The 50,693-nt window shown below is 67.2% G+C and carries 80 protein-coding genes and 1 pseudogene (2 of these 81 only partly in view); 6 read left to right on the forward strand and 75 right to left on the reverse strand.

Annotated features, from left to right (window positions below; genetic code table 11):
* On the reverse strand, positions 1-235 hold the beginning of the coding sequence (locus tag ACTOQ2_RS14260) for a DNA adenine methylase (protein WP_440100043.1). 551 nt of this gene lie to the left of the window's left edge; only the first 235 of its 786 coding nucleotides appear in the window; its start codon is at positions 233-235; the stop codon falls past the left edge of the window.
* Positions 236-447: 212 nt separating this feature from the next.
* On the reverse strand, positions 448-594 hold the full coding sequence (locus ACTOQ2_RS14265) for a hypothetical protein (protein ID WP_440063817.1): 147 nt from the start codon (positions 592-594) through the stop codon (positions 448-450).
* Between ACTOQ2_RS14265 and ACTOQ2_RS14270 the strand changes: the two genes are divergently transcribed.
* Positions 577-975, forward strand: coding sequence for a hypothetical protein (locus ACTOQ2_RS14270; RefSeq protein WP_440100044.1), 399 nt, complete (start codon positions 577-579; stop codon positions 973-975). The genes ACTOQ2_RS14265 and ACTOQ2_RS14270 overlap by 18 nt on opposite strands.
* A 134-nt stretch (positions 976-1,109) precedes the next feature.
* Here the strand turns inward: ACTOQ2_RS14270 and ACTOQ2_RS14275 are convergent, their stop codons facing one another.
* On the reverse strand, positions 1,110-2,108 hold the full coding sequence (locus ACTOQ2_RS14275) for a tyrosine-type recombinase/integrase (RefSeq protein ID WP_440100045.1): 999 nt from the start codon (positions 2,106-2,108) through the stop codon (positions 1,110-1,112).
* 226 nt (positions 2,109-2,334) lie between these two features.
* Here ACTOQ2_RS14275 and ACTOQ2_RS14280 point away from each other — a divergent pair, with 226 nt between their 5' ends.
* Positions 2,335-2,859 carry a hypothetical protein gene (locus ACTOQ2_RS14280; RefSeq protein WP_440100046.1) on the forward strand — a complete coding sequence of 175 codons (525 nt, stop codon included), beginning with the start codon at positions 2,335-2,337 and terminating at the stop codon, positions 2,857-2,859.
* Here the strand turns inward: ACTOQ2_RS14280 and ACTOQ2_RS14285 are convergent.
* The 36 genes and pseudogenes from ACTOQ2_RS14285 to ACTOQ2_RS14460 all read right to left on the reverse strand — a co-directional run bounded on the left by ACTOQ2_RS14285 (position 2,856) and on the right by ACTOQ2_RS14460 (position 21,179).
* Positions 2,856-3,074: a hypothetical protein gene (locus ACTOQ2_RS14285; RefSeq protein ID WP_440100047.1), complete on the reverse strand. Its 219-nt coding sequence runs from the start codon at positions 3,072-3,074 to the stop codon at positions 2,856-2,858. The genes ACTOQ2_RS14280 and ACTOQ2_RS14285 overlap by 4 nt on opposite strands.
* Positions 3,075-3,224: 150 nt before the next feature.
* Positions 3,225-3,512, reverse strand: a complete 288-nt coding sequence (locus ACTOQ2_RS14290; protein WP_440100048.1) for a hypothetical protein — start codon at positions 3,510-3,512, stop codon at positions 3,225-3,227.
* Positions 3,509-4,108 (reverse strand): hypothetical protein, encoded by a 600-nt coding sequence (locus ACTOQ2_RS14295; protein WP_440100049.1) that lies wholly within the window; start codon positions 4,106-4,108, stop codon positions 3,509-3,511. Before ACTOQ2_RS14295 ends, ACTOQ2_RS14290 begins: the two co-directional genes overlap by 4 nt.
* 267 nt (positions 4,109-4,375) lie before the next feature.
* Positions 4,376-5,092 (reverse strand): hypothetical protein, encoded by a 717-nt coding sequence (locus ACTOQ2_RS14300; protein ID WP_440100050.1) that lies wholly within the window; start codon positions 5,090-5,092, stop codon positions 4,376-4,378.
* Positions 5,093-5,171: 79 nt separating this feature from the next.
* Positions 5,172-6,005 (reverse strand): hypothetical protein, encoded by an 834-nt coding sequence (locus ACTOQ2_RS14305; protein ID WP_440100051.1) that lies wholly within the window; start codon positions 6,003-6,005, stop codon positions 5,172-5,174.
* A gap of 55 nt (positions 6,006-6,060) precedes the next feature.
* Positions 6,061-6,261 (reverse strand): hypothetical protein, encoded by a 201-nt coding sequence (locus ACTOQ2_RS14310; RefSeq protein WP_440100052.1) that lies wholly within the window; start codon positions 6,259-6,261, stop codon positions 6,061-6,063.
* Between the two features lie 1,128 nt (positions 6,262-7,389).
* A complete protein-coding gene (locus ACTOQ2_RS14315; protein ID WP_440100053.1) occupies positions 7,390-7,629 on the reverse strand; it encodes a hypothetical protein in 240 nt (79 codons plus the stop codon).
* Positions 7,626-8,465, reverse strand: a complete 840-nt coding sequence (locus ACTOQ2_RS14320) for a hypothetical protein (RefSeq protein ID WP_440100054.1) — start codon at positions 8,463-8,465, stop codon at positions 7,626-7,628. The genes ACTOQ2_RS14315 and ACTOQ2_RS14320 overlap by 4 nt, the downstream gene beginning before the upstream one ends.
* Positions 8,466-8,570: 105 nt before the next feature.
* Positions 8,571-8,747 (reverse strand): annotated as a pseudogene (locus ACTOQ2_RS14325) (DnaJ domain-containing protein); the annotation flags it as partial.
* A gap of 360 nt (positions 8,748-9,107) precedes the next feature.
* A complete protein-coding gene (locus tag ACTOQ2_RS14330) occupies positions 9,108-10,202 on the reverse strand; it encodes a hypothetical protein (RefSeq protein ID WP_440100055.1) in 1,095 nt (364 codons plus the stop codon).
* Entirely contained in the window at positions 10,199-10,441 is a 243-nt protein-coding gene (locus ACTOQ2_RS14335; RefSeq protein ID WP_440100056.1) for a hypothetical protein, read from the reverse strand. Before ACTOQ2_RS14335 ends, ACTOQ2_RS14330 begins: the two co-directional genes overlap by 4 nt.
* Positions 10,438-10,983: a hypothetical protein gene (locus tag ACTOQ2_RS14340; protein ID WP_440100057.1), complete on the reverse strand. Its 546-nt coding sequence runs from the start codon at positions 10,981-10,983 to the stop codon at positions 10,438-10,440. The genes ACTOQ2_RS14335 and ACTOQ2_RS14340 overlap by 4 nt, the downstream gene beginning before the upstream one ends.
* The gene (locus ACTOQ2_RS14345; RefSeq protein ID WP_440100058.1) at positions 10,983-11,372 is read right to left on the reverse strand and encodes a hypothetical protein; all 390 of its coding nucleotides are present in this window, start codon (positions 11,370-11,372) and stop codon (positions 10,983-10,985) included. The genes ACTOQ2_RS14340 and ACTOQ2_RS14345 overlap by 1 nt, the downstream gene beginning before the upstream one ends.
* The gene (locus tag ACTOQ2_RS14350) at positions 11,365-11,790 is read right to left on the reverse strand and encodes a hypothetical protein (protein WP_440100059.1); all 426 of its coding nucleotides are present in this window, start codon (positions 11,788-11,790) and stop codon (positions 11,365-11,367) included. Before ACTOQ2_RS14350 ends, ACTOQ2_RS14345 begins: the two co-directional genes overlap by 8 nt.
* Positions 11,790-12,017 carry a hypothetical protein gene (locus ACTOQ2_RS14355; RefSeq protein ID WP_440100060.1) on the reverse strand — a complete coding sequence of 76 codons (228 nt, stop codon included), beginning with the start codon at positions 12,015-12,017 and terminating at the stop codon, positions 11,790-11,792. Before ACTOQ2_RS14355 ends, ACTOQ2_RS14350 begins: the two co-directional genes overlap by 1 nt.
* Entirely contained in the window at positions 12,017-12,469 is a 453-nt protein-coding gene (locus ACTOQ2_RS14360) for a hypothetical protein (RefSeq protein WP_440100061.1), read from the reverse strand. The genes ACTOQ2_RS14355 and ACTOQ2_RS14360 overlap by 1 nt, the downstream gene beginning before the upstream one ends.
* Positions 12,462-12,818 carry a hypothetical protein gene (locus ACTOQ2_RS14365; protein ID WP_440100062.1) on the reverse strand — a complete coding sequence of 119 codons (357 nt, stop codon included), beginning with the start codon at positions 12,816-12,818 and terminating at the stop codon, positions 12,462-12,464. Before ACTOQ2_RS14365 ends, ACTOQ2_RS14360 begins: the two co-directional genes overlap by 8 nt.
* Positions 12,811-13,107 (reverse strand): hypothetical protein, encoded by a 297-nt coding sequence (locus ACTOQ2_RS14370; protein WP_440100063.1) that lies wholly within the window; start codon positions 13,105-13,107, stop codon positions 12,811-12,813. Before ACTOQ2_RS14370 ends, ACTOQ2_RS14365 begins: the two co-directional genes overlap by 8 nt.
* A complete protein-coding gene (locus tag ACTOQ2_RS14375; RefSeq protein ID WP_440100064.1) occupies positions 13,104-13,385 on the reverse strand; it encodes a WhiB family transcriptional regulator in 282 nt (93 codons plus the stop codon). The genes ACTOQ2_RS14370 and ACTOQ2_RS14375 overlap by 4 nt, the downstream gene beginning before the upstream one ends.
* 155 nt (positions 13,386-13,540) lie before the next feature.
* Positions 13,541-13,879, reverse strand: coding sequence for an ECF-type sigma factor (locus ACTOQ2_RS14380; protein WP_440100065.1), 339 nt, complete (start codon positions 13,877-13,879; stop codon positions 13,541-13,543).
* Positions 13,876-14,070 (reverse strand): hypothetical protein, encoded by a 195-nt coding sequence (locus ACTOQ2_RS14385; RefSeq protein WP_440100066.1) that lies wholly within the window; start codon positions 14,068-14,070, stop codon positions 13,876-13,878. Before ACTOQ2_RS14385 ends, ACTOQ2_RS14380 begins: the two co-directional genes overlap by 4 nt.
* Positions 14,067-14,612: a crossover junction endodeoxyribonuclease RuvC gene (locus ACTOQ2_RS14390; RefSeq protein ID WP_440100067.1), complete on the reverse strand. Its 546-nt coding sequence runs from the start codon at positions 14,610-14,612 to the stop codon at positions 14,067-14,069. Before ACTOQ2_RS14390 ends, ACTOQ2_RS14385 begins: the two co-directional genes overlap by 4 nt.
* The gene (locus ACTOQ2_RS14395) at positions 14,609-14,851 is read right to left on the reverse strand and encodes a hypothetical protein (protein ID WP_440100068.1); all 243 of its coding nucleotides are present in this window, start codon (positions 14,849-14,851) and stop codon (positions 14,609-14,611) included. The genes ACTOQ2_RS14390 and ACTOQ2_RS14395 overlap by 4 nt, the downstream gene beginning before the upstream one ends.
* A complete protein-coding gene (locus ACTOQ2_RS14400; protein WP_440100069.1) occupies positions 14,848-15,147 on the reverse strand; it encodes a hypothetical protein in 300 nt (99 codons plus the stop codon). Before ACTOQ2_RS14400 ends, ACTOQ2_RS14395 begins: the two co-directional genes overlap by 4 nt.
* Before the next feature lie 77 nt (positions 15,148-15,224).
* Positions 15,225-16,115 carry an SPFH domain-containing protein gene (locus tag ACTOQ2_RS14405; RefSeq protein ID WP_440100070.1) on the reverse strand — a complete coding sequence of 297 codons (891 nt, stop codon included), beginning with the start codon at positions 16,113-16,115 and terminating at the stop codon, positions 15,225-15,227.
* Positions 16,112-16,354, reverse strand: a complete 243-nt coding sequence (locus tag ACTOQ2_RS14410) for a hypothetical protein (protein WP_440100071.1) — start codon at positions 16,352-16,354, stop codon at positions 16,112-16,114. The genes ACTOQ2_RS14405 and ACTOQ2_RS14410 overlap by 4 nt, the downstream gene beginning before the upstream one ends.
* A complete protein-coding gene (locus tag ACTOQ2_RS14415) occupies positions 16,351-16,824 on the reverse strand; it encodes a hypothetical protein (RefSeq protein WP_440100072.1) in 474 nt (157 codons plus the stop codon). Before ACTOQ2_RS14415 ends, ACTOQ2_RS14410 begins: the two co-directional genes overlap by 4 nt.
* On the reverse strand, positions 16,824-17,063 hold the full coding sequence (locus ACTOQ2_RS14420; protein WP_440100073.1) for a hypothetical protein: 240 nt from the start codon (positions 17,061-17,063) through the stop codon (positions 16,824-16,826). Before ACTOQ2_RS14420 ends, ACTOQ2_RS14415 begins: the two co-directional genes overlap by 1 nt.
* A gap of 39 nt (positions 17,064-17,102) precedes the next feature.
* Positions 17,103-17,357, reverse strand: coding sequence for a hypothetical protein (locus tag ACTOQ2_RS14425; protein ID WP_440063858.1), 255 nt, complete (start codon positions 17,355-17,357; stop codon positions 17,103-17,105).
* Positions 17,358-17,424: 67 nt separating this feature from the next.
* Positions 17,425-17,799, reverse strand: coding sequence for a hypothetical protein (locus ACTOQ2_RS14430; RefSeq protein ID WP_440100074.1), 375 nt, complete (start codon positions 17,797-17,799; stop codon positions 17,425-17,427).
* 11 nt (positions 17,800-17,810) lie between these two features.
* Positions 17,811-19,133, reverse strand: coding sequence for a hypothetical protein (locus ACTOQ2_RS14435; RefSeq protein ID WP_440100075.1), 1,323 nt, complete (start codon positions 19,131-19,133; stop codon positions 17,811-17,813).
* Positions 19,130-20,059 (reverse strand): YqaJ viral recombinase family protein, encoded by a 930-nt coding sequence (locus ACTOQ2_RS14440; RefSeq protein WP_440100076.1) that lies wholly within the window; start codon positions 20,057-20,059, stop codon positions 19,130-19,132. The genes ACTOQ2_RS14435 and ACTOQ2_RS14440 overlap by 4 nt, the downstream gene beginning before the upstream one ends.
* The gene (locus ACTOQ2_RS14445) at positions 20,056-20,403 is read right to left on the reverse strand and encodes a DUF7574 domain-containing protein (protein ID WP_440100077.1); all 348 of its coding nucleotides are present in this window, start codon (positions 20,401-20,403) and stop codon (positions 20,056-20,058) included. Before ACTOQ2_RS14445 ends, ACTOQ2_RS14440 begins: the two co-directional genes overlap by 4 nt.
* Positions 20,400-20,612: a hypothetical protein gene (locus tag ACTOQ2_RS14450; protein ID WP_440100078.1), complete on the reverse strand. Its 213-nt coding sequence runs from the start codon at positions 20,610-20,612 to the stop codon at positions 20,400-20,402. Before ACTOQ2_RS14450 ends, ACTOQ2_RS14445 begins: the two co-directional genes overlap by 4 nt.
* The gene (locus ACTOQ2_RS14455) at positions 20,609-20,821 is read right to left on the reverse strand and encodes a hypothetical protein (RefSeq protein WP_440100079.1); all 213 of its coding nucleotides are present in this window, start codon (positions 20,819-20,821) and stop codon (positions 20,609-20,611) included. The genes ACTOQ2_RS14450 and ACTOQ2_RS14455 overlap by 4 nt, the downstream gene beginning before the upstream one ends.
* Positions 20,814-21,179 carry a hypothetical protein gene (locus ACTOQ2_RS14460; RefSeq protein ID WP_440100080.1) on the reverse strand — a complete coding sequence of 122 codons (366 nt, stop codon included), beginning with the start codon at positions 21,177-21,179 and terminating at the stop codon, positions 20,814-20,816. The genes ACTOQ2_RS14455 and ACTOQ2_RS14460 overlap by 8 nt, the downstream gene beginning before the upstream one ends.
* A 283-nt stretch (positions 21,180-21,462) precedes the next feature.
* On the opposite strand from ACTOQ2_RS14460, the gene ACTOQ2_RS14465 reads away from it, so the two are divergent.
* Complete coding sequence (locus ACTOQ2_RS14465; protein ID WP_440100081.1) at positions 21,463-21,987, forward strand: hypothetical protein; 525 nt, start codon at positions 21,463-21,465, stop codon at positions 21,985-21,987.
* Positions 21,988-21,990: 3 nt separating this feature from the next.
* Here the strand turns inward: ACTOQ2_RS14465 and ACTOQ2_RS14470 are convergent, their stop codons facing one another.
* The 12 genes from ACTOQ2_RS14470 to ACTOQ2_RS14525 form a co-directional block, all read right to left on the reverse strand.
* A complete protein-coding gene (locus ACTOQ2_RS14470; protein WP_440100082.1) occupies positions 21,991-22,959 on the reverse strand; it encodes a hypothetical protein in 969 nt (322 codons plus the stop codon).
* A 32-nt stretch (positions 22,960-22,991) separates the two neighbouring features.
* Positions 22,992-23,291, reverse strand: a complete 300-nt coding sequence (locus ACTOQ2_RS14475) for a hypothetical protein (protein WP_440100083.1) — start codon at positions 23,289-23,291, stop codon at positions 22,992-22,994.
* 46 nt (positions 23,292-23,337) lie between these two features.
* A complete protein-coding gene (locus ACTOQ2_RS14480; RefSeq protein ID WP_440100084.1) occupies positions 23,338-23,715 on the reverse strand; it encodes a hypothetical protein in 378 nt (125 codons plus the stop codon).
* A 637-nt stretch (positions 23,716-24,352) separates the two neighbouring features.
* Positions 24,353-24,829: a GntR family transcriptional regulator gene (locus tag ACTOQ2_RS14485; protein ID WP_440100085.1), complete on the reverse strand. Its 477-nt coding sequence runs from the start codon at positions 24,827-24,829 to the stop codon at positions 24,353-24,355.
* A 125-nt stretch (positions 24,830-24,954) separates the two neighbouring features.
* Positions 24,955-25,386, reverse strand: coding sequence for a hypothetical protein (locus ACTOQ2_RS14490; RefSeq protein ID WP_440100086.1), 432 nt, complete (start codon positions 25,384-25,386; stop codon positions 24,955-24,957).
* Complete coding sequence (locus ACTOQ2_RS14495; RefSeq protein WP_440100087.1) at positions 25,383-25,943, reverse strand: hypothetical protein; 561 nt, start codon at positions 25,941-25,943, stop codon at positions 25,383-25,385. Before ACTOQ2_RS14495 ends, ACTOQ2_RS14490 begins: the two co-directional genes overlap by 4 nt.
* A gap of 82 nt (positions 25,944-26,025) precedes the next feature.
* Positions 26,026-26,631 carry a vWA domain-containing protein gene (locus tag ACTOQ2_RS14500; protein WP_440100088.1) on the reverse strand — a complete coding sequence of 202 codons (606 nt, stop codon included), beginning with the start codon at positions 26,629-26,631 and terminating at the stop codon, positions 26,026-26,028.
* Between the two features lie 118 nt (positions 26,632-26,749).
* Complete coding sequence (locus tag ACTOQ2_RS14505) at positions 26,750-27,100, reverse strand: hypothetical protein (protein ID WP_440100089.1); 351 nt, start codon at positions 27,098-27,100, stop codon at positions 26,750-26,752.
* The gene (locus ACTOQ2_RS14510; RefSeq protein WP_440100090.1) at positions 27,093-27,383 is read right to left on the reverse strand and encodes a hypothetical protein; all 291 of its coding nucleotides are present in this window, start codon (positions 27,381-27,383) and stop codon (positions 27,093-27,095) included. The genes ACTOQ2_RS14505 and ACTOQ2_RS14510 overlap by 8 nt, the downstream gene beginning before the upstream one ends.
* An 11-nt stretch (positions 27,384-27,394) precedes the next feature.
* Positions 27,395-27,778, reverse strand: coding sequence for a hypothetical protein (locus ACTOQ2_RS14515; RefSeq protein ID WP_440100091.1), 384 nt, complete (start codon positions 27,776-27,778; stop codon positions 27,395-27,397).
* Positions 27,775-28,041: a hypothetical protein gene (locus ACTOQ2_RS14520; protein WP_440100092.1), complete on the reverse strand. Its 267-nt coding sequence runs from the start codon at positions 28,039-28,041 to the stop codon at positions 27,775-27,777. Before ACTOQ2_RS14520 ends, ACTOQ2_RS14515 begins: the two co-directional genes overlap by 4 nt.
* A gap of 8 nt (positions 28,042-28,049) precedes the next feature.
* Positions 28,050-28,562: a hypothetical protein gene (locus ACTOQ2_RS14525; RefSeq protein WP_440100093.1), complete on the reverse strand. Its 513-nt coding sequence runs from the start codon at positions 28,560-28,562 to the stop codon at positions 28,050-28,052.
* Between the two features lie 240 nt (positions 28,563-28,802).
* Between ACTOQ2_RS14525 and ACTOQ2_RS14530 the strand changes: the two genes are divergently transcribed.
* Entirely contained in the window at positions 28,803-29,300 is a 498-nt protein-coding gene (locus ACTOQ2_RS14530) for a hypothetical protein (protein WP_440100095.1), read from the forward strand.
* A gap of 43 nt (positions 29,301-29,343) precedes the next feature.
* On the opposite strand, the gene ACTOQ2_RS14535 is transcribed toward ACTOQ2_RS14530, so the two are convergent.
* The 18 genes from ACTOQ2_RS14535 to ACTOQ2_RS14620 all read right to left on the reverse strand — a co-directional run bounded on the left by ACTOQ2_RS14535 (position 29,344) and on the right by ACTOQ2_RS14620 (position 40,106).
* On the reverse strand, positions 29,344-29,679 hold the full coding sequence (locus ACTOQ2_RS14535; protein WP_440100096.1) for a hypothetical protein: 336 nt from the start codon (positions 29,677-29,679) through the stop codon (positions 29,344-29,346).
* 176 nt (positions 29,680-29,855) lie between these two features.
* The gene (locus tag ACTOQ2_RS14540) at positions 29,856-30,230 is read right to left on the reverse strand and encodes a YkgJ family cysteine cluster protein (RefSeq protein ID WP_440100097.1); all 375 of its coding nucleotides are present in this window, start codon (positions 30,228-30,230) and stop codon (positions 29,856-29,858) included.
* A gap of 18 nt (positions 30,231-30,248) precedes the next feature.
* Positions 30,249-30,578: an HU family DNA-binding protein gene (locus tag ACTOQ2_RS14545; RefSeq protein ID WP_440100098.1), complete on the reverse strand. Its 330-nt coding sequence runs from the start codon at positions 30,576-30,578 to the stop codon at positions 30,249-30,251.
* Positions 30,579-30,710: 132 nt separating this feature from the next.
* Positions 30,711-31,139: a hypothetical protein gene (locus ACTOQ2_RS14550; protein ID WP_440100099.1), complete on the reverse strand. Its 429-nt coding sequence runs from the start codon at positions 31,137-31,139 to the stop codon at positions 30,711-30,713.
* Between the two features lie 57 nt (positions 31,140-31,196).
* Positions 31,197-31,493 (reverse strand): hypothetical protein, encoded by a 297-nt coding sequence (locus ACTOQ2_RS14555; protein ID WP_440100100.1) that lies wholly within the window; start codon positions 31,491-31,493, stop codon positions 31,197-31,199.
* An 11-nt stretch (positions 31,494-31,504) separates the two neighbouring features.
* Entirely contained in the window at positions 31,505-32,242 is a 738-nt protein-coding gene (locus ACTOQ2_RS14560; protein WP_440100101.1) for a hypothetical protein, read from the reverse strand.
* Between the two features lie 9 nt (positions 32,243-32,251).
* Positions 32,252-33,865, reverse strand: coding sequence for a hypothetical protein (locus tag ACTOQ2_RS14565; protein ID WP_440100102.1), 1,614 nt, complete (start codon positions 33,863-33,865; stop codon positions 32,252-32,254).
* A gap of 110 nt (positions 33,866-33,975) precedes the next feature.
* Entirely contained in the window at positions 33,976-35,595 is a 1,620-nt protein-coding gene (locus tag ACTOQ2_RS14570) for a DUF3560 domain-containing protein (protein ID WP_440100103.1), read from the reverse strand.
* A gap of 75 nt (positions 35,596-35,670) precedes the next feature.
* The gene (locus ACTOQ2_RS14575; protein WP_440100104.1) at positions 35,671-36,222 is read right to left on the reverse strand and encodes a hypothetical protein; all 552 of its coding nucleotides are present in this window, start codon (positions 36,220-36,222) and stop codon (positions 35,671-35,673) included.
* 41 nt (positions 36,223-36,263) lie between these two features.
* The gene (locus ACTOQ2_RS14580; protein WP_440100105.1) at positions 36,264-36,548 is read right to left on the reverse strand and encodes a hypothetical protein; all 285 of its coding nucleotides are present in this window, start codon (positions 36,546-36,548) and stop codon (positions 36,264-36,266) included.
* Complete coding sequence (locus ACTOQ2_RS14585) at positions 36,545-36,961, reverse strand: hypothetical protein (protein ID WP_440100106.1); 417 nt, start codon at positions 36,959-36,961, stop codon at positions 36,545-36,547. The genes ACTOQ2_RS14580 and ACTOQ2_RS14585 overlap by 4 nt, the downstream gene beginning before the upstream one ends.
* A 1-nt stretch (position 36,962) precedes the next feature.
* Entirely contained in the window at positions 36,963-37,232 is a 270-nt protein-coding gene (locus tag ACTOQ2_RS14590) for a hypothetical protein (RefSeq protein ID WP_440100107.1), read from the reverse strand.
* Between the two features lie 188 nt (positions 37,233-37,420).
* Entirely contained in the window at positions 37,421-37,738 is a 318-nt protein-coding gene (locus ACTOQ2_RS14595; RefSeq protein ID WP_440100108.1) for a DUF6011 domain-containing protein, read from the reverse strand.
* Between the two features lie 21 nt (positions 37,739-37,759).
* The gene (locus tag ACTOQ2_RS14600) at positions 37,760-38,080 is read right to left on the reverse strand and encodes a hypothetical protein (protein WP_440100109.1); all 321 of its coding nucleotides are present in this window, start codon (positions 38,078-38,080) and stop codon (positions 37,760-37,762) included.
* Positions 38,081-38,222: 142 nt separating this feature from the next.
* Positions 38,223-38,504 (reverse strand): hypothetical protein, encoded by a 282-nt coding sequence (locus ACTOQ2_RS14605; protein WP_440100110.1) that lies wholly within the window; start codon positions 38,502-38,504, stop codon positions 38,223-38,225.
* A 5-nt stretch (positions 38,505-38,509) separates the two neighbouring features.
* A complete protein-coding gene (locus tag ACTOQ2_RS14610) occupies positions 38,510-39,127 on the reverse strand; it encodes a hypothetical protein (RefSeq protein ID WP_440100111.1) in 618 nt (205 codons plus the stop codon).
* Between the two features lie 73 nt (positions 39,128-39,200).
* On the reverse strand, positions 39,201-39,689 hold the full coding sequence (locus tag ACTOQ2_RS14615; RefSeq protein WP_440100112.1) for a hypothetical protein: 489 nt from the start codon (positions 39,687-39,689) through the stop codon (positions 39,201-39,203).
* A gap of 81 nt (positions 39,690-39,770) precedes the next feature.
* The gene (locus ACTOQ2_RS14620) at positions 39,771-40,106 is read right to left on the reverse strand and encodes a hypothetical protein (RefSeq protein ID WP_440100113.1); all 336 of its coding nucleotides are present in this window, start codon (positions 40,104-40,106) and stop codon (positions 39,771-39,773) included.
* A gap of 331 nt (positions 40,107-40,437) precedes the next feature.
* Between ACTOQ2_RS14620 and ACTOQ2_RS14625 the strand changes: the two genes are divergently transcribed.
* Entirely contained in the window at positions 40,438-41,997 is a 1,560-nt protein-coding gene (locus ACTOQ2_RS14625; protein ID WP_440100114.1) for a pentapeptide repeat-containing protein, read from the forward strand.
* A 188-nt stretch (positions 41,998-42,185) separates the two neighbouring features.
* On the opposite strand, the gene ACTOQ2_RS14630 is transcribed toward ACTOQ2_RS14625, so the two are convergent.
* Positions 42,186-43,526 (reverse strand): hypothetical protein, encoded by a 1,341-nt coding sequence (locus tag ACTOQ2_RS14630; RefSeq protein WP_440100115.1) that lies wholly within the window; start codon positions 43,524-43,526, stop codon positions 42,186-42,188.
* 439 nt (positions 43,527-43,965) lie between these two features.
* Between ACTOQ2_RS14630 and ACTOQ2_RS14635 the strand changes: the two genes are divergently transcribed.
* On the forward strand, positions 43,966-45,237 hold the full coding sequence (locus ACTOQ2_RS14635; protein ID WP_440100116.1) for a tyrosine-type recombinase/integrase: 1,272 nt from the start codon (positions 43,966-43,968) through the stop codon (positions 45,235-45,237).
* Between the two features lie 84 nt (positions 45,238-45,321).
* Here the strand turns inward: ACTOQ2_RS14635 and ACTOQ2_RS14640 are convergent, their stop codons facing one another.
* The 5 genes in view from ACTOQ2_RS14640 to ACTOQ2_RS14660 are tightly spaced (at most 35 nt apart) and all read right to left on the reverse strand, a layout consistent with a single transcriptional unit that may run on beyond the window.
* The gene (locus ACTOQ2_RS14640; protein ID WP_440100117.1) at positions 45,322-46,479 is read right to left on the reverse strand and encodes an acyl-CoA dehydrogenase family protein; all 1,158 of its coding nucleotides are present in this window, start codon (positions 46,477-46,479) and stop codon (positions 45,322-45,324) included.
* 2 nt (positions 46,480-46,481) lie between these two features.
* Entirely contained in the window at positions 46,482-47,435 is a 954-nt protein-coding gene (locus ACTOQ2_RS14645) for a hydroxymethylglutaryl-CoA lyase (RefSeq protein ID WP_440100118.1), read from the reverse strand.
* Positions 47,432-47,608 carry a hypothetical protein gene (locus tag ACTOQ2_RS14650; RefSeq protein ID WP_440100119.1) on the reverse strand — a complete coding sequence of 59 codons (177 nt, stop codon included), beginning with the start codon at positions 47,606-47,608 and terminating at the stop codon, positions 47,432-47,434. Before ACTOQ2_RS14650 ends, ACTOQ2_RS14645 begins: the two co-directional genes overlap by 4 nt.
* Positions 47,605-49,599, reverse strand: coding sequence for an acetyl/propionyl/methylcrotonyl-CoA carboxylase subunit alpha (locus ACTOQ2_RS14655; RefSeq protein WP_440100120.1), 1,995 nt, complete (start codon positions 49,597-49,599; stop codon positions 47,605-47,607). Before ACTOQ2_RS14655 ends, ACTOQ2_RS14650 begins: the two co-directional genes overlap by 4 nt.
* Positions 49,600-49,634: 35 nt before the next feature.
* Positions 49,635-50,693, reverse strand: partial view of a carboxyl transferase domain-containing protein gene (locus ACTOQ2_RS14660; RefSeq protein ID WP_440100121.1) — the 3' portion only. It continues 510 nt past the right edge of the window; only the last 1,059 of its 1,569 coding nucleotides appear in the window; its start codon lies off the right edge, out of view; it ends in the stop codon at positions 49,635-49,637.

A 50,693-nucleotide genomic window follows, 5' to 3' on the forward strand; every position in this document is an offset into this window, starting at 1 on the left:
ACTGGATGGCCCGCTGCAGCTCGCGCGGCCGGTCGCGGAGCATCCGCATGAAGGTGACGAGGTCGCCGTTGAGGTCGTTCAGGGTCTCGATCTTCGACGGGGTCTTCGCGAAGAAGACGGCGCCGCTCCCGGCGAAGGGCTCGCAGTAGACCTCGTGGGCGGGGAGCAGGGAGACGATGAAGGGGGCGAGGCGGCCCTTGGCGCCGTAGTAGGAGAACGGCGGGCGTAGCACCACGGCGAGGGGCCTCCGTATTCAGTTTTGGCGGAACGTCGGTAACCAGGAGCGACGCTCTGAGATCGTTTCTGAGCTGATCATCTTCTGACCGATCACTCCATACGCGCTTGCGTGTGGTCGTCCGTAAGAAACGACTACAGGGACGCGCATGCACACGCGTCCCTGTCCGGAAAACGACCCTTCGCGAAGAACGTCCGAATTTCGTGCCCGACCTACCAGACTCGGGACAGCTTGAACTGCTGGACGTCCTCGGCGTGCTCCACGGAAATCCGGCACCCGGCGCAGCCCGCGCCGCGCCTCCACGCCCCCACGGTGAGCACCCCGCAGAGGTGGAGCCAGGCGTGCGTAGCAGCAGCCATCAGACCTCCCTGCCCGACGCACCGCATCTCTTCCATAACCCCGCCCAATTCCCCCGCGCGCATCTAAAGCGTCCAGGTGACAATGAAGCCATGGGAAGCGGGTATCACGACGAACTAGGCAATGTGATCAGTGGCCCTGTCATAGGCGGCGCCGAGAAAACGTATTTTTTCCACACCGCCCGCGAGCTCATCCCCAACCCGGAGATCAGCGACGCGCAGATCGAAAAGCTCGCACAGGCCCTCGCTGACAAAGCCGAAGCCACAGCCCGCATCGAACGTCTCCACCAGCGCCGCCGTGACTGGAAGCTCCTGATCATCGGCTTGATCGCTGGTGCCGTCGTGTCGATCCCGATCGGCATCTGGATCAACATCATCACCTGATAGGGACCCGCACCAGCTCGAACTGCTCGGCGTCCTCGACCATCGCGTGGCATGAACAGCCAGCGCCGTAGGCCTACACTCCGGGGTTGATGTCTCCCCAGATGTGGGCCCAGGCGTCCGTCACATGACCTCCGCTACTCAATCGCCGCCGCGACGAGCTGCGACGGATCCCGCTCCAACATGTCCCGCGAGTGCAGGTAAATCTCGGTCGTCTCGATGCTTTCGTGGCCGAGCGCTTCCTGGATCTCGCGCGGCGTCGCGCCCAGCTCCTCGGCCAGCGACGCCCAGGTGTGCCGCAGCGTGTGCGGTGTCACCTTGGCGTCAATCTTGGCCTGCTTGGCGATCCGCTGGACCAGCTCGTAGGCCTTCTCCCGGCGGAACGCCTTGCCCGAGGCGGTCGCGAACAGCGGGCCGCGCAGGTCCCGCAGCTCCACGCCGGCCCGCGCCGCCCGGTCAGTCAGGTACTGGTCAACGGCGTAAGCGGTCTCGACCGGCAGCTTCCGGATCAGCGGCTTGGCGCCCTTGAGCGTGACGCTCAACGTCCGGTAGCCGCGCGCGTAGCCCAGATCCGTGATCTCGGCGTCGACCGCCTCCGTGATCCGAATCCCCAGCTCGACCAGGACCCGGATCAGCGCCGCGGTGCGCAACCGGGATCCGCCGTGGTCGGCGTCAGCGGTCTCGACCATCGCGCGCGCTTCCGGCCTGGTGAGCGCCTGCGTTTCCGAGTGCTTGCGGGGGATGTTCGGCCGGTCGGCCTCGGCGAACGGATTCGTCACTGGGACGCCGCTCTTGTTCACGTAGTCGTTCTTGATCAGGTACTTGTACCAGGCCGACGCCGTCGCCATGGCCCGCGCGACCGTCTTCGGCTTCGGCGGATCTTCCTTGTCCTCGGTGGCCTGCTCGACCAGCCACCGCCCGAACAGCTCGGCGTGCCGGACCTGCATCTCCAGCGGATCCAGGCCGGTCCGCTCGCAGTAGCGGAACCACTTCTGGATGTCGCGGCGGTAGGCCGCCCGGGTGTTCGGCGACTTGCGGCTCTCCAGCCACATCGCGGTGATCTCGATGACGAGGGGTGGGAGGTCGAGGGGGCGCGCGACGGTGCCGCCCGTGGGGGCGACGAGTTCGGCGGTCACTGGCTTGCCTCGTTGGCGCGAGGGTCGCTCATGTTGATCTTCTTTCGCGAGGGCAAATGATCACTCGCGAGCGTAACAGACAAAGGGGAACATAACCTGAATTATGTTCCTGTCTTAGCGATCATGAAAGCGGATCAAACCGAACGCGATTCCAGCGCGCGAGCGACAAGATAGCGATCCGATCACAGGCCGACGCGCATCTAACTCGACACGATCAAATAGGCGGGTGAGCCCTAAACTTCGCCGAGTCGTTGACGTACTCAGCATTGCGGTGCCCATCGCGTCGGCGATGGCTGGAAACCTCGCCGTCAACAACCCGCCGGGTCAACGATCCTTTTGGTACTTAGCCGCTGCCCTCCTTGTGATTATCAGCATCGCCCTTCTAGGCCTTCAGCGCGGACGTCGCCCGACGAAACTACGCCTCTCGCAAGCAGAGGAATATCCTGGCGAAGTGCTTCGTCGCCGCGTCGAGCGCGTCAATGAGGCGTTCGTCGAAGCCGCTACCCTCATGGCCGACCTGCAGCGTGACCTTGCCGCCCAACAGGCCGCCCGCGAAGAACTCATCGCCAAGGCCGATGAGCAGCAGCGACTCCTCGCCGTCGACCAGGAGCAGGCCGAGAACATCCGACAAATCCTCCTCGGAGAGACCAAAGCCACCATCCGCGCCGAGCGACGCCGCGAGATGCTGTTCCTCGGCGCTGGCATGCTCATGTCCATCCCGATCGGCGTGCTCGTCAACTACATCAGCTAAGCCGCCGCGGTCGCGAGCTCCGCGCGCAGCTCGTCGCGCCCCTCCGGCGTGGCCGGCACCGGATCGCCCCGCCAGATACAGCCCTCGATCGTCGCGAGATCCGCGAAGTCGTACACCACCGCGGCGCCCGCCCGGGCGTCGAACCGGCGAACGTCATACCGACGAGCCCACTGACGAATCGTCACCGCAGACCGGCCCAACCGCGCCGCCGCCATAGTCGCCGTCACAGGGGACACAACCACCCCCGGACAACAGAAAAGCCCCCAAGCAATCAGCTTGAGGGCACACGTCTCTCCGTCGAACCGAAGTGTTACACAGCCCGTGACCAGCCGCAAGCCGGAAACGGAACCGCTACCGGCAGACACTCACAAATCACCGAACAGCGCCCGAAGCCGCGCCTCCCGCTCCGACCCCCGGCTGTCGCACGACGCCGAGTGCCTGTCGATCTCGTAGCGCCCCTCCGCAGCCACCGCGCACGGCGTGCAGCAGAACCGCACCGACTCCGGCACGACCCGATCGCAATCCGGCTTCCCGCACTCCACGAACCACCGGCCGTCGAGCTCCACCCCGCCCGACCGCAGCAGAAGCCGCGCCCGCGACTCCTCCGGCCACATCGGCCCACCGACCACCCACAGCTCCCCGTCTCCGATCACGCGCCCGCCTCCTCAGCGACCAGGCCCCGCTCCTCAACCTGCGACACATGCCGGCCACACGCCGAACACACGAAGAACCCCGTCCGGGCGTCCCAGTTCAGCACCCGCTCACCACACCGGCACCGCGCAGGCGACCACCCCGGCTCATCGCCCAGCCGACGCAGCCAATTCAGCGACACATCGACCAGGCCCACGAACTCCTCGCGCGCCAGCACCCCCGGCAGGTGATCCACCAGATACGACACCGACCGCGACCGCACATCAGCGCCCCGGCCCAACGACACCCGAGCAGGCCACCGCACCGCGCGGCGATACCCATCCTCGAACCGCAGGAGATCGCCCACCAGGTCATCCAGCATCTCCGCCACCGGCGACACCGCAGGCTTCGGCCTCGACCCCGAAACGCGCGACCACTTCGTTGGCGGCCGGTGACCATCGACCTCCCTCGACGCCTTCGACGCCAGCGCATCCACCTCCAGCAGAGCCGACCGCGTCGACCCCCGGCAGAGCCCGCACACCAGCGGATCACCAGGCAGCCACACCACCGAAGGCGCCACCGGCTCCGGCGGGCACTCCCCCACCTCGCCGTCCTTCACCCACGCGTCCACCTCATCCGCATGACGCTCCCGCGCAACCAGATGCTTCCCCCACACCTCGCGTGACCTGGCGTTACACGGACCCACACACGCAACCGACACACACACCTCCCGAGGGAACCGAAGGCCACAACACTACAAGATCATTTACTTTCGTCCAGGACCAAGACGCAGGCACCCCCTCCCCCCTGTCGGCAAGGGGGGTCGGGTCTCGCGCGAAAGCGTGGGAATCGGTGCTGATTCCCACGCTCGCGCGTTCGGTCCGCGCTATGCGCGCGGCGTGTTCTTCCGCGTCGTCGTGCGGGCCAAGATGGCGCGCGCGTTCGCGGTCACCTTCTTCACTTCCTCGCTCTTGTCCTGTCGCGCTGCGGACCGAAGCGCAATCAACAGGCTGAACGCGCCTGCAAGGTACTGGCGCGTCTCGGCGCTCGGCATCATCGCCGCGCGCTGCTGTAGCCGGAAGTAGTCCAGCGATGACCAGGCAATGAAGATCTTCCCGTCGTCGGCCTTGTCCACGGTGACCTGCAACACCAGGCCGCGCGACTCCAGGACCTGAAGGACGGCGGCGACGGCGGTGCGGGCGGCGTTCATCCTGTCGCGCTCGGCTGCTGCGGCTTCCGTCAGGTGAACCGAGTTGAGCGGCGCGGCGTACAACACCTGGCCGTCATCGCGCGTCAGGTCGTACGCACCCCACACGCAGTGACGCGCCGGACCGGTGACGGTGTACTCACCGTGAAACTCCTCGTGCATGCCCTGGTAAATGACGAGCGTTCCCTTCGGCGCGTAGGTGGCGAGAGCGTGTCGCGCCTCCGCACACAGCTTGTCGGCGTTGGCGCGGTAGTGCCCAATGACCTTGCACGGCTCGGGCTTGGGCTTCTCGGGGTCGGGAGTGCAGCTGTCGCAGTCCTCCGTGTGCGTCTGAACGGCGCGGATCGCGTAGTAGGCCGCGTCCCTGGCAAGGGTGGCGTTGTCCCTGCTGATCATGGCTTGACCCTTCATGGCGTGACTGTGGTGGTGGGGAGAGGGCGGGTGCCCGTGACCGTGGCCACGGGCACCCACGGGGCTACTCGGCGGGGGCGGGCGGCGTCTCGCTGAGGCGGAACTCCAGCTTTCCGGCCTCAAGGGCGGCGTTCACGAGTTCGATCGTGAGCACCCCGGACGCGAGAGCATCCGCGACCACGGCCCTTACCGGGGTGTCGATCGCCAGGGCGGGAAGCTTCATGCGCTCCATGCTGCTCGCGACCGCAACGGCGCTCTTGGTCGTGGCCTTGGCCTCCTCCTCTCGCTGCTTCTTGGCCGCACTGTCGCGCGCCGTGGCGCGCTTGATGGCGGCGGCGCGCTTGTTCTCCTCCGACAGGAGAGAGATCAGCTCCGTCTCGGACGGCTCCCACACGGCGAGAGTGTCGGTGTCCGACAGTCCGAGGTAGTCGAGTCCGGTTGCGGTGTTCGCGACCGCGAGCATCCGGGGCGGCATGGCGTACTTGCCGCCGCGCTTCGTGTTCCCGTCCTTGTCGGGCTCGCTCGTGGTCGGGGTGAACGGGATCAGCCCGTCCAAGATGGCGCCCTGCCACTCCGGGAGGGTCGGGCGGGAGTTCTCCACGGCGCTACGGAGTGCCAGCGCCAGGGGTCCACTGTTCCCGACCGTGTGACCCTTCGCCGCTTCTCCGAGGGTGGTCAAGAGCGCTTCCATGCGCTCCGCGAAAACGGCGCTCTCGTCGATCTCGACTTCCACTGTGTCCGGGGTCTCGGTCGTCGCGTCGGGGGTCTCGGTCGGCGCGTCGGTGGTGGGGGTGGCCTCGACGGTCGGCGCGTCGACGGTCGGCGCGTCGGTGGTCGGCGCGTCGGTCGCGTCGGTCGCCTTGGGGGTGGTGCTGGCCTTGCGGGTCGTGCTCGCCATGGTGGCGTGTCCTTTCGAGAGGTGCCCCGCCGCACGGTGCGGCGGGGCGTGGGGTCTAGCGGTCGGTGTGGGGCTTGATCACTTCGGTTGCGTCGGTCTGGTCGTCGGTGGTCGGGTCGGTGTTCTCACTGGTCGGAGCGTGGGAATCGGCTTTGATTCCCACGGGCTTACGGCGTCGCCGGATCGCGACCACGACCGCAGCGACGGCCAACAGCAGCGCGACGGGCACGGCCACGTACGGCGCGGCGTTCGCCACGAGACCGGTCTCCGGGAGGTCGGTCGTGTCGTCGTCCGTCGCGTCGTTGCGCGGGTCCGGTCGCGCCGTGGAAGACGCGTCGGTTGCCTGCGGTCCGGCGAGTCCCTGCGGTCCGCGCGGTCCGTCGTTGCCCTGCGGTCCGATCGGACCGGTAGGACCAACGGGTCCGGCGGGTCCGGCGGGTCCGCGCAGATACCGCCCGGTGGGGGTGGGTGCGGGCTTCCCTTCGGGTCCGCGCGGTCCGGCGGGTCCGGTGAGTCCGCGCGGTCCGGTGGCACCGGTCTTTCCGGGGGTGCCGTCGGCTCCCTTGGGTCCGGCGGGTCCGGTCGGTCCGGCGGGTCCGGGGGTGCCGTTCACTCCGGCGGGTCCCTGCGGTCCGGGCGGTCCCTGCGGTCCGGCGGGTCCGGCAGGACCTTCGGGACCCTGGGGCAGGGTGGTCGGGGTAGGTCCGGCGGGTCCGGCGGGTCCCTGCGGTCCCTGGGGTCCTGCGGGTCCCTGGGGTCCGGCGGGTCCGGCGGGTCCGGGCTCGCCCTGCGGCCCCTGCGGTCCGGGCTCGATGGCGAGTGCGGCGCGGTCGGTCGCGACCTTCGCGACCCCTGGTGTCTGGAGCAGCGCGAACGCGAGCAGGGCGCCGGTAGCGCCTGCCGTGATCGTCGCTCTCGTGTCTGTGTGCATGCCGAGAAACCTATGGTCAGAGGCCCGGAAATTATATAACGGTTACCCTCCACATTGATAACGATTACGACACGGCCTTTGACCTGGCGTTCCACGGTCCGGCGAAGCATATCGAATTTGTGTTCGACAAAACTGCACGTTCGACACCTTGTGGATTGGCGCATCCTGGCCGACTTTCGCGGCCTCCGACCAGACAGCCAGTTCCAGCTCTCTCGAATCCACTCCAAAGCTCTGTAATCCTCTGTAAGCGTTTTCGATCATGAGGGGTAGACGAGATACCAGACACCCTCTGTTCGTGTCTCAGTGAAGCTCTCAGAGCGTTGCACGTGGTGCATGTGCCTGCGTCGCGTGCGTCAGACGCATCAGACGCGTCCGAAACGCCAAAAACCCGTCAGCGACGAGGGGATGCCTCGGGGGCTCGCTGACGGGTTTCCGTGGTGGGGTGGGGTGATCTTATGGCGCTTCTGTGTGCTTTCGCGCACGTCGGTCTCGGGTGGCGATGCGGTAGAGCCCCACCCAGGGGGCGATGAAAGCGACGATGAGCAGGACGAACGGCCACAGGGCGGCGATTCCCCAGTCTTCGTTTTCGCCAAGGAAGTGGTGCTTGTCGTCGTAGTGGAGCAGCACGCGGAGGGCGGCGACGAAGCCGGCCGCGTACAGGAGGATGCCTGCGGCGGTCCAGAGGGCGGTCATTCGGTGTCCTTCCGTGCTTTGAGGTCGGCGGCGCATCCTCTGCAGGGCATCGTCTGGTGGTGGGTGGTGCAGCGGCCGGTGGTGTTCGCCGCGGTGGTGTGCTGCTGGGGCAGGTAGGGGCGTGCGTCTTGTTGGAGTGCTCGGCGGATGTAGGCGCTGCGGTCACGGATCTGTCCGCGTGCTTTGCCGAGGATCGTCTGGCGGACCCATGCGGCGTGGTGGCCGGTGATGGGGTCCGTCGTGAGCGAAGCGAGCAGACGGGTGATCATTTCGTCTAGTTCATGAAAGTCATGATCATCAGTCTGGTGGCCGACCGCCCCACTACCTGTAGATGACTGACTAGATGTATTTGCACTTTGGACCGGGACGGGACGGGACGGGACGGGGTTACGAACATCGTCCGAACGTTCCGCGAACGTTCGCATGATGTTCGGGCGAACAACCGACGCGTCAGAGGCAGGCACCAGCTCACGCGACTCGGACGTTTCCCCTGGTAGATCTTGCTGTCCGCGTCGCCGCGCCCGCAGCTTCCGCATGCGTTCCCGCGCTGCTTCTCGGTCCTCGCGCACCTCCTCAGCGGTGGGGTTGTAATCGTCCCAGTCATGAAAAGTAAAGCCCTTGTCAGTGCGTTCCCACAGGCCGCACTCGACCAAATCCTTCGCGAGACGCTTCGCCCCAGGCATCAGCCGAGGCAGCACAGCGTCCGGAATGAACCCCTCGGTCAGGTTCGCCGACGACCACGATCCAGCCACCACCCACAGCCCCAGGGCCGCCGCCTTGGTCTGCATGACCTTCAGGTGCGAGTGGAAAGCGTCGTCGACCTTGAACCACGGCATGTAGCCGCCTCTCCTTCGTCTCTATCAGCGGAGCCACCGAGGGAAGAGGCGTCCAGCCACCGTAAGCGGTTCCGATTCCCACGTTCATCTCGGGCGGCGGCCCGTCAGATCGTAGATCCGTCGTTTTGCCTGGTCAGACAGCACCTCATACGCTTCCGCCACCTCCTTGAAGCGTTCCTGAGCGACCGGGTCCGGGTTCATGTCGGGGTGCAGCTCCCGGGCGAGTCGACGGTACGCCCGCTTCAGGGTGACCTCGTCCACGTCCCGGTCGACGCCGAGCACCGTGTAGTAGGAGCCCGCCGGCGGTGTGCGCCTGGGCGGTCGCCGCGGCGGCGGCTTCGGCTTCGACCGAGGGGGCGCTTTGCACGTCGCGACGTGCGGCATCATCAGCCGCTCGTACGGCAACAGCGGCCGGTCGGCGGTGACGCGACGCGAACGCAGCTTCCCCCGCACGTCGCGGAACACCGCCACGTTGCCGCCCGGGTCCGGGGCCAGGTTCACCGCGAACGGCACACCCGCCTCCGTTTCCGTCCACCTGACCTTCTGCCCGCACGGCCGCTTCCCCTTCGAGCCTTTGCACCAGCCGACGTCAACGACGGAAAACACTCGGCCCCTCCGCCACGTGGGAATCGGAACCGATCACTACGCGCCGCCGAGGCCGAGCTTGCCCAGCATGGCGTTGATGAGGTCCAGCTCAGCCACCGCCTTGTCGCGTTCGCGCACCGCCTGGTCGCGTTCGGCGCGCACCTCGTCCAGCTCGGTCAGCAGGTCCGACTTCTCCCCCCGTTCCTTGTTGAGCGCCTTCTCCGCGTCGGCGGCGCGCTGCTCGGCGGTGGTGATGCGCAGGTCCAGGGCGCGCAGCGCGGCCAACGCGCCGCCCGGGGCCGCGGCCGGCTCGGGCTCGGCCGCGGGCTTCGGCTGCTGCGGCTCCGCTCTCTCGAGGTCGCCCGCTTCGGGAATGCGGGTGACGGTGAGTCCTCCGTCGCTCCAGGTGTCCGCGATCCACCAGATGGGCGGCTTTGCCTTGGGCCGCTGGCAGTGGGTGTGCTCGGTCCGGTTCAGGTACTGCCGGACTTCCTGCACGTGGATGGCGTCCCAGCCCTCGCCGATCTCCTGCACGATGCGGATGAGCGCACCCGCCCACAGCACCCCGGGAACGCCCGCGTTCGTTCCGGGCTTGTCTCCCTGCTTGCGGGCCTCCTCTCGCAGGAGGGACCACAGGGCTTCCGCGTCCCCCGCGATGTTCCGCGCGGGCCCGGTGCGGTCGATGCGGGCGGTGTCGGCGATCTTCGGCATGTGGTCACTTTCGCTCTGGTTGGGTCGGGCGTGGGCAGGGGCGAGGTAGGCGACGACCTCGGCTTCGCGGTCGCGCAGCATCTCGGCGATCGGCTGGGCGTCGAGGTCGCCGGGCACGCACAAGATGCCGCCGGACACGTAGGGGCGGAGCCCTTGCATGCGGGCTGCGGCGATGAGGTCTTCGACCTTCCACCAGGTGTCACGGGGCATGAAGTCGGTTCCCTCGGTGGCGGCGAGCATGGGACTGGGCGGGGGACGCAAGCTGTGGAGTTGCGTGCGGAAGTTCTTCAGGGACCGGCCGGCCCCGTTCTTCGGCAGGAACTTCACCAGCCCCGAATTGAGGTTGGTGACCTTCCACTTCTGGCCGTGGGACTCCACGAGGAGGTCCTGCTCCCTGGCCTCTTCGTCAAGCAGGTCTTTCACGTCGGTGGCGCGGCTCATGCTGTCCTCCCCGCGGCGAGCTCGGCCGGCACGATGGCTTCGTCCCACGCGTAGCCGCATCGGAAGCACTCGCGGTGCAGCCGCTCGTTCGGCCTGAACCCTTCGATGAGGTGTTCGCCGGGGTGGGTGTGGCGGCATTCGCCGTGGTGGAGGTACATGGTGCTGGCTTTCTCGTACCCGCACTTCAGGCATGTCGGCTCGTCGCCGGAGAACGGCGGGAGGCCGGCGGGGCTGCTCATGCGGGCCTCTTCCATATCGGGACGCCGAGGTGTTCAGCGAACGCGGCGGTCCCGGCGGCGCCGCGCGACTCCTTGTGCAGGTGGGCGAGGACTCCGTGCGGGCCGCCGCGTCCGATGGCCAGGCCCAGCATGAGGCCGTTGCGGTACGGGCCGGCCGCGCGCTTCAACTTCGGGATGCGCCACGGCGCCGGCCGGGTTTCCACGGTAATTCCGGGGGTGGTGATCGCCCATTCGTAGGCGTACCGGTCGCCTCCGTCAGGTTCGTCCTCCTCGACGTTGTAGCCGACGATGAGGTGGAACGGGCCGACCCGCTTGAGGACGTCGTCGAGGTCCGCGCGGACCCGGTCGCGGCTGGCGCCGCGCCAGCCGGTGTAGACCAGGACGAACGGCCGCGCCCCAGACCAGTTGTCGACCTCGGCGGAGAAGTTCGCCAAGATGTGCGCGGCCAGGTCGGTGCTGACGGGGTAGTTGGCGAGGATCCCCTGGAGGATGTCGCTCAGCTGCTCCATCTGGTCGGCGGTGAGGATTGATCTGTCGCTCATCAGCTGCCGCCCCCGCCGCCTCGGCCGCCGAACCCGCCGCTGACGATCACTCGGCCAGCACGGGACGTGATCTTGATGTTGCTCGGCCGGATCGAGGTGGCGCCGTGGATCCGCCCGCCGGACGAGCTGCCGCCGTACACGTAGGTGTAGCCGTGGTGTGAACCTCCCTCGCAATAGCGGTCCTCGAACTGCTGGTAGGAACCGTCCTCGGCAAGGCTGTAGATGTCCACGCAGTCGGCGGTCACCTCCTCCTCGGCCGCGACGGCGCAGTCGTAGGCGTCCAAGCAGTCGGCGCTCGTCTCCTCGCCCTCGATGGCGCAGCCCGCGATGACCAGCGCCGACAGGGCGGTGAGCGCGCCCAGGGTGACCGCGTTGGATCGCTTACGCATCGGCCCGCCCAGCGCGCGGGGCGGGCACGGTGACGTTGTTGGTGATCATCAGGGTGACGGGCTTGATCTCGGTCGTCTCCCAGACGGGTCCGCCCTGCTCGTCCCGAACCATCTCCCCCGCCTCGTCACGCGCCAGGCGAGTGTGAGAGCGGAAGAAGTCGCGGGAGCCGAGCCCGGTCGGCTGGACCACGACGCGGGTCACACGGTCTCCCTTGGAAGTGGCCTGGTGGCGCGGGTTGTCGGGGTCGAAGCGGACCCACCTGTACTTGTCGGAGTCGCGTACGGCGTCGTAGATCTCGACGACGACCGCTTCGACCATTTCGCAGCTGCGGCCGGACATGCGCGGGTAGAAGATCAGCGTGCCGACCGTGTAGGGGTTGCCTCGCCAGTCGGTGAGAGTGCGCGGTTCAGGGGACATCAGCGGTTCCTTCCAAGGGTGTTCCAGACGGCGGCTTTGGCGTCTCGTACGGCCTGCGCGTAGACCTCCCAGTCGGCCGAGCGCCGCCGGTAGGTCAGGGTGACGCGCCCCTTGATCTCCCGGGGGACTCGCCTCCAGTGGGGGCGGCACATGAGGTGGTCGATCGGGATCATCGCCCTGCAGTCCGGCGTGAGAGCGCAGCGGTGGTAGATCGGGTGGGGCCGCATCAGCCCTCAGCTCTCGCGGCGGCGTGACGCGCGATCCGGTCGACGACGGCCTGGGCGAGGTCGGGCACCCACTGCTCGTCCTTGAGCTCGTCCAAGCTGTCCAAGCCGTAGTCGCCGAAGTCGAAGCCGCGAACGGCCTCGACGACCGCGGCCTTGACGTCTGCGTCACCCATGGGCATCTCCTTGTTGATGCAGGCCGCACGCTTCGAAGCTGCGGCTTTGCGGATACGGACCGGGCCGCCGCCCTCGGCACAGCGGGCGTCCGCGCGGTGTCCGGCGACGCACACGGTGCCGTCGAGGTGCTCCCATTCGGAGCGCTCGGCGAGCGCCTGGGCGAGGCGGAACACCGCGGCCTTGCCGTACCGGGGCGGCGGGGTGATCTTCGTCAGCAGGTCGAGCGCGACCTGCAGGTCCAGCCGGTCGACGAGCACGACCTCGGGCGGACTACTCACCGGCGTACTTCGCGCGGCGCGCCTCGTGGTCGACGTACAGCCTCAAGCCGAAGTACAGGCCCTGCCGTACGGGCATCCACTCGGCGGTCACGACCCCCTTGGAAACGTCCTGGGTCCTCAGGACCTCCATCAGGGCCGACAGGTACATCGGGTACAGGTGGCCTTCCTCGTCGAACCACGTGACGTACGTGGACGCCCCGGTCCGGATGGACTTGCCGAGGGTGAGCGTCGCCGTGAACCGTTCGGCCGGCCGCTCGTGGATCGGCACCTCCGGGTGGAGGAAGCGCTCCGCCCGGGGATCACGGATCAGGTTGCCGAAGTTGTCGTAGGGGATCAGCTGCTCAGTCATGCGGGTTGTTCTCCGATTCGTCGTCTGGGAGCTTCTGCAGGAGCTGGCGGGCGAGCGCCGCACCCCTGCTGTAGGTGTCCGGCCCTGACCTCGCGGTGGGCCGCGGGGCCTGTCCGGCGTTGGTGCAGCGCCAGCCTCGGCCGCGTAACGCCGTTACGAACTCCAAGGCGAAGTCGACGGGCGTGGCCCGCTCCGCCGGGTCCTGGTGGTCGCGTTCGTAGACGCGATGCGCGAGCGCCCTGATGGCGTTTTCGGTGTCCCGGTTCAGTCCCCCGGTCCCGCCGGTCACGACGCGTCCCGCGTGCCGCTCGTCTTCTTCTTGCGCAGCTCGCGGCGTTCCTCAGCGGTCTGCCCGCCGCCCACGCCGTACTGGTGAGGGCCGAACTCAAGGTTCCACTCCAGGCACTTCGCCATGACGGGGCAGGTCAAGCAGACCTTCTTCGCCCGCTTCTCTCGGGCCTCCCGCTGGCGGGTGCCCTCGGGAGGCTCGTCGTCGGACGGGCCGTAGAACAGGTGGAGGCTCATTCCCCTGCACGCGGCGTCCTTGTGCCAGCGGACTGGAGCCATGGACCTCTGCCGTACCAGCGCCTTCCTCACACGAGCCGGTTTCGGCTGAGGCGGCTCCGGCTCCGGCGTGGGTTCCGGCGGCGTCACTCCCGCCTGCTTCCTGACGCAGGCAAGACAGATCCGGGTCTTGCAGCTCTTGCTGCACGAACGGCACCTCACCTGCGCCGCCGTCCCCGCCGCAGCAGTCCGAGAGCGCGAGCCGCCGCGGCGTGCCGCTCGACCGTACGCACGGACACGCCCAGCTCCATGGCGGCCGACTCGTTCGACAGGCCGGAGGTCAGGACCTCCGCGCACCGCCGCACCTTGTCCATGCCGGAGGCGTCTACCGGCAGCCACTCAGGGCTTTTCCGCTCGGCTGGCGGCAAGAGTACGTATCCGGCGTCGTTGAGGGCCTGCAGGATGGCGAGGGCGCTGGGCCGCTTCGCCGCGAGCACCTGGTCAATGACGTCCGTCGCGGCCTCGAACAGGTTCACGCCTTCGGGAGTGATGCTCATAGCTGGGTGCTCCCGTTTCGCATGGGCAGGTCAAGGGGGAAAATCGGGTCTTGGTGGCTGACGACCTGGCCTTCGACGATGACCGGGACGCTGAGGTCGCCCAGCTCGTCGACGTCGTCGGCCGCCGGCTCGTAGTGGGTGGCCTCGTCGACGATGACGAGGTTCGCGGTCACGCCGCGGCGCTTCGTCATCGGGCCATCTCCGGCCAGTCCTTCACCTTGGCCAGCACCGCGCGCTGCGCCTTGGGCAGGTCAACGACCGGGTGCCCGAGCCAGTCGCAGCCCATCGCGCGGATCCACCAGGCGTCGCATTCGTCTTCGGTGGGGAAGACCAGGCCCGCCCGAGCTTGCGCGGCCGTGGCCATCTGGCTCTTCTTCGCGGCGCCGTTACCGGTGGCGTACTCCTTGACGTGCATCACGTTGACCAGGGCGATCGGTACGCCCGCGCGCCAGCAGTTCAATCGGACCTTGCCGCCACACTCGGCGAGGCGGTGCACCGGGTTGCCCCGGATGCCGGCGGCGTAGTCCTCGATGACGGCGAGGTCGGCCGGGTGGGCGGCGACGAGTTCGGCCGAGCGCCGGTCAACCAGGTCGAGGCGCCTCATGTCGTCGTCGAAGGTTCGCGGCCTGCCGGTGACCTTCTTCGCCTTGATCACCGTGGTGGTGCCGTCCGGCAGGGCAACTCCGGACTGCTCAGCGGCCAGGTCCCAGCCCATCACGCGGGGCAGCGTCACGGCTTGTCCTCCTTGAGAGTGTCGAGTTTGTGCAGGTCGTGGTCGGTCCAGTAGTCGGACCACAGGGCGAGGTCGGCGGCGACCTCCTCGGCGGGCTGCTGGGCCCGCTGGTCGCGCTTGGCCTGCTGGCGGCGGAGCGCGTCCCGGTGGAACATCCCGCCGAGGAGGAGCGCCCCGACGGCGATCAGCACGCTGAGCGCGCCGATCACCGCCAGGACGTCGTGGATCATGTCGATCACGCAGCGTTGCCCGCGTATTCGGCGAGCTGCGCGCGGAGCTTGGCGTTCTCGGCCACGCACTTCGTCAGGTCGGCTTCGGCGCTTACGGCGCGGCGGTTCAACTCGGCGTTGTCGTCGTTGAGCCGGTCGACCAGGCCCGCGGCGGCGGTGTAATGCCCCCACGCCGTGTCCAGCTCGAAAGCTCTCCTCCGGCGACCGAGTTCAGCACCACCCATGACTCCGAGCGAGATCCCGACGAGCAGGGACAGCGCCGCGAGGACGAGCGCCCACATGTCGGCGAGCAGCGCGAGCACCATGAGGGAAGCGGTTCCGATTCCCAAGGCTCGGGCTTTCTGCTGCTGTGTCAGCTCCGTGGGGAGCTTCATGCGGAGGTTCACGGCTTGCCTGCCGTGACGTTCAGGTCGCTGCCCTGCGGGACGGGAACGACGGTGACCTGCCCCTTCTGGATGGCCTGCCACAGGACCGCGCCGTTCGGGCCCAGCACTCTGGTGAGGTCCTTGATGGACTCGATCTCGGTACGGACCTTCGCGTTGATCTGCTCTTGCGCCGAGTTCTGCGTCTTGGCGACCTGCTCAGCGGCGAGGGCCTGGGCCAGGTTGGCGGGCGGCTCGGGCTTCTGGATCGTCAGGACGATGTCACCGCAGTCCCCGGCCCCGGCGTAGCTGGGCTGGCAGAAGAACTGCCCGCGTGCGGTCTCCTGGATGTAACCTCGGGCGAGCTGGCCGACGCGCTTCTCCCACGCCTGCTTCGTCGCCGGGTCGTTGAACAGCTTGCGCCACTCGAATTCCTGGGAAGCGGCGTCCAGCGCCCGGTCCAGCGGCACCCGCATGTAGGTGCTGAGCATCCGGTTCCACCCGTGCTCGCTGTGCTCCAGGCCGGTGCCGTAGAAGAAGGCGCTGAACTTCCGGCCGATGCGGTCGTGGAACTGCTGCAGCGTCTTGCACTCGGTGTTGAGGGCGAACGTCACCACGCCGGGAACCTTCATCGTGACGTTGTCCTTGGAGACGACCTCCAGCGGCTTGGACTCGGCGCCCTCGGCACCGGAGAAGTCGAACGTGCGCTGCCCGGCCGGGTAGGTCCACGAGTTGTCGCTGATGCTGACGCTCTCCCGCTTCGACGGGTCGATGCACTTCTCGAACCTCGTGGCGGACCCCATCGCGCCGTAGTAGACGATCGCTTTCTCGTCGGGCTCGGTGTTGACGGAGGCGCACGCCGTGGTGGCCATGGCCAGCAGGGCGAGGGTGGAAATGGTCTTGAGCTTCATCGGACGGCCTTTCGGGAGGGGTGGGAGGTGCGAATCTTTTCCGCGATGAGCTGGGCAGAAGGGTCGAGGTCGGAGTTGGCGAGGGCCAGGGCGTGGACCTCGGCCACGAGCTCCTCGTAGCGGCGCAGCGCCCGGCGGTCGGCGCGGACACCCTTGGTGCGGGTGTCGATCCACTTCGTGAGCACGATGCAGATCACCACCAGGGCGATGGCGCCGAGGAGGATCAGGGGCTTCGTCACTGCTCCCCCGCCGCGGCGTCCTGGGTGGTGCATTCGTGGGCCCAGGTGGCCTTGTTCATCTGCGGCAGGGAGGTCCCGGCGTCGACCTGCAGCAGCGGCTCCTCGCACCGGCCGCAGGTCAGCCAGTGGTAGCCGTCGTCACGGTTGACGTAGAAGGTGGGCAGCCGCTCGTCCAGGGCGTCGAGCAGGCCGGCCGCGTCGGCGTAGTTCGTGATGATGCTCATTCCGGCGTTCGGGCCGTGGTCGCGGTCGGCGCGGATCGCGTCCCGGATCCCTTCGCCCATCATCAGGTGCGCCTCGCCCGAGTTCCGGGCAGCCTGGGCGAGGGTGTCCAGCTCGCCGAGGAGGGCCTGCCGGTCCTGCGCTGCCTGGCTGGGCGGGAGGCCGAGGTTGGTGTAGGCGGTCGCCGTCTCCCCCGCGTGCCAGCGGATGGCGTCCAGCTGCTCCTGGGGCATGGTCAGGGCGGTCACTATTCGCTCCTGTCGGTAGTGCGGGCCTGAAGGATGTCCCTGCCTCCATCGGTGTGTGCGGCCAGTTCGTAGGCGGCCACGTAGGCGGGGTACTGGGCGGCGAGTCTGCTGCGGTCCGTCTCGTCTGCTTCGGCGATGGCCTGCAGCAGGTGAAGGTGGAACCAGCTGGAGATCCGGCCGCCGTTCCAGAAGGCGAGCACGTCGGTGGCGATCTGAGGGGTGATGTGTCCGTACGTCATCAGGGGTCTCCTGCTGTCGTCGTGGCGTGGACGAGGTGATCAGGTGGTGGCGTTCTCTCGGGCGGCCTCTGCGGCGTCGAGGGCGCGGAGCGCGCCCACGATGTTCGCGCGCCAGGCGTCGTTCGCGGCGCGGAGGACGTCGGAGATGCTCAGGGCTTCCAGAAGGGAAGCCCGGTCGGTCAGCAGCGCGGGGAGTCGGCGATTGCCGATCGACAGGGTGGTCTCGGTGTCGGTCAGCGAACGGCCGATCCGCTCGGGGGTCACGTCGTCGTACTCGACCGTGATGCTCTTCACTGGGGGCTCCTCTTGGTGGCGGTGGAGGGACCCCGCCGCGTGTCGCGGCAGGGCCGATGTTGCTCGATCAGAACGGCGGTTCGTTCCGGCGGCGCCATGCCTCGCGGTCGCGAGCGACGTCGCCGATGGTTCGGGTGTGGAGGCTGCGGGCGATCACACAGCCGGTGCATTTGCACTGGGCCTGCTCGTCCCGACGGCCCTGCTCGTCGTAGGCGTAGGTGGGGTGGCCTTGCAGAAGCTCGTTGAAGATCTGCTTGGCGTGCTCCCACCTGTCACGCTCTTCGCGGATGTTCTCCGAGAGCAGTGCTTCGCGGCAGTCGCACGCGGTGCGGTGCTCGACGCAGGACGAATAGCGGGGGTCGAGGGTGTCCACGGGCAGCGGATCGGCCAGCACGATCATGCCGGTCCGCTGGAAGCGGACGATGTGCTGCTCACCGGACATCGAGCTGTGGATCACTGGGCACCGCCCGGGACGATCTCCCCGTCGTTGAGCTTCTTCAGGAACTTGTCCAGGTCGGCGTTGCCAGCCTGGTTCAGGCCCACGTTCATCGACTTCTCCAGCGTGGGCGTGAGGGCCTGCTTGGTGCCGCCCAGGTCGGTCCAGACGATCACGATCCGCTGCTTGAGGTCCTCGCGGCGGGCGGCGGCCTGCTGCATGAGCAGCTGGACCGCCTTGTCGGCCTGGGCGGCGTTCAGGTCCTTGGTCGACGTCACCTCAACGCCCAGGTGCTCGGCGATCCACGCGAAGCGGGCCGCGTCGTTCTTCGCCTTCATGCCCGTACCCGTGTGGTGGGTGATCCCGGCCTCGCCGAACCAGATGCCCATGTCGGTGTGCTGCGCCTTCCGGCTGGGCTCCTCGTCCGCCGTCCCGGCCGGCGGCGCGGCCACCGGCTCCTCAGCGGGCGGCGCAGCCGCGGGCGGCTCGGTGGGCTCCTCGGGCTGCCCGGTCTCCGCAGCGGCAGGCAGGTGCTCGCCCCGGTTGAGCGCGTTCTCCACCGTCGAGACCTGCGCGGCCGTCAGGTCGGCGGCCGACTGGAACGTGTAGTCCGGGAACACCTCGTGCAGGTAGCCGAGCTTGTCCGTGACGCCCTTGGCGGTCATCAGCTCGGCGAGCTTGCGAAGCTGCGTGTTGGAGGCCATCACGGTGACACTGGCGTCATTGATGGTTTCAGCGGCTTCGCGGATCGACTGGCCCGGCTTGACCTCTACCTGGCGCGCGTCGGTGATGACGACTGAGCCGTCCTCGTTCACGGTGGCGCCCAGCTCCTCGGGCGTGTAGCCGAGCCCGCACAGGGCCTCCTTGCAGGCCATGCGCGCGACCTCGGTCTGAGTGCGGGCCACGAGCATGCCCTCCGGGTACTTCCCGTAGTTCTCGTTCTGCTTGATCAGTCCGGCGGTCTGGGCGCGGGCGATGTTCCACTCGGAGCGGAACTCAAATTCGGGGTCGTCGCTGCGGTGGATCGTCGAGACGGCCTTGGCGAGGACACCGTTCTCGTCACGCTCGATCCAGGTCCGCATCTTGTGCCCGGCCTTACGCACCAGGGCGCTGACCAGGCCCGCCGACGAGGACGGCTTGCCCTTGATGATGTGGACCTCGGTGATCGCCGTCATCGGGTCGATCCCGACCGACCGGCCGAACTCCACCGCCCACAGCACGTTCGCGGGCTGCTTGATGTACTGGGCGGGCAGGAGGCTTGAGAAGGCCAGCTGCTGGGAGTACTCGATCCGCTGGGCGAGCTCCGCGTTGCGGATCCCAGGCAGGTTGTCAGTGGTCATGCTGCGGCTCCTAGCAGTTCAGGGATGGCGGGCAGGTTCTTCTCGACGACGAGGTAAGGGGTGCCTTCGCCCTTGGCCTGGCGGCGCGCGACTGGCTCTTCGTCCCAATAGGCATGGGACGCGTTCCCCATCGCGGCCAGCAGCTTCGCGCGGGCCTTCTGCGCGGCTTCCTTGGCCGACTTCTCTTCGGCCAGGGCGGGCAGTACCTCGGCGGCGAGATCGTCCGGAAGGGCGAACTTCTCGCCCGAGTTGATCAGCGGGTGCAGCTTGCGCACCGTCCGGTAGGTGGCATCGTGCCCGTCGATCGTCGGCATCTCGTCCCACGCGATGGACCGGAGGAACTCCTCGGCCGCGTCACGCAGATACAGGGTGTCGTCGATGTCGGGGTGGATGACGTACTCGGAGAACTCCAGGTGGGAGCCGAGTACGGCGACCCACCACTCATCCAGGCCGAGCACGTCCATGTACCACCTGACCTGCGTCAGGTAGTACAGCGGGATCTCGTCGGTGCCCGGCTTGCCCCAGTCGCGACCGTCGACATCGGTTTTGATCTCCAGCCCGGCGACCACCTGGCCGTCACGCACGAGCAGCCGGTCAGGGTTGGCGAGTTGCCAGTCCCGTTCGGGGTCGACGTGAGTCCAGGTGCCCGCCTCGACCACCTCGACGTCGGGGTGCTGGTAAGCGAACCAGTTGGCGACCCCCGGCTCCAGGAAGTGGCCGCGCGACTGCTGACTGTTCGGCGGGTCTGGCTCGACCAGCCCCGTCTTTTCGCACCACAGGGCGTATCGCGACTGCCACTTCGACAGGCGGACGATCGCGGCGATGTCGGACCCGCCGATGCGGTGCGCGCGGGCCGCGTACCACTCCGGCGAGTTGGACGGCCACTGGCCGAGGAACCGGCCGGTCGGCGTGACCAGGGTGGTCACCAAGCGATCACCCGTCCCACCAGGTCGACGATCCTTCCGGCGCGCTTGTTGCGCTCGTCGAGGTCCCATTCGTCGCACGTCTCAGCGGTGCCGAACTTCCCGTCGAGCCGCTTGTCAAGGTGCGCCTGCAGTTCGGCGGACGTGCAGGCCTTCAAGTCGGGCAGGCCGGTGTCCTCGAAGGGCGGCGGGCAGGAGCAGCCGGAGCTGTCGGCCCAGAACAGTTGGCCCTTCTGGTCGCGCCAGACCACGGTCAGGTCGAACTGGTAGCAGCCGTCCGACCAGTCGACTTCGCCGACCGTTTCGAGGCCGAACTTCTCCGGCGCACTGTAGATGGTGAAGCTCACCAGGCGCCCCTGTCGTTCTGGTCGCCCCAGCGGTATTCGTCGTTGTCGGCCCAGGTGAGCGCCCTCTCGGCGGCGTTGCCCTGGTCGCGGTAGCGCGGCCAGAGCGTCGCCGCGGGGGCGTAGGGGTGGTTGTGGTCGTCGGGCTTGATGGCCCTCAGGTAGTCGGTGAGCTCGTCGTCTCCGGGGATGGCGAAGGTGAATGATCTCACTGGGTGACCTCCTGTCTGGTCTGGAGCTGTCGGCGGGCCTCGACGACGAGGCGGTCAGCTTCGGCCGCGTCGCCGTCGAGAAGTTCGGTGAGGATGCCGTGCCAGACGGGCCCGGCGGGGCAGCGCTGGTGTTCGGCTACGCGCAGTGCGGCGACGCCGATCACGTACTTTTCGCTGTTCAGAACGTGGGAATCGGTTCCGCTATCCACGTGCGTCGAAGCGGACGAAGACGCGGATGACCTTGCCACCCTCGGTGTCGGCGCTGGCGTTGTCGATGCGCTCGGTGCGGGTGGTGACGTGGAAGTCGCCGTCAGCGTGCCAGAAGCCCCGCCGCTTGTGCTTCACGGCGTTGGTGAGGGTGGCGACGATGCGCTTCCCCTCCTTGGTGTTGGGGTGCTCCGCGATCACTGCGGACTTGCCGGGCTGGGCGCGAATGGCGTCCGCGAGGTGGGCGAGGTCCTGAGAAGCCGAGCGGAGCGGCACAGGCTCTTCCCAGCGGAGAATCTGCGGGGCGGTGGCGGTGGCGGTGGCGGTGGCGGTGGCGGTGCTGGCGCTGGTGTCGTTCATATGGTTCCGTTCCTGGCCATAGGGCTGTGTACGGTCCTGTGAGCGATCAAGAGCCTTGATCATCCATAGGTGTACCGACAGGACCGACATTACCGTCTCTTGACGCATAGATCAACGTAGAAGTGCGTCAAATGCGTCGGATGCGTCTGACGCGTCAGAAGGAAATGTCACACAAAGTAGCGAAAGGTTACGGTTGTATGTGTACTCTGCGACACTCTTATTGGTACCGTTGCGCGACGCTCTGATAGCGCAATAACCGCCACGAGGGGATAGTACGAGCACCATGCCCACCACACGCCAACCGCCACCCATCGCACGCCTCATCGAGGAGCGACGAAATAGTCCGGGGACGCTCAAGCGGGCCATCTCCGTACGCGCCGCCGCCACGCGCGCCTCCCAGCTGTCCGGCGAAGTATTCAGCGAAGCCAACTGGAGACGCATCGAAGCCGGTACCAAGAAGAAGATCAGCGACCGCGAAATCGTGTTCGCCGCCGCTGCGATCAACGACCTCTCGCGCACCGACGCCATCACCCCCGACGACATACGGAAGGCCGGCCACGACGCCGCGGCCGACCTGTTCAACGACTACATCAAGAACCAAGCCGAAGCGGACCCGGTGGCAGCGGCCATCGACCTGGACGTCACCCAAGAATCGGTGCTGCAGTACTTGGAGCGGATGCTGGAAGAGGTCCGCGCCTTCCCCGCGTCGGACAAGGATCGCGCCCGGATGGAGAAAGTCCTCTTGGCACAGTTCGACAGCACGCTGAAGTCCTTCGAAGCGCAGCTGCACATCTTGCGGCCGAGATGACCGTTAACGCAACCAGTAGCGACCGGCGTGCGTCCCGAGCTGGAACAGGGTCTCTACTCCCGCCCTCTGCTTCAGCCCGTCGACCTTCCGCTCCACCGTCCGCTTATGAACTTTCAGTGCGGTGGCGATCCGATCCACGGGGGCACCACCTGACAGCATCTCTACGATCAGCATCTCTTGCGTATCCAGATCCCGGCCGTTCTCTGTGAACTGGCCGGGATCTGTCTGCATCGGCAAGGCCTGGTCCCATTCGGTTTCGAACGCCGCGACCAGGAAGTCCATCAGCGTGCCGGGATGAACCAGCAACATCGGCCGACTATCGCGGTGACCCCGCGGGTACCTTGGCGTCATCGCCAGAGTCCGGTCACCGATGAGGAGCTTGTGAGGCAGGTGATCCGCTAGGCGGATCTCGCAGCCCCGCTCCACCGAATGCGTGAGTCCGGCGACCGCCGCGGCGTTGTCGAAGACGCGCTGCTCGTAGATGACCCGACATTTGGCCGGATGATCCTCGTCGGCGTCGGCGGACATGGCCGGTCCGCTCGGGGGACTCAGCGGCATGAAGGGATGCGTAACGATTTGCATGACCTCATGCCGCGCCGTGGCGTGGATGTGCTCGAAGTACTGCTGAATGCTGTCGAGCGTCGACAGCACCTCAACGGGATGGCCATCGGCCGGGGAGTTGCTGGCGTCGAACAGCTCGTCCAGCTCGTCGACGTAAGACATCAACTCCCGCAGCTGCGACTCCCTTTCCAAGAGGTCGCCTTGCAGCGCCCGCGAGGGGCGCCGCGCCACCGGCGGATCACTGTGGACCAGGCCCCGCTCCCGTAGCACCCACAGGTCGTTGTCGACTAAGTCCTGATCGACGTCCACCCCCAGCTTCCGAGCCAGGTCACTGTGGCTGGTGAACCCTTCGGTGAGCAGGTGCCGGTAGATGCTTTCCTGCCCTGCGCTGAGGCCGGGGACCCGGTGCAAAGTATCACTTCCTGTTGTCCGTTACCCGATGATCAGTTCAGCATGGCAGCCCTGTGTGACATTTCCCTGTGCATGTTGTTGAGGTTCTGTGCGTGACGTTGCCCAAGTGCGTACGCCTTTTGCAGGGCGATGCTGTGGAGATGCCACATGATGAGCACAACTGTGGTGGGTGCCGGGATGGTGACAACCCACATGAGCAGCAGGAGGACACCGTTCACGCTGACGTCTACGTCGTGGATGACGGGAAGCAGCGCGGTGCCAACTGCGGTGGCCCAGCCGACCATGGCCATGCTGAATGTGCTGATCAGCCAATGGCGATCACGGCGGGTCAAGGTGCCTCCAGGTCGACGAAGTGGTCTCAGCTGTCGATCTCGCGCTCTACATGCCGCCGGTGTGGCCGTTCGTCTGGTCCAGGGGGCCGCTCGGCGTCGGGGACGGGGTCAGGTCCGGGGTCCCGGCCGGCTCGGTGGTCACGGTCTGGGTGACGGTACTCGTGGTGACGGTCACGGTCTTGGTGACGGTCACGGTGCCGTTCGGGTTCGTCCTCCTACTCGTGGTCTCGGTACGGGTGTCAGTGACCGTCTTCGGGGTGAAGGTGGTCGGGCTCTGCGTGGGGGTCGGAGACGTCTCGGACGTCTCCGTCGGCGTGGGGGCGGGGGTGGGGTCGGCGTACGACGCAGGAGCCACGGCCACGGCCAGCAGTCCCGCGGTGGACACGGTGGCGAGGAGTCTGCGCAGGCCAAACGGGGTCTTCATGGTCTCTCCCAGGAGGTGATGCGAGATGGGCGGACGCTACTGACCGCCCGCCCCGATTGTTAGAGCGGTGTGTCACGCGCTCGATGAGTGACCATAGAAGTAGTTTCAGCCGCCCCTGTCTACGATTTCAGTGCGCCGTATTCCCGACATGCCACCTATACGACATGGAACGATTGAAGGGGACAAGCCGATCCGGCATGTCTCATTCCGCCTGAGGTGGACGAAACCGTAACGATGTAGGGTCATCCCAGGATGTAGACGTAGCGCGGCATCCGCCTCGCTGGCACTGTTGACATGTAAGTACAGAAAGTTGACAACGCGAGAAAGGCACCATGAGAGCAACAGCAACTGTGGTGGCCGTGATCACCTTGGCCTTCCTCGCCGGAACAGGTACGTACATCGTGATGGCCGAGGACACCCTGACCAATCTGACCGATGACGCCCCTGTCGCTACTGCTGTGTTTGCGGTACTGGCCTGCCTCGCAGCGGGAGCCGCAACCATGACAGTCCTCCGGCTCCGCCCCGTTCGGCCCACCAGAGCCGACGCCTACGAGCAGGGTCTCCAGGACGGTCGTACGGGAGACTGAGAATAGACACGGAGCCGCCGTGAACTGCAGCTTCTTGGCGGCTCCGCATGTCATTCCGGCTGGTCGCGCTTTGCAACGAACGTCCCTATGGCGGGAACTGTGTAGACCAGTCCTTGTTCCCGCAGCAGATCCATGGCGGCTCGGACGGTGTTCTTCGCCACGCCGTGCATTTCCATCATTTCGTTTTCGGACGGCAGCACCGTGTCGGGCTTGTACTCGCCGCTGTTTATCAGCTCAGTTACCTGCGCGGCCACCTGCTCAAACGGCCATGGGGGCCGAATTTGCGGGGCGTCTTCCGGGCCGACGAAGGACCCCTTGGCGTGCTCGGTGTAGATGACGTCCTCCTCGCGGAGCACAGCGAGAGCCCTGCGGATGGTCACCCGAGACACGTCGTGCTGCGTGGCGAGGTCGTCCTCTTTGGGCAGCAGCTGGCCTGGCTTGAGCACGCCGACCGCGATGTCGGCCTTGATGCTGGCCACGATCTGCCGGTAGACCGGCACGGGGCCGCGGTGTCCTCGTCGGTTCATGCCGAGCACGGTATTACATTCCAGGTACGTAAGCATACTTTCCCTATACAGGCTCCATGGGGCCGACCGCTGGAAACACGAAAGCCCCGACGCTGGCAGCGCCGGGACTTCGTCACGTCAGGGGCTTACGCCGCTGGCCGTTTGCTGCGTAGACGCGCGGCCACCGGGAGGTCGTCGCGGGCGGTGAAGGCCGCGATGAAGCCGCCGTCGCCCGTCGCGTATCCGCTGTCCTCCTCCTGGGTGAGCGCAACGTCGTACGCGCGGCGGCACGGCAGGCACACCACCAGGGGCGTCGTGTCGCGATCCAAGCTGACCCGCCGGTCGCAGCAGGGCACCACCGCGACCAGCGTGCGGGCCCGGCCCGGCTCGGTGTACCGCCGGATGACGGGCCGGGGCGACTCCGGCGGGGCCGGCTTCACCTTCTTGCGGAGAACGAAGCCGCTGGCGTACAGCTGCCCCTCGACCTTCGCGAACAGCTCGTCGGCGTGCTCCCGAAGGGCGGCCTGCATGGAGTCGCGGACCAGATCCGCCACGAGCCTCCACGGGTCGAGGCTCACGACTGCGGACCGAACTTCTCCGGGAGGCGCATCCAGTAGTCCGCGCCGAGGTCCAAGATGGCTTCCGTGTCCGCGAAGAAGTCCAGCGCCCATGCCATCGCGTCGTTCTCGTGCTGGTAGCCGACGCACACCGCGGCGCCGAGGCGGATCAGCTCGGCGGCCTGGCCGCCGGTCAGGCCGAGGTCGGTCAGGCCAGGGGGCTCGATTCCGAACCTCTCGGTGAGCGCCCGGACGATCTCCTGGGCTATGCGGCGGTCCGCGTCCGGGTCGTGCTCCTCGATCGCCGTGACCACCCTCTTGGCGTTGTCATAGTCGTCGAATTCGTAGTCGATATCGAACAGCTCGAGCGAGGTGCCGGGGTCGAAATCTTCGTCGTCACGCTCTTCAGCGACCTGACGGGCCGCACGGTGGATGCCGACGGGGTTTTCGTGCTGGCCGTTGATGGTGTTCGAGTCGATGTACACACACTCGTTGGAGTCTTCGGGAGTGACCCCAAGGAGGCCCACGACCTGCTGAATCTCCTTGCGGGTGATGTAGGCACTGACGTCCGTACCCATCTTCTTGTTCCTCTCGGTGTCGCTGCTGGCGGAAATGAGCGGGGCGGCGGCCAGCCGGCCGCCGCCCCGAGGTGAGCTGTCCTTACTCGGCGGCCTTCCGGTCGTCGTCGGTGAAGGCGAAGGTGCCGGTCCTCGTCCCGCGGGCCACCGTCATCCCGGCGCGGGTCATGCTCTCCTCCGTGCGGTCGGAGCCGTAGGAGAGCGTGGACTCGCGGCCGATCCCCATCCCGCCAGCGGCGCGGAACGCGTCCTGGTCAGCGCCGAGGAACACGAACTTCCAGCCGTACACCTCCGTCTGGCGGGCGATCCTCCGCTTGATCCGCTCCCGCGAGTACTCGCGGGAGACGTTCTCCTCGCCGTCCGTGAGGATGACCACGATGACCTGGTCAGGCCGGTCACCTTCGGGCATCTGCGCGAAGTGCTCCTTCATCCTGCGGATGCTCTGGCCGACAGCGTCGAGCAGTGCGGTGTAGCCATTCGGCTTCAGTTCGAACGCGGGGACGTTGTCCAGCGGCTGGTATTCGTACGCCACCCTCAGGGTGTTGCTGAAGGGGTACAGCGACACCGTGGTCTCGCTCGGGACGTCGCGCTGCTCCTGGAGGAACGCGGCCAGGCCGCTCTCCGTCTCCTTCTTGACGATGTACATAGAGCCGGACTCGTCGAGGATGAACGCGATGTGGGTCTTCATGGGGGTGTTCCTTCCGTGTTGGGTGGGGTCGGCGCTGCCGTGGGAATCAGAACCGATTCCCACGGCAGGCGATAGGTTTTCGGTGTCGAGGGCGGCTTCGTGCGCGTAGGTGCGGGGTCTAGCCATCGTGGTTCTCCTCCTGGCCGTGAAGGACATCGAGCACCTCGGCCGATTCGGCTTCCGCGTGGGTGATGAACGCCCGGACCCTGGCGTCGACACCGCTACGCGTCACCTTCACGTGCAGGTAACCAGCGAGGTACCAGTTCGGGTGTCGGTCGTAGCCGATCGGAACGCCCAGGAGCGCGCTCCACACGCGGAGCATGTCCAGTCGCGTGTGAAGAGGCGCCGTCCTGGGGTCCATGTCGCACAGCAGGACGCGCGTGTCGAGGTCGACACGCCATTCCGGGAGGCGCCCGCGGGGCAGCAGCCTCAGACCGCTGAGGGCTGCCGAGATCATGGGGTCAGGCATTTGTGGTCTCCTCCCGCTCGTCGAGCAGGTAGCCCGTGATGTCCTTGACGCGGTCGGGCGGCAGCAGGGCCAGCGCCCGCTCGCGCACCTTCGCAGGGTCGAGGGCCGGGCGGCCGTTGTTGGGGTAGAGGAGCGTACCGAGCATCCCGGCCGCGTAGCGCAGCCCATCGCACTTCTCCGAGACCCACGCCCAGTCACCACGCTGGAGCCCGGCGGCGACGCGGCCGGCGTAGTCGAGGAGTTCGGCGACCTGCTCGGCCACTTTCTTGTCGTGAGGAGTCACGGGGCTTCGATTCACCAGTTCCCCCTGGACTTCGTGCGGGCCGGGCGCCGGAGCGGGTGCCCCATGTCGCCGCCGTAGATGCGGACTTGGCGCTCCTCGTCGGCGGTGAGGACGACCGCTTTCAGCTCGGGAACACCGTCGCGGAGTGCGCGAGTGATGCGGTGCCAGCCGCCGATTGGGAAGTGCCCGGCATCGTCGATAGGCACGACGATGATCGGCTCCCTGAGGTCCGCCGTGGCGGCGGCGTCCTGGTCGACCAGGACCGTGGACAGGACCCCGGCCCACTCCTTCGCGACGAGGTTGCCGATGGGTTCGCGGCCAGCGGCGAAGGCCTTCGCCGCGGTGACGTCCCAGGCGTACGCGAGGTAGTAGAACTCCTCGCGCGGCGGGGTCACTGCTCCTCCGTGGCGGGCGGGACTTCGCCGATCTGGATGACGCCGTGGAAGGTGATCGGGAGGCCAGTGGCGCTGTCGTCCACCTGCAGCGCGAAACTCTCGGGGTTGTGCCAGGCGGTGACGGTGCGGGGGATGAGCCCGATGGCGCGCACCCGCCCCTGTCCGGCGGCGGCACGGACGATGAGCGGCGTCCTGAGCCGCCTGAACACGTAGTCCAGGGCGGCGCTGGCGTCGTCGACGTCGGCCAGGTTGAACTGTTCCATGGTGCTCCTCAGCTGTGGATGATGTTGATGGAGTCGGGGATCTCGACCTCGGCGCCGCACGCGTCGCACTCGAAGCGGTCGGTCTCGAAGGTGGTGGCTTCGTTGCTGGCGCTGAGCGTGTCGCCGTCCACGGTGAGCGTGTGGGCTTTGAACGCCTCGGCGAACTCGAGGACGCGGTCCTTGGAGGCGCAGGCCGGGCAGATCAGGTGCCCGTCGTGGATGAACGCGGCGGGCTTCTCGGGGTTCGGGGAGAGAATCCGCGCCCGGATGGCGAGGAGGTGGACCATCTCCTCGGGCTCCACGTCGGTCGGGGGCCGCAGGTCGAGGACGTTCGCGAAGGTCTCTTCGTCGCGGTCGCGCTCGTAGCTGTGGCTGATGAGGTTGGCCATTGCGTAGTCGCCGTCCGCGATGACTTCGACGATGACGCCGAGACCGCGGGTGTCGGCGTTCGTGAAGTCGACGAACTCGCCGCGCCTGCTGGAATCGGGACCGATTCCCACGGGGGCTGATGTGGTGGACATGTGGTTTCTCCGCTGGTCAGGGGGTTCGGTCGGTGGTGATCTTGCTTCGCTCTCTCGACCACCTTCGGTGATCATACCATGAATGAACGCATGTATACCTTTGCTGAACAAGTGGACATAACGTGCAAATCAGACAAAGCGTGTAAACGGAAAGGCGACAAGAACTGTAAAACGCCGTACCGTAGAAACACGCCACGCATCACCACCACAGCCACACCGCCAGCCACGGAGCCACGCCACATGCCCCGCACGAAAGCATCTGCGCCTCAGACTTCAGCCGCGTCGGAATCGGAACCGCTACCACGGCAACGCTCTGCACCGATACGGCATCGCAAAGCCGTCTGGACAGAGCTCAAGCAGACCGGCGCGCACCTCCGCGAAGACACCGACGCCCGGCTCACCACCTTCTGGGAGCAGACCCAGCGCAGCCTTCAAGATACGTTCGAAACCGCGATCAACGCCTACTGCAACAAGCTGCGCATCCCCAAGACCATGAAGCCCGACAGCGACCTGAAGATCCCCCGCAACCCTGACCTCGTACCTGCCGAGCCCAACGAATACACAACCCGCAAGATAGGCGTCCGACTCCAGCCCAACACCAGGGCTCGACTCGTGGCCGCCTGCAAGAAGGAACGGCTCGGCGGCACGGACCTCTTCAACGACGCGCTCAACGACTACTTCGACGACCTCGGCATCCCCGCCGCCGACAAGCTCGGCCCGGCCGCCGAAGAAGAGTGAAGCCCGCGGGATCGATCCCGCGGGCCGTTCGAGGAGTTGCACGTCAGTCGGGAGGAGCACTGCCCGGCCGGCGGACCCTCGCCTCCTTGACGTGGTTTCTGACCACATAGTCCGGGACGCCGATCCTCGCGGCGATCTCGCCTACCGGCTCGTCGGTGGTGCCGTACGCGGCCAGCAGGTCACGTTCCTGCTCTTCGGTGAGGCGCCACTTGGTGCGCGAAGGCTTCAGGCCGGGGGGCCTGCGCACGCCCAGTTTCTGAGCAGCGTTGACGACAGCGGTCACCTTCAGCTTCAGCCGCGAAGCGATCGACTCGACCGACTCTTCCGTCGGGTAAGCCTCCCGAATTGCGTTGAGCTGCTCATCGGTCAACTTGGGCACGGGTAGCTCCGTCCGGATATCTGAGCGGTGCGCCTTCAACCATTGCGGGCGGCGAGGATGTCCTGAAGGCCGTTCACCTCGACGCCCAGGGCTGGCAAGGTTCGTCCCTCTGGTCACCCCGAGAATATCGTTAACGGGCGCGGACCCTGCGGCCCGCGCCCGTCATTCCGCCCGTGCTACAGCTTCAGGACTGCGTCCCTCAGGCGCCACCCTTCGGCGGCTGGCAGAAGGCCGCCTTCGGGTTCGCATCCGTGCGGGCACACCAGGCCCTCCACTGCGCCGTAGAGGCGGCAGATCATCGGCCGCTCGTCATGCACCTGGCACCGGTTCTCGGCCGACAGGGCAGGGCAGACGACGTTCTCGCCACGGAGCATCCGATCAGCCGCATCCTGCCAATGCGGGAGGCGGAACCCGGCCGCCCGGGTCCGCTGCCCCTCGCGCGGCCCCTGCGGAATCACCGTGCAGGAGTGGTGACACAGGCCCTTGCAGCCGACGTCAGGCACCTGCGCGTACAGCTCGGCCAGGCGCGCGTCTTTCTCGGATCGCCTCATGAGGGGTCGGCGCCGCTTCTACTGCTTGTTCTTCTGCGTCTGGCGGGCCAGGCCGATGAAGCCGGCGCCAGGGGTGAACCTCGGCGTCCACGTCTCCTCGAACGGCACGACGTCCCCGCTGCTGGGGATACGTCCCTCACGCGGGGGCTTGTGGTTCAGTTCGAACTTGCCGAAGTTCTTGACGTTGACCGGCCTGCCGGAGGCCGTGGTCTGCTCGATGACGTTCAGGACGGCCTCGACGACCCTGACCCCTTCGGCCTTCTTCACGCCGAGCTGCTCCGCGACGGCCTCGGTGAGTTCCTTCTTGGTCATGCTCTTGATCGCGCTCTTGGTCACGTGCTCTCCCATAGCTCTTGTTGATATTGAAAGTAGGGCCCGGACAGACGTACCGTAAACCCCCATTGGGGCTTTTTTCGGACAGAACGGGCGCAGGCCAACAGCGGGAAGGAAACGCCGCAGGTCAGCGCCCGTCCAGCTTCGCTACGGGGTTTCCTGCTCCGCGAGGCGCCAGTAGGTGACCTTCTGCGGGGTGTCGTAGTAGAGGTTGGAGCGGACGCCGCTGGAAGAGGTGACGAGCCCTTCGCGTTCCATCCGCCCGAGGGTCGTGGCGGCGGTGGACGAGTGGCACCACCTGACCGCCACGCGGTTGATCACGCGGGCAAGCTCCCCCGAGGTGAACAACGAACGCGGGTACTTCTGCAGGTGGGCCAGGATCAGCGGGCACAACTCGCTGTACCGGCTCGTGCGCCGGTCGATGCCGCCCTGAATCTCGCGGGCGTACCGCTGGGCGGTGCGCTCGTCCACGTTGAGCAGCCGGGCCGCCGCCTTGACGGAACGGGTCTGCTCGAAGCAGAGCACGCGGAGGCGCTCAACGCGCTCCGCTCTGGTTTCCGGAGTTGCCTTGGTCATCGGGCAGCCTTTTCTGCATCGAACTCGTTGACGATCATTCCTCGGATCCCGTCACCGTCAAGCGGACCCGAAGGCGGGGGCGGACGCGACGAACGCGGCGGCCTGCGCCTGGATGACCTCCATGGGCGTGCTGGGCCAGGCCTCGGCGAGCGCGTCGATCAGCCGGTTCCAGTCGTAGGCCGTGTCCTCCACCGCCTCGGCGATGGTGACCGGATCGAGGCCTCCGTCGACGGCGAACTGAATGAATCCGGCCTGGTCCGATGCCCGCTCGATCAGGTACGGCAGGAGCTGCGGCATCCGGTAGTGCGTCGGCCTGCAGCACAGGAGGCAGGTCTCGGGGTTGATGGCAGACACGGTGATTCCTTTCATGTCAGGGTGGCGAAGAGGTCGAGCTGGGTGGCTTCGCGCGGTGGGGCGAGGACGTAGCCGCCGTCCCAGGGGTCGGAGGTGAGGAGGCGGTGGCCGAAGAAGGCCGACGAGGTGAAGACCTTCTTTCGCCAGCTCAGGACTTTGGGCAGGTTCTTGTTGGGGGCCTTCGTCAGGTAGGTGCCGTCAACGGAGTCCGCATCCATGAGGTGCGCGGCGTGCCGGTAGCGGAACAAGGAGTTGACCCGGCCGACGTGGATGTGTTTCCAGAGCGATGACGCGACCCGGCAGATGTTCGCCGCGGCGGGCGACAACTTCCACGCCGTCGACCCGCCCACGAACAAGCAGTCCGCCTCATCCCACGGATCCCAGGCGCTCAGCTCCATGTGGTCCTGCGCGACCAGCCCCGCCGGGAACCCCAGCTTGCGGATCTCCTCCAACATCGGGCGGGCCAACAGCTCGGTCTCGTACGCGTTGCCGACCACGTCGGGGGCGGCCACGAACAGGCACCGCTTCTCAACGTCGAACTTGTCGCGTAGCTTGCGCAGCCACTCCAGGAACTTCTTGCGGCCCGGGTACTTGCCGGTGAACACTCCGTTGTCGATGCCGACCATGCCTTCGGCGGGGATGCGGTTGCCTTGCGCCGGGGTGATGATGGCGCCGAGCCGGCCCGCGCGCATCTCCGCGCGAATCGGTTCGGTGCTCGGTGGCGTCAGGTACAGCGGCGGTCTCAGCACGTCGGCCGGTCAGACGCTGGTGACGAATCGTTCGATGTCGGCGCCCCTGATCGCCTCGACCACCGCACACATCAGCACTTCCGACATAAGCGGCGGGACGGCGTTGCCGATCAACCGCATCTGGGTTCGCTGGTCCTTCGGCGTGAGGATGTATCCAGCGGGCAGGGATTGGGCCCGCTTGAGCTCGGGCACCTTCAGCATCCGGAACCGGATCTTGTCGATGTCGAGGCGGCCATCCGGGGTGAGCAGCGCCCACCGGTCGCGAGTCGGGATCGTCCCGATCGTGTCGGACACCGGAAGGACGGCGCCTTTGCCGTAGTACGACATGAGCAGCGGCTCCGGCCCCGTCTCGAACTCGGGCGGGATGATCAGCCCGTGGTGATTGCCGCCCGCGGTGACCGCATGTACCGGGCTGACGTCGGCACGGCGGGCCTGGTGCTTGTCGCCGCCGCCGCGCATCGGAGTGACCAGCGGCGGCAGGAACGCTACCCCCGTCTCTCGCCGCGTCGTCTGCGTGCGTATCGGCTCGTCGGTTGAGGCCGCCGGCTTGTCCCGGCCTTCCAGCGGGACGACAAGGCCGGTGTTCTCCCGCGTGGTGACCGTCCGGATCGTCTCGTCCAGGCTGTACGGGTCGTTGTTCCAGGTGCCGCCAGTCGGGGTGAGGAAAGCTCCCCACTGCTTCATGGCGCCGATCTCGATCCGCTGCAGCGTGGCTTCTTCCATTCCGCGCGGCTTCTTCGCCGTCTTGGGCCGATCGCCGATCGGAGTGCCGAGGTCGGTCCAGTCGATGCAGTGCGACGCCGTAAGCACGGCCGGTTCCACGATCTGCCCACGGCAGGAGTGCAGCGGGCACCGGTAGACGTACTGGCCGGTCTTGATGCCGTAGACGCCCATGTCCTGGCCGAGCTTCTTCCACGACTGGACGGCCTGGATCCACCCCTCGTGCCGGGGACAGTAGGTGTGTGGCCGCATCCATTTGTCCCAGTCGGGTTCACGTCCGACGCTCTCGTGTACGGCCGCGAACAGCAGCCGGTTGCGGGACTGCATGCTTGGCAGGGTCAGCCGCGGCTGAATGTGCATCGAGTTGACCGCGAATAGCCGCCCGCCGGGGTAGCCGAGCTTTTTGAGCTCATCGATCCAACGGTCCCAGTACGCCCACAACCGGGCCTGCGGGACGTTCTCGATTCCGAAGCCGAGCACCGGCTTGCCGTGAACCTCCTGGCAGTGCCGCAGGTAGGTAACGGTTTCCTCCATGAGGGCGCGGGAACGGACGGCTTTCTTCTGTTCGTCGGTCAGTTCGCCGCCCCACAGCGCGAGCTGGTTCTCCTTGTCGAAGGTCCGCTTGACGCCCTTGGCGTTGCTGTAGTCCGGGCACGCCGGAGAGGACCAGAACAGCGGCGCGTACGGGAATTTATGGATCGCGTCTGCCTGCTGCACGTCGCCTAGCCAGTGCTCTCCCTCGGGGTGGTTGGCAGCGTGCGTATCGACACAGTCCTTGTCGTGGTTGGCGGCGAAACGGAGGCTCACGCCGGGGACTTGGCGGCTACCTTCGAAGTCGCCTCCGCCACCGGCGTATTGGACCGTCATCTTCAGGTCGTCGACGCCGACAAATCGGTTCAACATGTGGTGCTGTCCTTCGCATCATCAAGAGGGGAAGGCCCCGCCCACGCGGAAAGCGGGCGGGGCCGTACGATGTGCTGGAAGGGCGAGCCCGATAGGCACGGGCTCGCCCTCTACGCGTCGGCGAGCGCCGGGATGACCGCGATGACCGTCTTGACGTTGGCCCCGGACAGGGCGAAGGCGTCGTCGGGCAGCGTGATGAACTCGCCGCCGCGGGCCTCCATCAGGTCACGGAGCGCCGGGTAGCCCTTGTCCTTCCGGAACGTCACCCCGTTGGACATGACCGCGACGAGGCAGCCGCCCGGCTTGAGGAAGCTCAGGGCGTAGGAGACATGCGCGACGTCCTGTCCGTCGCTGAACGGCGGGTTCATCACCACCCGGTCGTAGGCGGGGTCCAGGAGGTCCCGGTCGACGGTGAGGAAGTCGCTGTGGAGGACCCTCCGGGCGTGCCCGCTGTCTCGGAGGAACGCCACCAGCTGCGGGGCCAGCTCCACGCAGTCGACGGTCGCGCCGAGCCCCACCGCCGCCGCCCGGAGGAGAGCCCCGGCGCCGGCGGACGGCTCCAGCACCGTCATGCCGGGCTGGACATGGGCGAGGTCAACGACCAGTTCCGCGATGTCCGGCGGGGAGACGAACGCCTCCAGGCGGCTCGGCACGGCGAGCAGCACGGTCTCGGCCTTCTTCTTCAGCTCCTCCAGGTCGACCGCCGAGGTAGGCGCCGTGACCTCGGGGTGCTTCTTGGCGGCGCGGGCGCGCGGCTTCGCGGCGAGCGTGACCGGCTCATCGCCGTGAGGGCACTCGACCTGCTTGATGTCGGTGAACTTCACCTTGTCGGGCCAGGAGTAGCCCGAAGGCACCGTCACCGTGACCTTGTTGACCTTCTGCACGACGCGGGCGCCGCCCCACGAGCGGATCGTGTCGCCGACGTGGACGTTGTGCTTTCCGTAGGAAACGTGGTCCCCGGCGTCGACTGCCGCCTGCAGCTGCGCGCGGTCGTATTCGAGCTGGTTCTCCAGCTGGGCTTTGCGGGCGAGCAGCTGCTCCCGGTAGTTGCCAGTGGCGGGCTTGTGGTCCTCGATGTAGTACGGCTCGCCAGCGTGGTCGAGGTGCCGCCGGGTGTAGCCGTCCAGGTTCTTCTGGATGACGCGCAGCTCAGACTCGGCGGTCTTGATGCGCCGCGCCGTCACGGCCGGCGTGGCCGAGTAGGCGGCGCTCCGGCCGACCGCGTTGGCGCGGCGCGCGACCTCGTTCGCTTCCTTGCTCTTGCTCAGGCCCGTCCGCATGGCCTGGTCGACCTTCTCGCGGTCGCGGCGGGCTCTCCCTTCGGAGTGGTGGCCGACGAGGATCGGCTGCCCTCCGGCGAAGCGCTCCGAAATCTGGTCCGCCCGGTTGAACGCGGCGTCGGCCTCGCCCCCGCGCTTTTCAGCTTTGCGCGCCAGGGCGTGGCGGCGATCGTCGAGCCGGTCGCCCTGGTCGGCGAGGACGTCGGCGCGGTCGCGGAAGGTGTCGTCGATCTCGACGGTCACCTCGTGCCCGGCGGCGCGCAGGGCCTCGGCCGCCGCGTTGATCCGGTAGCGGTCGGCGACCCGGTCACGCGACTGGCGGATGCCGATGGCACGGATCGACGGGAAGAAGCTGAAGCCGTGCTTCCGCACGATCTCGTAGACGCCGTCCCCCTTCCGGGAGCCGTCGAGCAGGGTTCCTTCTTCGTGGTTGTGGCTGATGGTGATCACGGTTCTCCTTGTGGGAATCAGTTCCGATTCCCGAGCGCCGACCCCGCCCGAGCGGAGCCGGCGCGCGGGGGTGGGTCAGAAGGGGACGTAAAGCAGGTCGTACCAGTGGCGCAGGTCGCTCAAGGTCAGGTGGCCGAGGAACACCTCGTGGTGGACGCCGCACTCGATTTCGCCGTCCTCGTCGCGGCAGATCATGGGCTTCAAGCCGAGGTAGAACATCGCCTTGGCCTGGACGGGGATGATCCGGTGGCCGGAGTGCTCGGTGATCGCGTGCTCGGGATCGCCGGGCGCGGCCACCATGTAGTCCAGCAGGGGCGCCCACCTGTACTTGGGGAGGTCGGTGGGCTGACCGGCCATCAGCGGTCCGTCCGGGCTGTAGGTGATGAACCACTCACCTCCGCCCAGCTGGGCGGCCCATCCAGCGAGGCACAGCGTGGTGCCGCACCAGCCAGGCATGCAGAGTTCGTTACGCCAAACGCGCTGGTCCCACAGCGTGATCGGCGTGCGCGGGTCGGGGTCGACGGATCCGGCCTTGATCCGCTCCTTGAGGGCCTGGGCCTCCTCGATGGCGGCGATGCTGGCGGCCAGCAGCGGCTCTCCGCGCAGAGGCGCAGTCAGGGTGGTCATGAGGGTTTCCTTCCTGTTGGTGGCGTGGGAATCGGTTCCGCTTACATCGAGTGGTTGGCGGTGGACCGCTCGGTGATGTCGACGGAGGCGACGCCGTGGACCACGCGGAGCCGCTCACGCAGAACCGACATCGCCGCCGTGTAGTGGTTGCCGCGGTACTCGTCGACGGGCTTCCCGTCCGGGGTGAGGATGGTCAGCTCCCACGCCCCGGCTTCGCGCTCGGGCACGTTGCGGTAGACGGCCTTCTCCACGAGGCGGTCATCGACGAGCAGCCGCACGTCGCCGTGGTTGCCTCGCATGGGGTCGTGCTCGATGACGGCGTTCACGCGGCGGCTCCTTCGAGCTGGATGTGGGTGGTGGACGGCTCGCCCACGCTGCGGTCGTCGTAGCGGACGAGGACTCGCACGTCCCCGTCCGGCGTCGGCCGGATGTAGCTGACCGCGCCGGGCCGGCCGCCACAAACAACGCGGGTACCGGCCGGGAACTCGGACATCCGCTGACGGTTGCCTCGGAGGTACTGGTCGACCATGGTCACCGACAGGGCGCCGATGGAGTTGCTGCCGGGCTGCTTGATGGTGGCGTAGCGCGGGGCCTGGCTGTCGAAGCTCACGGTCATTTCCCAGTCGTCTCGGGTGAAGACCAGGTGCGTGAGCCCGTCGCCGTACGACGGTTCGGAGGTGACGGCCCAGCCGGTCAGTCCGGCTTTCGTCGTCATGATCATGCGGCCGGGGGCGCCCATCTCACGACTCCTGCGGGAGGTCGTTGAGCAGCTTGCGGATCTTGACCGCGCCCTCGGCGGTCTTGGTCCTGCCGTTGAGCTGGTTGGTCATGGACAGTCGCAGCGCCCGCCCCTTCGCCGCGCTGACGTCCATGGTGCCGAAGTGCACGCTCCGGTAGAAGGTCAGCGTGTAGCGGGCCCGGCTGGGCTCGTCGGGGACGCTGACGGTGAATCCCGCGCCCTTGAGCTGCTTGATGATCTGGGTGGCGGTGCGGTTCGGCTGGTACGGCATGGTGTGGTCCTTTTCTCTACAGGCCGGGGTCGGCGTCGGAGTAGCAGTTGCCGAAGCCGTCCATGTCGGGGCTGTCGTCGGTATAGAAGCCGGCTTCGTCGTCGTAGTCGTCGGGGTAGCGGCTGGTGTCGAGCATCCGAAGTCCTTTCAGAGGGGCAGGCACGCCCAGGCCGGGCGGCCCATGGTGGTTAGCGGCCGAGGTTGGGGAAGTACGTCTTGCGGCAGACGGGCCCGATGCCGAGAGACACCGACGTCGGGTCGCTCAGCAGCCGGAAGCACATGCAGCAGATCCCGAACTGCTTGCCGAACGAGGCCGCGGCGTCCTGGCCGATCGCGTCGGCGGGGGTGAGCTCTCGGAGGGAGATGCCCGCGGGCCTGCGGCGGACCTTCTTGCCGACGACTTCGATGCGCTTCACCTGCAGGAGCCCGTACCGGCGGCTCTTCTTGACCTCGAAGACGCGGTCGTTCTTCGTGTAGACGCCGGGCTCAAGGATGGTGGCGGTCATGTGGTGGTGCCTTTCCGGGGGTTAGTAGTACGAGGGGTAGGCGATCTCGCTTTCGTAGGCGCGGCGTCGCGCCTCGCGGCACTGGTCGTCGTCGCACACGGAGTACTCGTAAGGGCCGTCGCAGTCGTGCTCCCAGCCGCGCGGCCGGGCGCGGCACCAGGAGCAGGCGTTGGCGGCGCGGAGCCTGGTGACTGGGGTGACCTGGATGTGCAGGCCGGAGCCGCGCGCGGCCCGGATCAGCTTCGCCACGTGGTGCGTGTCGCTGATGTGGGTTGGCTCGTACCAGTCCTCTTCCGGCAACGCGATCCGGTACGTACGGTGGGCTTCGACGACCTGCTTCATGATCTTCCGTTCGGCTCGGCGTTTTACGGTGGTTTCGTACGTTAAGATCAGAAACGTCCAGCTTTCACCGGGCTGGCTGATTCGCTGTTGGTGGTTGGTGTTGAGATGGCCGGACCTGTGGCGGGTCCGGCCATCGGCGCGTTCAGGCGCGGAGGACGGCGACGCTGTAGTGGTTGATCGCCTCGATCCAGACGCCGCCCGGCAGCTCGATCGGCGGGAACTCGTAGCCGCTCTCCCAGTCGGTGCCGCCGTAGGGGACGTACTGGGGCCAGTTGTACGGGTCGCCTTCCCACGCGATGACTCGGCCGTCGACGTCGTCCCATCCCTCTTCCATCAGGACCGGGTCGGCTCCGAAGAGGTTCGCTATGGCGAGACGGACCTGCTCGGCCTGGGCTTCGGTGACGGTCCCGGTTGCGGTGGTCATGCCGGTCACCGGCCCGTCTGGCAGGCGAACAGGGCGGCGCTCATCGTGCAGCCCTCATTGATGGCGTGGAGGATCGCCTCGACGGCCATCCCCCGGGGCCAGCCGATGACGCGGAGGAGTCGGATCAGCGCCTCGTGGGTGTGTCCGTACACGCCATCGGTTTCGCGGCACCCCGTCTGATTGGGCAAGCCGTGGACGTCGGAGGCGTTGGCGAGGCGCATCACGGCCAACAGGTGCTCAGCCATCTCAACGCCAGCGGGGACGGCGGCCGGCGGCTGTCCGACCGGCGGGGTCTCGACCTCCGGGTCGTCGTAGTAGGCGACGATGCCGTCGATGAACTCGGCCAGGTGCTCGGCGGCGATGTCGTCGAACTTCGCGTTCTCGTACGGGTAGCGGTCCTTGCCGGTCTCGCGCAGGATCCGCGTGGCGAGGTCGTCGAAGAGGAACCCCGCGATGTCGTTCACCCCGGCGAGGTAGTCGGGGCGGCTCTCGTCGATCCATACGCTGCGGGCGTTGGCGAACCAGGCGATGGTGTCGATGGCCTTGCTGCCGATGTTCTCCTTCGCCGCGTTCCTGCAGGCGTGGGCGGCGTCAGAAACGGTGGGCAGGATGTTCGCGTACATCAGGGGTCCTTAATGTGAGCGGCCCCGCGAAGTGTTCGCGGGGCCGGTGATCGGTGGGGTGGGCGGTCAGGGGTTAGAGGTAGCCGCCCTGCTCGAAGACGGCCTGCTCGATCGGCTGGCCGGTGCTGAGTGCGTAGTCGATCGAGTAGCCAGCCTCGACCGGCTCCACCGACTGCGTGCCGAGCAGAGCGACGAGCGCTCGCTTGAGGTCTGCGTGGATCTCGGCGTATTCAGGCTGGGTGCCGTCGTCGAGCTGAGCGACGATGCGCAGGCTGGTCAGGAGCTGGTCGGCGAGGGCGATCGGCTCGACGCTGACCGCCGCCCAGCTGTCGATCATGGCGCCGCAGTCGACAGCGCTGCACGCGTAGTGGCCCAGCCAGTTCTCGTCAGGGTCGGTCCAGACGCCTTCCGGGGTGACCTCGCGGAATCCGGCGTACGAGGGGGTGTTGCCGCAGTAGCAGGTCAGGTCACTGTTGCCGTCGAGGACGACGAACTTCCGGCGCGTGCTGTTCACTTCCGGAATCCGGAGCGGAACGACGAACTTGGGCGCGGTGGTGGTCACTGCCGGTGCTCCTTAATGTGATCGGCCCCCCGAACGATGTGTTCGGGGGGCCGGTGCTGGATTGCGTGGGAATCGGAACCGCTATCCACGAGCGAGGATGCCATAAGCGGTGGAGATCGCCGCCGCGATGACCTGGCTGCCCTGGTAGTGGCTCAGGTCGTCGTAGGTGCCGCCGTCCTCGTCGACGTAGTCCGAGGCGATGAAGCGCGCCACGGCGCGGATGCGGTCGCTCACGTCCTGGAGCGCGCGGTTCCATTCGTCGGCGGTGGTGGTCTTGCCGCTCATGAGGTGAGCGGTGGCGGACCACTCGATGGCCTCGATGGTGTGGGTGGTGCTGGCCTGGGCGTCCTGCGCGTCTTCGGCTACGTCGGCGGGGAGGGGGACGTGGAACTCGGCGGTGTCGAGTGTGGCGGTCACGTTGTTCTCCGGGGGTGTTTGCGCTGGTAGGGAGCTTTTCGATCTTGCAACGTACTGTTTTGATCATATCAGCTCACAGGACCAATGTGTACCTTCAAGGAACCAGCTTGATCATTGCAGGTGAAGTGCTGAAACGCTCTCTAAGGAACGCGCGACGCGCGCACGCGTTATCACACCAGACTCACACTGAAACACGCTTACCGTGAAGCTCAGACGCGCACACGTGACGCACACGGAGAATGAAAACGCGATCCGATGCGTCGGACGCGTCAGGCCGCGCCACCCTGAAACGCTTGCCCGCTACCTCTGCAGCGCGACTCGATTCCAATGAGTGACTTTCTGGCTGATTCACTCCTCGTCGGACGGCACCGACAGGTGGAATGGCGGTATGTCGGACAAGTGGGTGAAGCGGGCGCTGGTAGGCGTGGCTCTCGGAGCCGCGGCGGTACGCATGATGCGGTCCTTCCCTCAAGTACCTGCCAATCCCGAACCAGAACCCTCGGGCGTTGAGAAATCCCTGACCCCCGGAGAGCCCGAGCCGGCCGCGCCTCAGCCAAGAAAACGGCGGCTCTGGATCCTCGTAGTGATCGCCACCCTGTGCGTGTCTGCCGCCTTGGGGATGGTGGCGCTGGACGCGGCGGTGCCGGACTGGGTGCGCTGGGCCTGCTTCGGTATCGCGTTGACGGGAGTCGTCTCGCTGGTGCTCGCGCTCCTGCTCGGCCCAGGAGCGCGTCGACTGGCTGGAGAACGACGCCCACTGACCGATGAAGACCGGCGTGAGCTGTCAGCTCACGAACGCGTCGAGGCGATCAACGCCGCCCGCCACACCCTGATCCAAGCCGCGACCGGCCTGGTCGTGATCGGCGGCGTCGTATTCACCGCCCAAGGCCTGTGGTACACCGCACAGAGCCTTGAAACCTCTCGCCAAGCCCAGAGCATCGCCGAGCAAGGGCAGATCACCGACCGCTATACCAAAGCCGTCGAACAACTCGGCTCCAGCAAGGACGACGTCCGCTTAGGCGGCATCTATGCATTGGAGCGCCTAGCAAAAGACTCCCCCCGAGACCAACAAACGATCTATAACGTACTTACCGCTTTCGTTCGACAGCATGATCCCAAGCCCGCAGTCAAACTCCCAAAAGAACCCACAACTGATGTTCAGGCTGCACTAGCAGTCTTCGGCCGCAGGAAAATAATTCCTGCATTAGACTCCTATTCCCCCGCCCCTTTAAACAGGTTCGATTTAAGGGAGATACGCACTAAAGGCGCCAATCTGGTTTACGCGAACCTGATTAGCGTAGACCTAAGCAATGCAGACCTGAGCAACGCGACTCTACGCAACACGGATCTACGGGACGCAGACCTGAACAAGGCAGACCTAAGCAACGCAGACCTGCACTCCGCGAACCTGACTGGCGCGAACCTGAGCCATGCGAATCTGCGCGATGCGGGGTTGATCCGCGCAGACCTGAGCCGTACGGATCTTAGCGGGGCGAACCTGAGCAACGTGCCTCTGGGCGAGGCGAACCTGACTGACGCGGACTTGGTCTTCGCGACCTTACGCGATGCGCGCCTGATCCGCGCGAACCTGCGCGGCGCGAGCCTGCGCGGCGCGGACCTGCGCGGCGCGGACCTAAGCGGTGCGAATCTGCGCGGCGCAGACCTGCATAACGCTGACTTGCGCAATGCGCACCTATACAGCGCGGACTTGAGTCATACGACCCCGAGCCGTGCGGACTTAATTGGTGCGGACATGCGCGGCGCGGATTTAAGAAACGCGGACCTGCGCGGCGCAGACCTGCGCGGAGTTATCGGTCTATCTGAAGTAGACGCACACGCAGTCGCAAAGACAGATACAAAAACCCTCTTCGGTCCGCGGCCATTTGGGTAGCTGCAGTCAATTATCAGCGACGCTCGACACTTCGAGCGACCCGGCCGCCGCACATACTACATAACCGCACGGCCGGGCCTTCATCGTCAATAGTTAAATTTCTGTAGATCCCAGTTTATCAAGTCGCTGGAAGCGGGGGTGGTCCTGGTCGACCTGCTCGGGGGTGACCTCGGGAACGTCCGGGATCGTCACGACGCGGCCCGCCGTGCCCGGTTGATCTGCGTGCCGATCTCCGCGCACGCCCCGCACTCCTGCCCGGACGGCAGCATGTGGCCTTCGCAGGCCAGGTGCGGGCAGTCGTAGCCGCGCCGGACCACGATCAGGGCAGCAGCGACAGGACGACGCACCTCACGACCATGCCAGTGGGGCAGGCGACGACGGACGCGGGCTTGCATGTCCGCGACGGTGCGGCCAGTGCTCATCTCGTCCTCGATGGCAGTTACGACCCGCTCGATCTCCGCAGCGGTCATGCGGGCCTGCCAGTCGAGCGGGAGCAGGGCCATGACGCTCGGCGCGCCCTTGGGTCTGGGCCCGGCCCGCCGAGGGGCTGCACGCACTCCCCCTTCGTTGATCTTCCTCTCGGCGTCAGCCGTACGCGCGTGCACGCGTACGGCGAGGTAGTCGCCTACGGCGAGAGGAGAAAGATCATTCTCTGAAGGTGTGTCCTTTGAGGGTGAATCCTCTGAAGGTGTCTCATATGGAGTCGACAGATCTGCGAGGGGTTGACTCGTCAAATCTGCGAGGGGGTGGGTAGACAGATCTGCGAGGGGTGCCTCCCCGGATTCGCAAGGGGTCACCTCCTCGCCCTCTCCCCGTTCCGTGCCTCCCACCAGGTCTTTGTAGTAGATGACGCGCACATGCATCCACCGGCCCGAGGTGCGCCGGACCACCGCCCACCCAGCTGTTTCCAGCTCGTGCAGGCGGCGGCGCGCGGTGTCGGCCGAACCGCTCTGCCACTCCCCCAGGCGGGCAACGGTCAGGTCGTGCCCTTGCACGTCGAGGCGGTCGACCAGGACGGCGTAGGTGCGCCAGGTGTCCGGCGACACCGACCCTTCGGGGCGGCCCGTTCCAGCGTGGACGAGGTCCAGCGTCCAGGCGGGCACCGCGGCGTAGGGTGCGCCGGTTTCGCGGGGCCGGCCGAGCACGCGGTGAAGCGTCGAGCGTTTGCGGCCACGCACTTCGCGGACGAGCCATGGCCCGCTGACCGTTGCGGCGAGGAGCTGAGTGCGGGCGCGATCGAGTGTGCGTTCTGTGATGCCGAGGTGCTCGGCACTCCATGAGCGCCGTGCGCGCGCAGGCTTCCGGCCGCCGAGGAGGTCGGGGGCTTCGAGGGTTTCGTACAGGCACCAGACGGCCACGGCGAGGCCGCTGTGGTCGGGGCTGTACAGGAGGGCGCGGGGGATCTGGAAATGGCTGCTTGCCGCAGCGCTGTGGCCCAGGGGAACGTCTAGCCAGCGCGCTGATCCGTCGATTTTCGGGCGCGAAAGGCTAGACGCTTGGCGAGATGATATTGTCGGCTCCAGGTACATTTGAGGCGTTTCCTACCGCTCGATCAGCTCGCACGGCGGCCAAACCTAAGAGCTGGTCGTGGGTAGGTGATGCCGGTGGTGAAGTTGTCTCCGGCGCTCCCCGATACGGGGGGCGCATTTTTGCTTCCGGGCGGCGGCTCCTGAGGGGCTGGAAGTGCTGGATGCGGCTCAGGTGAGCGCCCAGAGGTATGCCGATGTGGTGAGCCGTTGAGGTAGGCGTGCCACACGAAAGCCGCCACCCCCTTGACGCAGCTGACGCATTATTCACACCATATCGCGTCAGGTTCGGACATTCGAGACAGGCAACAAGATCACTAAAGACGTCGGAGCGTTACGAAGCAAACACGTTTTGTATCTGGTGACGAGACAGTTGGCACGAACCCCGAACCGGCCAGCGGTGAAACGACGCCACCAGCGACACCCCCTCAAGGAGAGCCAAATGGCACGGGTTAGAGACCTGTGGTTTAGCACCGTAGAAAACGTCGACGGCGAACTGGAAAAGAAGAAGACCGCCAAACATCCCGACAACGGCGGCAGTCGCGAGGCCAATCGATGGCAGGGTGTTTGGATCGGACCGGACGGCAAGGAAAAGACTGCAACACGGCGCGTCAAGGAGGAGGCGAGGAAATACGCTCGCAAGATGGAGGAGGATTTAGCTCGGGGCGAATATATCGAGGCGGCGGCAGGCAAGATTCTCTTCGGCACCTACGGCAAACGCTGGATAACCTCACGGGCCGGAATCGACCCGTCAAGCGTAATTCGTTACGAATCGCACTACCGGCTCCACATAGAGCCGAAGTACGGAAAGCGCCAAGTGGGTTCAATCAAACCGTCAGAGATTCAAAAGTTTCTCACTGAACTCTCCGGCCGTTTTGAAACGTCCACGGTCAGAGGCGTTCTTCTAGTCCTGCAAGGAATCTTCGACCTGGCTCTTGCAGACGAAAAGATCAAGAAAAATCCAGCCAAGTCAGAGATCATCAAGGTTTCTAAGAACACCGAAGAAAAGATCATCGCCTGGCCGGACGACGTGATCTGGTCAATTATTGACGTCCACCCCGAGCATCTCCGTGCCATGCCTGTTCTAGGCGCCGGATGCGGAATGCGCTCAGGCGAGTGGTTCGGGCTCGCACTAGAAGATATCGACTTCGACGAGCAAGTCATTCATGTACGGCGACAGATTAAGAAGCTCGGAAGTAAGTTCGTCTTCGCCTTGCCAAAAAACGACAAAGAGCGAGTCGTCCCGATGCCAGAATGGGTTTCCCTATACCTGCGTTCCCATATTGAGCGTTACAAGCCACGGCCGTACACGCTTCCCTGGGAGAAGCTGAGCGGGAAGCCTCGAACATACAACGTGCTGTTTCGATGGCTAACCGATGATCTTCATATCCGCCAGCGGAACTACGACGAGACGATCTGGAAGCCCGCACTGGTCAAGGTAGGGATCATCACCGAACTGGCGAAGGACGCGCGAGGACGACGCCGATACGTCACCACCAGGAAGCAGGGGACACACCAGCTCAGGCATTATTACGCGAGTGTCACCCTCCCCGCCGGGGTCGGGATCAACGAGCTTGCCGAGTATCTTGGGCATTCCGACCCGGCGTTCACTCTCCGTGTTTATGCCCATATGCAAACAACCTCATATGAGCGGGCCCGCGAGGCGATCGACAAGCGCATGAGCCATCTTCGCCTCGCGAGTGGACAGAACTGAGACAGAACTGAGCCTTCGCCGAAAGATCATCGGTTGGTAGTTAAACCACCAAATGACCTTCGGCGTGATCAAGGTTTCAGCAGGTCAGAGGCCGGAGAGCCCCAGCTCGCGCGCGATGAGCATCCGCTGGACCTCGCTGGTACCCTCGCCGATCTCCAGGATCTTGGCGTCGCGGTAGAAGCGGCCCACCGGGTACTCGTTCATGAACCCGTACCCGCCGAAGATCTGGGTGGCGTCGCGGGCGTTGTCCATGGCGGCGTCGCCGGCGACGAGCTTGGCGATGGCAGCCTCCTTCTTGAACGGCTCGCCGGCGAGCATCTTCTCGGCCGCGTGGTGGTAGGCCAGGCGGGCGGTGTGGGTGCGGACCTCCATATCGGCGATCTTGAACTGGATGGCCTGGTAGTGGCCGATGGGGTGGCCGAACGCCCGGCGCTCGCGGACGTAGCGCAGCGACTCGTCCACGCAGCCCTGGGCCAGGCCGGTGGACAGGGCGGCGATGGCGACGCGGCCCTCGTCGAGGGTCTGCAGGAACTGCGCGTAGCCGCGCCCGCGCTCGCCGAGCAGGTTCCCCGCCGGGACGCGGCAGTCGTCGAAGGAGAGCTCGCGGGTGTCGGAGCAGTTCCAGCCCACCTTGGAGTACTTCTTCGACACGGTGAGGCCGGGGGTGCCGGACGGCACCAGGATGGTGGAGATCTCCTTCTTACCCCCGGCCAGTTCGCCGGTGATCGCGGCCACGCCGATGACGCCGGTGATGTCGGTGCCGGAGTTGGTGATGAACGCCTTCGTACCGTTGATCACCCACTCGTCTCCGTCCAGCACGGCGGTGGTCCGCATGCCGCCGGGCACGTCGGAGCCGCCGCCGGGCTCGGTGAGCCCGAAGGCGCCGAGCATCTCGCCCGACGTCAGCCTGGGCAGCCACTCGGCGCGCTGCTCGGGCGTGCCGAACCGGTAGATCGGCATCGCGCCCAGCGACACCGCGGCCTCGACGGTGATCGACACGCTGGAGTCGACCCTGGCCAGCTCCTCCAGGGCCAGGCAGAGCGCGAAGTAGTCGCCGCCCATGCCGCCGTGCTCCTCGGGGATCGGCAGCCCGAACAGGCCCATCGCCCCCATCTGCCGCACGATGTCGTAGGGGAACTGCTCGCGCTCGTAGAGGTCCCCGATCACCGGGGCCACCACGTCGCGGGCGAACGCCTCGACGGTCTTGCGAAGCTCCTCGTACTCCTCGGTCAGCTTGGGCATGATCACTCCTCGGCGTTCTCTGCGGTGGTGCGGGACGGGTTCTCGCCCAGGGCCTGGACGACCCGCGACGGGCTGGGGCGGCCGAGCCTCGCGGCCAGCCAGGTGCTGGTCTCCACCAGCGAGGAGAGGTCCAGCCCGGTCTCGACGCCGAGGCCGTGCAGCATCCAGACCAGGTCCTCGGTGGCGAGGTTGCCGGTGGCGCTCTCGGCGTACGGGCAGCCGCCGATGCCGCCGGTGGAGGCGTCGACGACGGTCACCCCCTCGCGCAGGGCGGTGAGGGTGTTGGCCAGGGCCTGGCCGTAGGTGTCGTGGAAGTGCACCGCGAGCCGGGAGGGGCCGCCGAAGGCCTCGATCAGCGCGGCGACGTGGCCGGGGGTGCCGACACCGATGGTGTCGCCGAGCGACAGCTCGAAGCAGCCCAGGTCGAGGAGCCTGCGCCCGACGGAGACGACCTGGGCGACGGGCGTCGGGCCCTCCCACGGGTCGCCGAAGCACATCGAGACGTACGCCCTGACCTTCAGGCCGTGGGCCAGCGCCCGCGCGACGACCGGCTCGAACATCTCGAACTGTGACTCCAGCGTCCGGTTGAGGTTCCTGCCGGCGAAGGTCTCGGTGGCGCTGGCGAAGATCGCGATCTCCTCGACGCCGTGTTCGAGGGCGCGGTCGAGGCCGCGCTCGTTGGGGACGAGGACCGGGTAGCGCACGCCGGGAACCCGTTCCATGCCCGCCAGCAGCTCCGCGGCGTCGGCGAGCTGGGGCACCCACTTGGGGTGCACGAAGCTGGTGGCCTCGATCACGCGGTGTCCCGCTGCGGCCAGCCGGGCGATGAACTCGGCCTTGACCTCGACGGGAACCACCGCGGCCTCGTTCTGCAGCCCGTCGCGCGGCCCGACCTCGTAGATCGTGACCCGCTCGGGCAGCCCCGCCGCCCGGACCCGCTGTGGCTCGCGCATCATGCCCTCCTCACCGGTTCGCGCCGCACGGCCGGACGGGCCGCCGGTGTCGCGACCTCGGCGACCCATCCGGTCGTGACCTCTCCGTCGCCGTGCCTCACGGCCCATCTGACCGCCCGCGTCGCGATCTCCCGATGTTCCCGTACGGCCTCCGCGACCGGCGCGGAGACCGTCACGGCTCCTCCTCGCGGACCACGGCCAGCACTGCGTCCATGGCGACCGCCTGGCCGGCCCGGACCCGCAGCTCGGCGACGATCCCGCCGATCGGCGCGGTCACGGTGTGCTCCATCTTCATCGCCTCCACGATGAGCAGCGGCTGCCCCTCGGCGACCCGCTCCCGGAGGCCCGCCTTCACCACGAGGACGGTGCCCGGCATCGGGCTGCGGACCTGCCCGTCCCCCGGGCCGCCCGCGCCGGTCCGGTCGCCGGGGTCGCCCAGGTGGCGGCGGGTGAGAGCCCAGGCGTCGCCGTCGCGGCCGAGCCAGATCGTGTCGCCGCCGTCGCCGTCCCTGGCGACGGCGTAGCGCCTCGCGGTCCCGCCGAGGGTGACGAGCACGTCTCCGCCCTCGATGCCCTCGTCGGCCAGCCGCGCCCGTACGGGCTCCTCTCCGGGCAGGCGGATCTCGGCTCCCGAGGCGGGCAGGCCGCGGACCCTGAGCTCGGAGACGCCGTCGCGGGTCTCCAGCCGGTAGACGGTCCAGGCCGCCTCGCCCAGCCGCCAGCCGTCGGGGACGTCCCACGGGTCGGCGGGCCTGCCGGTGGACACGGCGGGCACGTGCTCGCGGTGCAGGACCAGGGCGGCGGCGGCCAGGACGTCGTCGGGGACGGAGGGAACGCCGTCTCGGGGGACCAGCTCGCCGAGGTGGCGTTCCACGAGGCCGGTGTCGAGGTCTCCGGCGATCACGGCGGGGTGGCCGATCAGGGCCCGCAGGAAGGCGATGTTGGTGGGCACGCCGAGCACGGCCGTGGCCGCGAGCGCGCCGTCGAGCCGCCGCAGGGCGGCCGCCCTGTCGGGCCCCCAGGCGATGACCTTCGACAGCATCGGGTCGTAGTCGCTGCCGACCAGGCCGCCGGCCATCAGACCGGAGTCGACCCGCACCCCCGGCGGCTCGCGCAGCGCGAGAACCCGGCCGCCGGTCGGCAGGAAGCCCCGGGAGGGGTCCTCGGCGTAGACGCGGGCCTCGACGGCGTGGCCGTCGAGGCGCACCTCGTCCTGGGTGAGCGGGAGGGGCTCGCCGGCGGCGACCCTGAGCTGGAGCTCGACCAGGTCCAGGCCGGTGACCAGCTCGGTGACGGGGTGCTCGACCTGCAGGCGGGTGTTCATCTCCATGAAGTAGTAGTCGCCGGTCGCGCCCTGGACGATGAACTCGACCGTTCCGGCGCCGGTGTAGCCGACGGACCTGGCGGCCTCGACCGCCGCCGCGCCCATGGCGGCCCTGGTCGCGGCGTCGAGGAGCGGGGACGGCGCCTCCTCGACGATCTTCTGGTGCCGCCGCTGGAGGCTGCACTCGCGCTCGCCCAGGTGGATGACGCCGCCGTACGCGTCGGCCATCACCTGGATCTCGATGTGCCGGGGGTTCTCCACGAACCGCTCGATCAGCAGGGTCGCGTCGCCGAACGCGGCGGCGGCCGTGCGCCGGGCGGAGGCGATCGCCTCCGGCAGCTCCGCCGCGGAGCGCACGAGCACCATGCCCTTGCCCCCGCCGCCCGCAGAGGGCTTGATCAGCGCGGGGAAGCCGACCCGTGCGGCCGCCTCGGCCAGGTCGTCGCCGGGCTCCGCGCCGCCGGGGACGACAGGGACGCCGACCGCGGAGACGGTGGCCTTGGCCCGGATCTTGTCGCCCATCGCCTCCACGGCCTCCGGCGGCGGGCCGACGAAGACGAGCCCGGCCTCCGCGCAGCTCCGGGCGAAGGCCGCGTTCTCGGCGAGGAAGCCGTATCCGGGGTGCACCGCCTGGGCGCCGGTCGCCGCCGCGGCGGCGAGGATGCCGTCGATGTCGAGGTAACCGCCGGGAAGCCGCACCGCGACGTCGGCCTCGCGGACGTGCCGCGCCCCGGCGTCGGCGTCACTGTGGACGGCGACGGAGCGGATGCCCAGCCTCCTGAGGGTGCGGGTGATCCGCAGGGCGATCTCGCCGCGGTTGGCGACGAGGACGGTGTCGAACATCCGACGGGATGGCGGTGAGAGGGTCATGGGTGGGGTCACATCCGGAAGACGCCGTAGCCGACGGGTTCGAGGGGGGCGTTGGCCGAGGCGGACAGGGCCAGGCCCAGGACGGTACGGGTGTCGAGGGGGTCGATGACCCCGTCGTCCCAGAGGCGGGCGGTGGAGTAGTAGGGGTTGCCCTGCTCCTCGTACTGCGCGCGGATGGCGTCGGGGTCGGCGTCGCCCACCGTGGACAGGACGTTGGCGGCCTGCTCGCCGCCCATCACCGAGATGCGCGCGTTCGGCCACATCCACAGGAACCGGGGCGAGTAGGCGCGCCCGGCCATCGCGTAGTTGCCTGCCCCGAACGAGCCGCCGACGACCACGGTGAACTTGGGCACCCGGGCGCAGGCGACGGCGGTGACCATCTTCGCGCCGTGCTTGGCGATGCCGCCCGCCTCGTACGCCCTGCCGACCATGAACCCGCTGATGTTCTGCAGGAACACCAGCGGGATGTTGCGCCGGTCGCACAGCTCGATGAAGTGGGCGCCCTTGAGCGCCGACTCGCCGAACAGGATCCCGTTGTTGGCGATGATCCCGACGGGGTGGCCGTGGATGCGGGCGAACCCGGTGACGAGCGTGGCGCCGTACTCGGCCTTGAACTCGCCGAACCTGCTGCCGTCGACGATCCGGGCGATGATCTCACGAACGTCGTACGGCGTGCGGGTGTCGGCGGGGACGATGCCGTACAGGTCGCGGGGGTCGTGCGCGGGCTCCTCGGAGGGCGCGCGCTCCCAGGGGGAGGGCGTGCGCGGCGCGAGGGTGGAGACGATGTCGCGGACGATCCGCAGCGCGTGGCGGTCGTCGTCGGCGAGGTGGTCGGTGACGCCGCTGACGCGGGCGTGCAGGTCGCCGCCGCCCAGTTCCTCGGCGCTGACCTCCTCGCCGGTGGCGGCCTTCACCAGCGGCGGGCCACCGAGGAAGATCGTGCCCTGGTTGCGGACGATCACCGCCTCGTCGCTCATCGCCGGGACGTACGCGCCGCCCGCCGTGCAGGAGCCGAGGACCGCGGCGATCTGCGGGATGCCGCGCGCCGACATGGTGGCCTGGTTGTA

Origin of the sequence: Streptosporangium sp. H16 (assembly GCF_051918855.1) — a bacterium.
GTDB lineage: Bacteria > Actinomycetota > Actinomycetes > Streptosporangiales > Streptosporangiaceae > Streptosporangium.

Bases quoted from the DNA above. Each gene is read 5' to 3' on its own strand.
- ACTOQ2_RS14285 (WP_440100047.1), bottom strand. From the start codon at position 3,074: ATGGCGGCGGCGCGGTTGGGCCGGTCTGCGGTGACGATTCGTCAGTGG.
- ACTOQ2_RS14385 (WP_440100066.1), bottom strand. From the start codon at position 14,070: ATGACGAAGCGCCGCGGCGTGACCGCGAACCTCGTCATCGTCGACGAG.
- ACTOQ2_RS14585 (WP_440100106.1), bottom strand. From the start codon at position 36,961: ATGGGCGCCCCCGGCCGCATGATCATGACGACGAAAGCCGGACTGACC.
- ACTOQ2_RS14420 (WP_440100073.1), bottom strand. From the start codon at position 17,063: ATGACGTACGGACACATCACCCCTCAGATCGCCACCGACGTGCTCGCC.
- ACTOQ2_RS14265 (WP_440063817.1), bottom strand. From the start codon at position 594: ATGGCTGCTGCTACGCACGCCTGGCTCCACCTCTGCGGGGTGCTCACC.
- ACTOQ2_RS14605 (WP_440100110.1), bottom strand. From the start codon at position 38,504: ATGACCACCGCAACCGGGACCGTCACCGAAGCCCAGGCCGAGCAGGTC.
- ACTOQ2_RS14320 (WP_440100054.1), bottom strand. From the start codon at position 8,465: ATGCCGTGGTTCAAGGTCGACGACGCTTTCCACTCGCACCTGAAGGTC.
- ACTOQ2_RS14565 (WP_440100102.1), bottom strand. From the start codon at position 33,865: ATGTTGAACCGATTTGTCGGCGTCGACGACCTGAAGATGACGGTCCAA.
- ACTOQ2_RS14365 (WP_440100062.1), bottom strand. From the start codon at position 12,818: ATGACTGAGCAGCTGATCCCCTACGACAACTTCGGCAACCTGATCCGT.
- ACTOQ2_RS14305 (WP_440100051.1), bottom strand. From the start codon at position 6,005: ATGGCGAGCACGACCCGCAAGGCCAGCACCACCCCCAAGGCGACCGAC.
- ACTOQ2_RS14545 (WP_440100098.1), bottom strand. From the start codon at position 30,578: ATGGGAGAGCACGTGACCAAGAGCGCGATCAAGAGCATGACCAAGAAG.
- ACTOQ2_RS14635 (WP_440100116.1), top strand. From the start codon at position 43,966: ATGGCACGGGTTAGAGACCTGTGGTTTAGCACCGTAGAAAACGTCGAC.
- ACTOQ2_RS14575 (WP_440100104.1), bottom strand. From the start codon at position 36,222: ATGACCACCCTGACTGCGCCTCTGCGCGGAGAGCCGCTGCTGGCCGCC.
- ACTOQ2_RS14540 (WP_440100097.1), bottom strand. From the start codon at position 30,230: ATGAGGCGATCCGAGAAAGACGCGCGCCTGGCCGAGCTGTACGCGCAG.
- ACTOQ2_RS14355 (WP_440100060.1), bottom strand. From the start codon at position 12,017: ATGCGGCCCCACCCGATCTACCACCGCTGCGCTCTCACGCCGGACTGC.
- ACTOQ2_RS14530 (WP_440100095.1), top strand. From the start codon at position 28,803: ATGCCCCGCACGAAAGCATCTGCGCCTCAGACTTCAGCCGCGTCGGAA.
- ACTOQ2_RS14400 (WP_440100069.1), bottom strand. From the start codon at position 15,147: ATGGTGCTCGCGCTGCTCGCCGACATGTGGGCGCTCGTCCTCGCGGCG.
- ACTOQ2_RS14430 (WP_440100074.1), bottom strand. From the start codon at position 17,799: ATGTCCGGTGAGCAGCACATCGTCCGCTTCCAGCGGACCGGCATGATC.
- ACTOQ2_RS14435 (WP_440100075.1), bottom strand. From the start codon at position 19,133: ATGACCACTGACAACCTGCCTGGGATCCGCAACGCGGAGCTCGCCCAG.
- ACTOQ2_RS14335 (WP_440100056.1), bottom strand. From the start codon at position 10,441: ATGAGCAGCCCCGCCGGCCTCCCGCCGTTCTCCGGCGACGAGCCGACA.
- ACTOQ2_RS14300 (WP_440100050.1), bottom strand. From the start codon at position 5,092: ATGATCAGCAGGGACAACGCCACCCTTGCCAGGGACGCGGCCTACTAC.
- ACTOQ2_RS14315 (WP_440100053.1), bottom strand. From the start codon at position 7,629: ATGACCGCCCTCTGGACCGCCGCAGGCATCCTCCTGTACGCGGCCGGC.
- ACTOQ2_RS14340 (WP_440100057.1), bottom strand. From the start codon at position 10,983: ATGAGCGACAGATCAATCCTCACCGCCGACCAGATGGAGCAGCTGAGC.
- ACTOQ2_RS14630 (WP_440100115.1), bottom strand. From the start codon at position 43,526: ATGTACCTGGAGCCGACAATATCATCTCGCCAAGCGTCTAGCCTTTCG.
- ACTOQ2_RS14465 (WP_440100081.1), top strand. From the start codon at position 21,463: ATGCCCACCACACGCCAACCGCCACCCATCGCACGCCTCATCGAGGAG.
- ACTOQ2_RS14350 (WP_440100059.1), bottom strand. From the start codon at position 11,790: ATGTCCCCTGAACCGCGCACTCTCACCGACTGGCGAGGCAACCCCTAC.
- ACTOQ2_RS14505 (WP_440100089.1), bottom strand. From the start codon at position 27,100: ATGCCTGACCCCATGATCTCGGCAGCCCTCAGCGGTCTGAGGCTGCTG.
- ACTOQ2_RS14500 (WP_440100088.1), bottom strand. From the start codon at position 26,631: ATGAAGACCCACATCGCGTTCATCCTCGACGAGTCCGGCTCTATGTAC.
- ACTOQ2_RS14595 (WP_440100108.1), bottom strand. From the start codon at position 37,738: ATGACCGCCACCATCCTTGAGCCCGGCGTCTACACGAAGAACGACCGC.
- ACTOQ2_RS14460 (WP_440100080.1), bottom strand. From the start codon at position 21,179: ATGAACGACACCAGCGCCAGCACCGCCACCGCCACCGCCACCGCCACC.
- ACTOQ2_RS14480 (WP_440100084.1), bottom strand. From the start codon at position 23,715: ATGAAGACCCCGTTTGGCCTGCGCAGACTCCTCGCCACCGTGTCCACC.
- ACTOQ2_RS14380 (WP_440100065.1), bottom strand. From the start codon at position 13,879: ATGAGCATCACTCCCGAAGGCGTGAACCTGTTCGAGGCCGCGACGGAC.
- ACTOQ2_RS14495 (WP_440100087.1), bottom strand. From the start codon at position 25,943: ATGGGTACGGACGTCAGTGCCTACATCACCCGCAAGGAGATTCAGCAG.
- ACTOQ2_RS14330 (WP_440100055.1), bottom strand. From the start codon at position 10,202: ATGAGCCGCGCCACCGACGTGAAAGACCTGCTTGACGAAGAGGCCAGG.
- ACTOQ2_RS14550 (WP_440100099.1), bottom strand. From the start codon at position 31,139: ATGACCAAGGCAACTCCGGAAACCAGAGCGGAGCGCGTTGAGCGCCTC.
- ACTOQ2_RS14525 (WP_440100093.1), bottom strand. From the start codon at position 28,562: ATGTCCACCACATCAGCCCCCGTGGGAATCGGTCCCGATTCCAGCAGG.
- ACTOQ2_RS14520 (WP_440100092.1), bottom strand. From the start codon at position 28,041: ATGGAACAGTTCAACCTGGCCGACGTCGACGACGCCAGCGCCGCCCTG.
- ACTOQ2_RS14375 (WP_440100064.1), bottom strand. From the start codon at position 13,385: ATGGCTCCAGTCCGCTGGCACAAGGACGCCGCGTGCAGGGGAATGAGC.
- ACTOQ2_RS14590 (WP_440100107.1), bottom strand. From the start codon at position 37,232: ATGCCGTACCAGCCGAACCGCACCGCCACCCAGATCATCAAGCAGCTC.
- ACTOQ2_RS14610 (WP_440100111.1), bottom strand. From the start codon at position 39,127: ATGTACGCGAACATCCTGCCCACCGTTTCTGACGCCGCCCACGCCTGC.
- ACTOQ2_RS14405 (WP_440100070.1), bottom strand. From the start codon at position 16,115: ATGAAGCTCAAGACCATTTCCACCCTCGCCCTGCTGGCCATGGCCACC.
- ACTOQ2_RS14645 (WP_440100118.1), bottom strand. From the start codon at position 47,435: ATGATGCGCGAGCCACAGCGGGTCCGGGCGGCGGGGCTGCCCGAGCGG.
- ACTOQ2_RS14485 (WP_440100085.1), bottom strand. From the start codon at position 24,829: ATGAACCGACGAGGACACCGCGGCCCCGTGCCGGTCTACCGGCAGATC.
- ACTOQ2_RS14345 (WP_440100058.1), bottom strand. From the start codon at position 11,372: ATGCGTAAGCGATCCAACGCGGTCACCCTGGGCGCGCTCACCGCCCTG.
- ACTOQ2_RS14640 (WP_440100117.1), bottom strand. From the start codon at position 46,479: ATGCCCAAGCTGACCGAGGAGTACGAGGAGCTTCGCAAGACCGTCGAG.
- ACTOQ2_RS14655 (WP_440100120.1), bottom strand. From the start codon at position 49,599: ATGTTCGACACCGTCCTCGTCGCCAACCGCGGCGAGATCGCCCTGCGG.
- ACTOQ2_RS14600 (WP_440100109.1), bottom strand. From the start codon at position 38,080: ATGAAGCAGGTCGTCGAAGCCCACCGTACGTACCGGATCGCGTTGCCG.